The sequence below is a fragment of the Ruegeria sp. BJ5 genome, assembly GCF_056537865.1.
Genome location: NZ_JBQFSH010000001.1, coordinates 959,939 through 1,014,872, shown reverse-complemented (window position 1 = coordinate 1,014,872; position 54,934 = coordinate 959,939). Strand labels below are relative to the sequence as shown.

The window sequence follows — 54,934 nt, the reverse complement described above, 5'->3', positions numbered from 1 at the left end:
GTTCGTGACTTCCGGTCAGCCCCAGCAATTCACCAGCACGGTCATGCCAGTCGCGCGGCGGTTCAACTCGTCAGGCGAAACCTGGCCGGTTTCCTGCGCGGTCTGGGCCGTTGCCCCGGCCTTTGACAGGATCTCGTGAAGGCGGTCGGCCGCGGCAGCCAGGCTGACATCGCGGGGCAGGGTGCGCCCCTCGGTCCGCGCAGGCAGCAGCATTCCGACCACGTTGCCGTGATCATCGAATACCGGGCCGCCGGCGTCTCCGGGTTGTGCGGTCAGGCTCAGGCGGGTCACGCCAGCCTCTCCGTTCAGCCCGCGGATATCGGCGATCTTGCCGTAGGTCAGGGTCGGAGCCCCCAAAGCGCCCTCATATGAGTACCCCGCGACGGCCACTTCGGATTGCAGGCGAGGCTGGGCTTCATTCAAGGCCGCAACGGCCATCGGTGCCAGCGTCTTGTTGGGGCGCAGGACCGCCACGCCCAGTTCGGGATCGCTCCACGCGGTTTGCAGTTCCTGACCGTCCTCAAGGGTGACGCGGGTGCAGTTCTGCACCGCCTCGGCCACGGTCAGGACCAGACCGTTGGGATCGGCAAAAAAGCCCGACCGCGACAACCGTGGTTTTCTGAGTTGCAGACCGGACATCAAGTCGATGCTTTGCTCGGCATTGGCGCCGGCCGCAGCATCAAGAACACCATCGGTGGTTTCAAAGCTGGCGATCATTGCGGCTAGAACCCGGGCGCGGCGTGCGTCATCGCCTTCGGGCCAGACAAGGGTGAAGCCTTTGATCTTTCCGTCGCTCAGATTGGCTTGTGTATAGGATACGATCCCGTTGCCACGGCCTTCGATGGTAAACCTGTCGCCATGCAGCTCACGCGGGCCATTCAGCGGAACGATCTCGAGCGATTGCATCGCCTCGAACAGCGCGCGCAAAGTGGTTTTGCTGCCCTCCTGGCTGATCAAAACGACCCGTGCGTCCAGATCCCCGCTGGAATTGAAATGCGCGAACGGCGCCTCGTATCGGTCGAAGGCAATCACTCCAAGCGGCAGATCGACGGAAATCCCGGCGCGATCATCGACGTGGCGGTCCATGCCGACGCTGATCAGCGGGGCATTGTAGTTATCCATCAAAGCCTTGCGCTGTGCCGTCGTCAGGACACCGGTCGGTTCAAAGCCGTTGAACCGCTGCCATTCCGCCATCGACCGGCGTGTGCCCTGGCCGAATGCCCCGTCGATGGTCGAACTGTAGAACCCGGCAGCCTGCAATGCGGTTTGCAGGTCTTTTCGTTCCTGTCCGCTCAGCAGCCGCTCGGACTGCAGGGCCTGTGATCTCGTCTCGTCCGAAGGTTGCGGCGTCAGACCGGCCTGTGGCTGCTCTGGCTGCGGCTCGGGCTGAACGGGCGCTGTGATTGCCCCGCGGTTCAGGACATTTGCGCCAATTGGCCAGAACTGCTGCCCAAGGGCGCCTGAAAAGGTGATGAAACTGTCTGAGGGGATCTGCCGTTCGGCCCGGTAGACGCGCAGCACCTGCTCGGCGTCGGCCCGCAGATAGGGGCCGATCACGATGGCGTACCAGCCGCTGTTCAGGCGGAACCCGTTCACGTCGGGCAGGGCATTGGCATAGACTTGCGCCCGGTCCTGCGCCTCGCGAAGCGACGGCTGCGCTTCGACCTGAACCCAGACGCCTGCGTCAGCCCCCTGTTGAGCATACGCAGCGCGCAGGCCGACCGTAATCAGTAAAAGAATTGCAACGAATATGCGTGTCATTTTCTGCCCGTTTTATGCAGTGTTTTGGCTTTGCCTCAACTTACGCGATTCAGGGGTGAAAACGCTATGCCCACGATACGGGGAATTTCTGGTGTGGCGGCACAGTGACAGCAGGCGGGCATTGGCCCGTTGACGCCCCTTGGCCCCTTGCATAGGAAGGGCAAAACCGACCGGAACCGGGCAAATCCGCGCCCAAAGGGAATGTCATGACCGAACCGTCCAGCGCACCACGTTCATTTCAGGAAATCATCCTGCGGCTTCAGAACTACTGGGCCTCGAAGGGCTGTGCCATCCTGCAGCCATACGACATGGAGGTCGGTGCCGGTACATTCCACCCTGCAACCACCCTGCGGGCTTTGGGGTCCAAACCTTGGGCTGCGGCCTACGTTCAGCCGTCGCGCCGTCCGACCGATGGCCGTTACGGCGAAAACCCCAACCGCTTGCAGCATTACTATCAGTACCAGGTGCTGATCAAACCCAGCCCTCCGGACCTGCAGGAGCTGTATTTGGGCAGCCTTCAGGCCATCGGCATCGACATGGACCTGCACGACATCCGTTTCGTCGAGGATGACTGGGAAAGCCCGACCTTGGGCGCATGGGGCCTGGGATGGGAGGTCTGGTGCGACGGCATGGAAGTCAGCCAGTTTACCTATTTCCAGCAGGTCGGCGGCCATGACTGCGCGCCTGTCTCGGGCGAGCTGACATATGGTCTGGAACGTCTGGCGATGTATGTGCTGGGCATCGACCACGTAATGGACATGCCCTTCAACGACCCACGATCACCCAGCCCGCTGACATATGGCGACATCTTCAAGCAAACCGAAGAGGAATACGCCCGTTGGAACTTTGACGTGGCCAACACCGAGGTTTTGCTGCGCCACTTCGAAGAGGCCGAGGAAGAATGCGCCGCGATCCTGAGCCAGGAAAACGTTGACCCCAAAACGGGCAAGCGCATCATCATGGCGCATCCTGCTTATGACCAGTGCATCAAGGCCAGCCATATCTTCAACCTCCTGGACGCGCGCGGCGTGATCTCGGTGACCGAGCGGCAGGCCTATATCGGGCGGGTGCGCGCGCTGGCCAAGCAATGCGCCGATGCCTTCGTGCAGACCGAAGCCGCAGGCTTTGAGGCCTGATGGCCCGTCGCACCCCACAGGAGGATCGCGCATGACCGGGAAAATGCTGGCAATTCTGTTGGTCGCTTGCGCCGTCATTGCTGGCGTCAGCATGTATTACCTTCAGGTCTACGGTTACTACTACGAGGTCGAACCCTCACCCGGTCAGGATGTTGTTCTGACCGAAGCCGCGACCGGCCAACCGGTGCCAATTGCCTACAGCGCGTTTCAGGCGATCGACGCCGACAGCTCTCCGATCCGGTATCGGGCTTGTTTCCAGACAGATCTGAAGCCGGAACAGCTTGCCGTCCGCTACATGAGCGCCGAAAAGGCCGAGCCGCTGACGGCCCCGGGTTGGTTCGACTGCTATGATGCGGCTGCTCTGGCCGAGGCGTTGGCGAACGGATCCGCCCGCGCGTTCGTAGGGGTCAAGAACATCCACTACGGCGTTGATCGGATCGTAGCGGTAACGCAGGACGGTTCGGGCTTTGCCTGGCATGCCCTGAACAACTGCGGCGAAAAGGCCTATGACGGAACGGTTGTCGGCGAAGAGTGCCCGCCCCGACCGAAAAACTGAGTGGTCGGGATGGGGTTCATCGTTGAAATCCCCGGATTTCTGACGGCAACGCTGGGCTTTGCCGTCTATCTGATGGGCGCCGAGATCAACGCCCGCGCCGAGATCCTGCGACGGTTCAACATTCCCGAACCCGTGACCGGCGGTCTGTTGGCCTCGCTGGTGGTTCTGACGCTGTATCTGCTGTTCGGTATGGAACTGGAGTTCGACCTGACCGCGCGGGATTTCCTGCTGGTGCTGTTCTTTGCCGGGATCGGCCTGAGTGCCCGGCTGTCCGATCTGATCGCGGGCGGAAAGCCTCTGGTGCTGCTGCTGATCCTGACGTTGCTGACGATCGTGGCGCAGAACCTGATCGGCGCGGCGGGGGCGGCGGCCTTCGGCTATCCGGCGCAGTCCGGCGTTCTGTTCGGCTCGGCTGCCCTGATCGGCGGCCACGGCACCGCCATCGCCTGGGCGCCCGAGGTGGCGCAGGTCACCGGGCTTGAGGGCGCGACCGAGCTGGGAGTGGCCGTGGCGACCCTGGGCCTGGTTCTGGCTGCGCTGGTCGGTGGCCCCATCGCGCGCCTGTTGATCGAAGGGCGCGACCTGTCGCCAAATCGCCCGGACGAGGAACACACGATCGGCGTGCCCGACGAGCCGTCAGACGCGGCCGCGAAGATTGACCACCTGACGGTGATGCGGGTGCTGCTGTACCTGAACATGGCCATCATCGCGGGCTATGCTCTGTCCGAGGTGATCCTGGCCGCGGGTTTGAAACTGCCGCTGTTCGTGCCCTGCCTGATCATGGGCATCGTGATCGGCAACCTGCGCCCGCTGCTGGCCCCGCGCGCCGCGCCGGTGTCGCGCACGCCGTCGCTGGCGCTGATCTCTGAATTCGCGCTGGGCGCGTTTCTGGCCATGTCGCTGATGAGCCTGCAGCTGTGGACCATCGCCGATCTGGGCCTGTCCATCGTGGTGGTCATGACGGCGCAGACGTTGTTTGCGGTGGCTTTCGTGATCTGGGTTCTGTTCCCGGTCATGGGCGCCAACTACCGCGCAGCCGTGCTGGCGGCGGGGTTCGGCGGCTTCGCGCTGGGCGCGACACCGACCGCAATTGCCAATATGACCGCCGTAACCAAGCGATACGGGCCTTCGCCTATTGCCTTTATCGTGCTCCCCCTTGTATCCGCATTCTTCGTGGATATCGCCAATGCCATCGTCATCCAGACGATCGTCAATTTCTAAGGATCGAAAATGCCCGACCTGCTGATCGAACTGTTTTCCGAGGAAATCCCCGCGCGCATGCAGACCCGCGCCGGCGAAGATCTGAAAAAACGGATCACCGATGGTCTGGTCGAGGCCGGTCTGACTTATGCCCATGCCCATGCCCTGACCACGCCGCGCCGCCTGACGCTGGCGGTCGAGGGGCTTCTGGCCGCAAGCCCCACCATCCGTGAAGAGCGCAAGGGCCCCAAGGTTGGCGCGCCGGACAAGGCCATCGATGGCTTCCTGCGTGGCGCTGGGATCAGCCGCGACCAGCTGGAGGAACGGGACACGCCCAAAGGTGCAGTCTATTTCGCGACGATCGAGAAACCGGGGCGCCCGGCGGCCGAGATCGTGGCCGAGGTTCTGGCTGACACGATCCGCAACTTCCCCTGGCCGAAATCCATGCGCTGGGGCAGCGGGGCCCTGCGCTGGGTGCGGCCGCTGCATTCGATCCTGTGCATCCTCAGCGATGAAGCCGGCGCGCAGGTCGTGCCGATGGAGGTCGACGGGATCACCGCCGGTGACACCACCGAGGGCCACCGCTTCATGGCGCCGGGCCGGTTTGCCGTAACCGGGTTCGAGGACTACGCCGCCAAGCTGAAGCGCGCCTTTGTCGTGCTCTCGCCCGAGGAACGGGCCGAGCACATCTGGAACGACGCACAGAACATAGCCTTTGCCGCCGGTCTGGAGGTGGTCGAGGACAAGGGCCTGCTGGCCGAGGTGGCCGGGCTGGTCGAATGGCCGGTCGTGCTGATGGGGCAGATCGACGGCGAATTCCTCGACCTGCCGCCCGAGGTGCTGCAGACCTCGATGAAAGAGCACCAGAAATTCTTCTCGGTCCGCAATCCCAAGACGGGGCGGATCGAACGGTTCATCACCGTGGCCAACCGCGAGACCACCGACAATGGCGCTACCATTCTGGCCGGAAACCAGAAGGTGCTGTCGGCGCGTCTGGCCGATGCGAAATTCTTTTGGGAGAACGACCTGCGCGTCGCCAAGGCCGACATCACGCAATGGACCCGCGCGCTTGAGAACGTGACCTTCCACAACAAGCTGGGCACCCAGGCGCAGCGGATCGACCGCATCGCCGCACTGGCCCGCGAACTGGCCCCGGTGACGGGCGCCGACCCGGACCAGGCCGAGAAAGCCGCGCGGCTGGCCAAGGCCGATCTGAGTTCGGAAATGGTCTATGAATTCCCCGAACTTCAGGGGCTTATGGGGCGGTATTACATCGAGGCCGCTGGTGAAGACGCCGCCGTGGCCGTCGTGGCGCAGGAGCATTACTCGCCGCTGGGCCCGTCGGATGACGTGCCGACCGCGCCGCTCTCGGTGACCGTGGCGCTGGCCGACAAGCTGGACACGCTGACTGGATTCTGGGCGATCGACGAAAAGCCCACCGGCTCGAAAGACCCATTCGCGCTGCGCCGCGCGGCGTTGGGGGTGACCCGATTGATCCTGAACAATGATCTGCGACTGAAGCTCGACCGTTTCTTCGACGCGCAACTGGTTCGGGCCGAAGCGGCTTCGAACGAGGCCTTGCACGACGAGCATGTCGCAGAGCTGTTGGATGAAATCGCCGATCACGGTGTTTTCGGAGCGGCGTTCCGCACGGTGAAGGAGAAGCTTGCGGGCGACGAGGCCGGGAAACACCAAGTGACGGACTTTATGCATCTTGAACGGAAGGTGCCCGATGCGTCGGAGGATCTGCTGACCTTCTTCCACGACCGCCTCAAGGTCTTCCTACGTGACGAGGGCATTCGCCACGACGTGATCGACGCCTGTATCGCGATGGACGGCAATGACGACCTGAACCTGCTGGTCAAACGCGCCCGCGCGTTGAATACGGTGATCGCGACCGAAGATGGCGAAAATCTGGTGCAGGGGTTCAAGCGCGCCAACAACATCCTGACCCAGGCCGAGGAGAAGGACGGGGTCGAATACTCGTTCGGTGCCGACCTGAAATTCGCCGATACCGACAGCGAAAAGGCCCTGTTCGCCGCGCTGGATCAGGCACAGGCCAAGATTGCACCGGCACTCAAGGCCGAGGATTTCCCGGCGGCGATGGCGGCCATGGCCGCGCTGCGCGGGCCCATCGACGCGTTTTTCGAGGACGTGCAGGTCAATTCCGACAATGCCGTGCTGCGCCGCAACCGCCTGAATCTGCTGAGCCAGATCCGCCAGATCTGCTCGAGCGTCGCGGACCTGACCAAGATCGAAGGCTGACCCAAAGGGCGCGCTCTGGCGCGCCCACAAGGCCCTTGCGCGGAAGGCTGGGGCGCTTATGCTGCGGTGAAACCAAAAGGTGCCGCAGTGCAGAATAATCCGCATACCACGCTCATCACTCCTGATGCTCCTGTCGCCGCCGACACCCATGGCGGCCGGGCGAAATGTCTGCAGCGCCTCGTGCGGTTGGACCTTCCCGTACCGCGTACGGTGGCCCTGTCCTTCGATCAGGTGCGGCGGATCGCTGACGGCGATATCCCGGCAATCGAAGCTATACTTGAACAGTTCGACGCATCGGCGTTGCTGTGCGTGCGCCCCAGTTCCGAGGACCCTGACTGGGGTGGCCCCGGCGCGGTTCTGAACATCGGGATGAACGATGCCCGTTTCGTGGAATTGTCCGACAAGATGGGTCCCGAGGCCGCCGCCGCACTGTATCTGCGGTTCGTCCAAAGCTATGCGATTCACGTCGCGCGTCTGGACGCGGATGTTTTCGACGACATCGAAGCCGATGGCCGCGAAGGCCTGCGCCAGACCCTGCGCGCCTATGAAGACGAAACCGACGAAGCGTTCCCCCAGGATCGCGGCGAGCAGTTGCTGGCGGTCCTGCGCTCGATGGCGCGGGCGTGGGACGGTACGTCCGCCCGCCTGTTGCGGCAAGCCAAGGGCGCTCCGGCGGATGCCGGGTTGGGCCTTGTCATTCAGGAGATGATCCCTGGCGTCGGTCAGGGCGAATGCGGATCGGGGGTGTTGCAGCTGGTGGATTCCTCGACCGGCATGCCGCAGATCACAGGCCGCTACCTGAGCCAAAGCCAGGGGCGTGATGCGCTGGGCGAGGGGGTTGCGGCCCTCTACCTTGAAAAAGACCCGCGCGGGCAGGCGCTCGAGGATGTTGCGCCTCAGGCCTTTGCCGACCTTAAGGCCCATGCGGCGTTGATGCGGCGCAAATTGCGCGAAGAGATGCAGGTCGAATTCGTGATCGAAAACGGCAAGGTGCATATTCTGGACGGGGTCCGCGTTCAGCGCAGCGCCCGCGCCGCCATGCGGATCGCTGTTCGATTGGCCGAGGATGGCATCATCACCCCGCAGGAAGCCGTCATGCGGATCGACCCGCATTCTCTGAATGAGTTGCTGCACCGTCAGGTGCATCCCGAGGCCAAGCGTGACGTGCTGACCACGGGTATCGGGGCCAGTCCCGGGGCGGCCACCGGCCGGATCGTGTTCACTTCGGCCGAGGCACAGGCCAGCGCGGCGCGCGGCGAGCCCTGCATTCTGGTGCGCCGTGAAACCTCGCCCGAGGATGTGCGCGGCATGCACGCCGCGGTCGCCGTACTGACCGAAAAGGGTGGCATGACCAGCCATGCGGCCGTGATCGGGCGCGGGCTGGGGCTGCCCTGTATCGTCGGCGCGTCCGAGATGCGGTTCCAGACCAAGAAAAAGCAGCTTACCGTTCCGGACGGCCGCGTTTTCACCACAGGCGACATTCTGACGATTGACGGAAGCTCGGGCCAGGTGTTGGGGGGCGAGCCGGCGATGCTCGAAGCTGCACTGGATGACTGTTTTCAGACTTTGATGAGCTGGGCCGACGCCGAGCGTGACATATCAATTCGTGCCAACGCCGACACTCCTGCCGACGCGCAGGCTGCGCGGAACTTCCAGGCGCAGGGGATCGGGTTGTGCCGAACCGAGCATATGTTTTTCGACCCCGGTCGTCTGATCGTGATGCGCGAGATGATTTTCGCTCAGACTTCATCGGGACGCGCGGCGGTTCTGGAGCGGTTGCTTCCGATGCAACGCGATGATTTTGTGCAGCTTTTCCGGATCATGGAAGGGCAGCCCGTCTGCATCCGACTGTTCGATCCGCCTCTGCACGAGTTTCTGCCGACCACGCGCAGCGGGCAGCGCGAACTGGCCGAAGCGCTGGATCTTCCGGTTTCGGATGTGGAGCGTCGGGTGGACGAAATGAGCGAATACAACCCCATGCTGGGGTTGCGGGGCGTACGCCTTGGTATCACGGTGCCCGAGATCTATGACATGCAAGCCCGCGCGATCTTCGAGGCGACGCTCGAAGCCAGCAAAAATGGCGCGCCGGTGGTGCCCGAGGTCATGATCCCGCTGGTTTCGGCCAAGCGCGAGGTCGAACTGATCAAGGCGCGGGTGGACACAGTTGCCGCAGCCGTCGCGGCCGAGCGTGGTCAGGAGTTTGAATACCGGTTGGGTGTGATGGTCGAAACGCCCCGGGCCTGTTTGCGCGCCGAGGAAATCGCTCCTCATGCCTCGTTCCTGAGTTTCGGCACCAATGACCTGACGCAGATGACCTATGGTCTGTCACGCGACGACGCGGGACGCTTCATGTCGGCCTATGTCCGGCAGGGGGTGTTCACCGAGGATCCGTTCCATGTTCTGGACGCCGATGGGGTCGGCGAACTGCTCAAGCTGGGCTCGGAGCGGGGGCGTACAGCTCGGCCCGATGTCACGCTTTCGGTCTGTGGTGAACATGGCGGCAACCCCGAATCAATCGCCCTTTGTCGGGATTTGGGGTTCGATTATGTGTCCTGTTCACCCTTCCGAGTCCCGGTCGCTCGGCTGGCTGCCGCTCAGTTGGCGATTTCGTCAAAACTTGGGGGTTGACAGGCCGTCAAAGCCCTAGGAATAGTGGTTTCGGGATGGACCTGTGGCTGATTAATTTTGGCCCCGCGGGCAAGATTTTTCTTGCTTTTTCCTCGGAACTGGACCTTTCGCGCCTTCTGCGTTATGACCCCGTCGCGCCCGCCGGGGGAGGGTATGGCGCGTGAAGTGCCTGTGCGAGGTTATCTGATGCTACGATATATACTGGCTGTTGCCATTGCGGCGGCAACCGTGATGCCGAGTGCGTCCGTTGCCGAGAGGGAAGCGACCGAGACTGCCAAGCGCGAACTGGTGTCGCGCAACCAGGTGCCGGGACAAAGCTTTCGCGACTATCTGAAGCTGTTCCAACCCAGGAAAGAGGTCCAACCGGTCGAGATTTCCTACACCAAGGCCTGGCTGGACCAACAGCCCAAGGCCAGCGGTGGCGAAGATCTGAAATGCTTGGCCGAGGCCCTGTATTTCGAAGCGCGCGGAGAGAGCGTGCGCGGCCAATTCGCGGTTGCCGAGGTGATTCTGAACCGGGTGGAAAGCACCCGTTTCCCGGACAGCGTCTGCGGCGTCATCCGCCAGGGAACAGGCAAGAAATATCAGTGCCAGTTCACCTATACCTGTGACGGCCGCAAGGAAGTCATTCACGAGAAGAAAGCCTATGAGCGGGTGGCCAAAGTTGCCAAAGCGGCGATCGAGGGGGTCAGCGACCCGCTGACGTCGGGGGCCACGCATTACCACACCAAGGCGGTGCGCCCGTCGTGGTCGCGCGTTTACAAGGAAACTGCGCGCATCGGTGTGCATATCTTCTACCGCCACAACTACCGCACTGCGAGCAACTAGCGCGCATTGACGCACCCGCGCTGGAACGTTGATGGCGCGGGTGAAACCAAGGGCTATATTGCGGGCAAGGAGACCCGCAATGAATCTGAGCCGCCGAAGCCTTTTGAAATCTGCCGCCGCGCTTGCGGTGTTTCCAACGCTAGCGCGCTCCGCGCCGCTGACCCTGACTGCGCGCGAGGGCGCTCAGTTGATTGCCCCTCCGGGGTTTCCGGAAACCGCTATCTGGGGCTTTGGTGGGCAGGTGCCGGGCAGCCCCATCCATCTGCAGCAAGGCGAGCGTGTTCAACGCCGCTTGGTGAACGAATTACCGCAAGCCACCTCGGTTCATTGGCACGGTATCCGCATCGACAACGCTATGGATGGCGTGCCGGGGCTGACACAGGATGCGGTTCCAAGCGGCGCGACCTTCGACTATAATTTCATCGTGCCGGACGCCGGAACCTATTGGTATCATGCGCATAACAAGTCAGTCGAACAGGTGGCCCGTGGCCTGTATGGCCCATTGATCGTGCACGAGTCCGAAGCGCCGGATGTGGAGCAGGATCTGGTGCTGATGCTCGATGACTGGCGACTGGATCCGGAAACGGCCCAGATTACCCAAGACTTCGACAACGGCCATGACCTCAGCCATGCTGGACGGTTGGGAAACCTCATCACGGTCAATGGTGCATTCGACCCATCCTTTCCTGTTCAACAAAACCAACGACTGCGTCTGAGGTTGATCAACGCTGCGAATGCGCGTGTCTTCACCGTTGGCCTGGACGGAATGATCGGATGGATCGTCGCGTTGGATGGAATGCCGTTGGCCGAGCCGATCCCGATTGAGGACACGTTCCCGCTGGCCCCGGCACAACGAGCGGATTTGTTGGTGGATGTGCTGGCTGCGAATGCGGAAACGGCAAGCCTGTTCAGTCAGGAACGTGACGGCGCCTTTGGTTTGGCGAGATTTGTGGTGGCAGGGCAGGCGGCATCCACTCCCCGGTCGCGAGTTCGGCCATTGCCGCCGAACCCGCTTCCGGAATTGACGGACCTCAACAACGTACCGCGGCACGAGATGAGGCTGCAGGGCGGTGCCATGCGCTGGCTCGAAAGCGCGCGGATTGGCGAGACCGAGCTCTCGGGCCGGGAACTGGCTCAGCTGGGGCGGTTCTGGGCGCTGAATGGCTACGCCGAGCGACCCGATGACCCGTTTCTGGACGCGCCCTTGGGAAGCGTTCACCGGATCGCCTTTGTCAACGAAACGGTATTCCCGCACGCGATGCACCTGCATGGCCACCACTTTCGGCTGATCTTGCCGGACGGAAGTCTTGGGCCATGGCGCGATACGGTTCTGGTCGAACGTGGCGAGACTCGCGAGATTGCGCTGGTCACCGATAACCCGGGCAACTGGCTGCTGCATTGCCATATGCTTGGACACGCCGCATCGGGTATGATGAGTTGGTACCGCGTCACCTGACGCCGCATTCGGCGGCTGGAATGGCGTTTGCTTGAATGCTATAGCCGCGCGGAACCACTAAATTGGGCAAACCTGTCCAAGCTGCCCGAAAAGGCCCGTGCCATGAGTACTGAAATCCGCCTTGCCTTTGCGCACCCGTCCGAACGGTCCGAGGCGACTGCGCCACGCGGGCCGCTGGATCGTATCTCGTTGCGCGACCACATTGTCGAGGTCGAGATCGGCGCCTTTCAGGCCGAACGGGGCACCACCCAGCGCATCTGTTTCAACATCGTGGTCGAAGTGCGGCCGCTGACCGAAAACATCGACGATGATGTCGATCGCATCCTGTCCTATGACCGGGTGACCGAGGCCATCGCCTATGAACTGGCGGCCGAGCGTCTGAACTTGCTCGAGACACTGGCGGATCGAATAGCCGAGCGGATCCTGCTTGAACCTCAGGCGGTAAGAGCTTTTGTCCGCATTGAAAAACTGGATCGCGGCCCGGGTGCTTTGGGTGTCGAGATCGTTCGTGGCAAGGATGCCGTCCATCACGATGTCATCGAGGAAGAGCGCCCACATCCCCGGCTGGTCTTTCTGTCGAATGCAGCGATTGAGTCGGCCAATTTGTCGGGCTGGATCGACCAGTTGGAAAACCGACAGCGACCGCTGATTCTGTGCGTGGGTGCTTCCGAACTACCGGTGCCGCAGACCGGGCATGCCATGACCCAGCGCCGGATCGACCTGCTGGCGATCGAGCAGAATGCCTGGGTGCTGGCCGCGCGTGATCATCGCTGCGTCGTCGTCTCGACCCGGACCGAACTGGACTGGGCCATGAAGAACGGTCAGATCTGTGTCTGGGCACCGTCCAAGATCGTGTTGGATGCGGTCGATGGACCTTCGGCGGCACCGTCCGATGCGGTGGCCTTGGCCGCCTGGTTCGCCGCCACCTTCGAGGCCAGCGAAATGCTGGTGATCGGCGGGGATTTGCCCGAGTCGCCCAAAACGCCGCTCCGGGCGGTTCCGGTGGAGCAGGCGCAACTTTGACCAGTTACTATCGCCCATTGGTGCAACACGGGCCGATGCGCCCGGACGGGGCCTTGCCACTGGCCGGGCAGGGCCTGTGGTTCACCCATGCCGAATGCCTGCAACGTGACGCGGCACCCCGGATCGTTGCGGCCGCCGAAATCCCTGAATCGTGGCAGGACCGGCTGACACGACCGCGCGCCGCGATTGCCGGTCTGGACATGACGCAGCCGCAGATCATGGGCATCCTTAACGCCACGCCCGACAGCTTCTCCGACGGTGGCCAGCACAACACCCCCGACGCCGCGTGTGCGGCGGCCCGGGAAATGGTCGCGCACGGTGCGACCATTCTGGACATCGGCGGTGAATCTACCCGTCCCGGTGCGGATTTCGTGCCCGAGGACGAAGAGATCGCCCGCACCCAGCCCTTGATCCACGCGATCCGGGGCGAGACACCGGCGCTGATTTCGATCGACACGCGCAAATCCGCCGTGGCCAGGGCCGCGGTCGAGGCCGGGGCGGGGCTGATCAACGACGTTTCGGGCTTTACATTCGATCCCGCGCTTGGCGCTTTCTGCGCCAAGATCAACGCGCCGGTCTGCGTGATGCACATGCAGGGCGACCCGGCCACGATGCAGGACAACCCGACCTATGGTGACGTTCTGCTGGACGTTTTCGATTTCCTGTCGGGGCAAGTGGCCCGGCTGGAAGGCCTTGGGCTGAATCGGGGCCGGATCATCGTCGATCCGGGTATCGGGTTTGGTAAGACCGAGGACCACAATCTGACCCTACTACGCAGTCTCAGCCTGTTTCACGGGTTGGGCTGCCCGATCCTTCTTGGCGTGTCACGCAAGGGCTTCATCGGTCGGGTCGGCGCGGAACCGCGCAAGGATGCCCGCGCGCCGGGATCAATTGCCGTTGCGTTGGCCGGATTGTCGCAAGGTGTGCAGATCATCCGGGTGCATGACGTGGCAGAGACCGCTCAGGCCTTGCGCCTGTGGGCCGCTGTCCGGTAATCCGGTCGCAGGCAGGACTTTGTGGAGTAACAGGTATGCGCAAGCTGTTCGGAACCGACGGGGTGCGGGGCACCGCCAACACCTATCCGATGACGGCCGAGATGGCGTTGCGGATCGGCGCGGCGGTGGGGCGGTACTTCCGCCGGGATGGCTCGGGCGTTCATCGGGTGGTGATCGGCAAGGATACGCGCCTGTCGGGCTATATGCTGGAAAACGCGCTGACGGCGGGTCTGACGTCGACCGGCATGAACGTGCTGCTGCTGGGGCCGGTGCCGACACCGGCGGTCGGGCTGATGACCCGGTCGATGCGGGCCGATCTGGGTGTGATGATCTCGGCCAGCCACAACCCGGCCGAGGACAATGGGATCAAGTTCTTCGGCCCCGATGGATTCAAACTGTCCGACCAGGCCGAGTTGGAGATCGAACAGCTGATCGAAGAGGGGGTCAAACCCGCGCAGGCGCAGAATATCGGGCGTGCCCGGCGTGTCGATGACGCCCGATTCCGCTATGGCGAGCGGGTCAAGTCATCTCTGCCGCGCGAGTTGCGTCTGGATGGCCTCAAGGTGGTGATCGACTGCGCCAACGGCGCCGCGCACCGCACCGCACCCGAAGTGCTGTGGGAACTGGGGGCCGAGGTGATCCCGGTGGGAACCGCGCCCAACGGCAAGAACATCAATCTGGGCTGCGGCTCGACCCAGCCGCGCGTGGCGGCCGAGGCCGTCGTGGCGCATGGGGCGGATGTGGGCATCTGCCTCGACGGTGATGCCGACCGGGTGGTGATCGTTGATGAAACCGGACAGGTCGCCGACGGTGATCAGCTCATGGCCCTTTTGGCCACCGCCTGGGCCACTTCCGAACGGCTGAAAGGCGGCGCGCTTGTTGCGACCGTCATGTCGAACCTGGGTCTGGAGAGGTTCCTGGGTGCGCGCGGGCTACGGCTGGAACGGACGGCGGTCGGTGACCGCTATGTGGTCGAGCGGATGCGGGAAGGCGGGTTCAACCTTGGCGGCGAGCAATCCGGCCATATCGTCATGAGCGACTATGCCACGACGGGTGATGGCCTGATGGCGGGGCTGCATTTCCTGGCCGAGATGGTGAATTCTGGGCGCAAAGCCTCGGATCTGGCGCAGCAGTTCGAGACGGTGCCGCAACTGTTGAAGAACGTGCGCTATGGCGAAGGGCAGGCCCCGCTGGAAGCGGAAACGGTCAAGGCCGCGATTGCTGATGCCGAGGCGCGGCTGAACGGGCAGGGGCGGTTGCTGATCCGCAAGTCGGGCACCGAGCCCTTGATCCGCGTGATGGCGGAATGCGAGGATGACGCCCTTTTGGCACAGGTGGTCGATGGGATCGTGGCCGAGGTCGAAGCCGCCGCGCGTCAGTAGCCCAACAGCAACTTGCGCAGGCTGAACCATTGGCTGATGGCCATGCCTGTCAGGATCAGCGCCAATGCTATGTAGAACCGCAGCGGCAGTGCCTCGGACAGGATCCACGCGCCGAAGATCATCGACCAGACCGGCACCTGATAGTTCACCAGAGTCATGAAGACCGACCCGGCGCTGCGAATGATCGACACCCGCAGCAGGGTGGCAAAGGCCGTGGGCACAAGGCCCAGCACGATCAGCGCAAGCGTGGGGCGCAGGCCTTGCGGTGCGGGCACGCCCTCGGTCACCATCATGATCGGCAGCAGGATCACCGCACCCACCACCAATGTCAGTGCGGCCAGTACCACCGGGTCGATCGGCGGGCAGCGCCGGGTCAGGATCGACGCCACCGAATAGCAGAACGCCGCCCCGATGCAGGCCAGCTGTGCCAGCGGCTCGGCCCCGCTGCCCAGTTGCGCCAGCCCTGGGCCGATAAGCACCAGCGCTCCGGTGAAGCCCAGCGATACCCCGACGAAACGACGTGGGTTCAGGGGTTCATCCGAGAAGAAATGCGCCAGCGGAAGAACCATCAGCGGAATTGCGGCCATGGACAGCCCGGCAAAGGCCGAGGGTACATATTGCTGCCCCCAGCTGAGCAGCACGAAAGGCAGCGCGGTGGACAGGATGCCGATCAGGATTACCGACCACGCGAGACTTGGTGTCAGGCTGGGAATGCGCCGCCGGGTCAGCCCCATCAAGGCCAGCAGCATCACCGCGCCCAGCGTCGTCCGCGCCGTGGCCACCGTGATCGGGCCATAGCCTTCCAACGCCATCGCGACGACCATGAAGGTGCCGCCCCAGATCAGGCCCAGGGCAATGACGCCGCTCCAGTCGCGTATGTTGGGTTGAGGCACCATCGCTGGCCGTTCATCCGTTCTGCATGAAAAGGGCGGCCACCGGGGCCGCCCTTGGGTCCAAGCCGTTTGGGCTTAGTTCTTTTCCTGATCGACCAGCTTGCCGGCCGAAATCCAGGGCATCATGCCCCGCAGCTTTTTGCCGACTTCTTCGATCTGGTGTTCGTCGTTGGCCCGGCGCGAAGCCTTGATCGTGGGCTGACCGACCTGGTTTTCCAGCATGAAGTCGCGCACGAACTTGCCTTGCTGGATGTCGTTCAGAACCTCTTTCATCGCCTTCTTGGTCTGCTCATAGGGCAGGATGCGCGGGCCGGTCACGTATTGACCGTATTCCGCAGTGTTCGAGATCGAGTAGTCCATGTTGGCGATACCGCCTTCATAGATCAGGTCCACGATCAGCTTCACCTCGTGCAGACACTCGAAATAGGCCATCTCGGGCGCATAGCCGGCCTCGACCAGGGTTTCAAAGCCGCAGCGGATCAGTTCGACCAGACCGCCGCACAGAACGGCCTGCTCACCAAACAGGTCGGTTTCGCATTCCTCGCGGAAGTTGGTCTCGATGATGCCCGAACGGCCGCCGCCGATGGCCGAGCAATAGGACAGGCCGATTTCCAGCGCCTTGCCGGTCGCGTCGGTGTGAACGGCCACCAGGCACGGCACGCCGCCGCCTTTGACATATTCGCCGCGTACGGTGTGGCCGGGGCCTTTGGGGGCCATCATGATGACGTCCACGCCCTCTTTCGGCTCGATCAGGCCGAAATGCACGTTCAGGCCGTGGGCAAAGGCGATTGCCGCGCCGGGCTTGATGTTGTCATGCACATATTTCTTGTAGGTCTCGGCCTGAAGCTCGTCGGGCATGGTGAACATGATGACGTCGCACCAGGCTGCGGCCTCGGCAATGCCCATCACCTGCAGGCCTTCGGCTTCGGCTTTCTTGGCCGAGGGCGAGCCTTCGCGCAGGGCGACGACCAGGTTCTTGGCGCCTGAGTCGCGCAGGTTCAGCGCGTGGGCGTGGCCTTGGGAACCGTAGCCCAGAATGGCCACTTTCTTGTCCTTGATCAGGTTGATGTCGCAATCGCGATCGTAATAGACGCGCATTTTGCCGGTCCTTTCTGTTTCGATTGCTGCGTTTCTATCTGCGGTGATTGCTATTGGCGAGAGCGATGACATTGGATATTGACGACAGAAGCGAAGAATAATTCTTGGAAATAGGAAAACTTGAAAAAGTCATGCTTGACGACATCGACCGCCGCATCCTGCGCCATTTTCAGGCCGACCCGAGCCTGAGCACCGCCGAACTGGCCGAGCGGTGCCGGATCAGCAATGGCGTATGCTGGCGGCGGATCGAGAAGATGCAGGCCGCCGGGATCATTCAGGGGCAGGAGGCCGTGATCGACTGGTCCGCCGTGGGCTATGCGGTCGAGGTGTCGCTGCGGGTGACCCTGGACAAGACCCAGCCGCGCGCCTTCGACGAATTCACCGAAGCCGCCCGCAAGGTGCCCGAGGTGATCGAGATCCAGACCTTTCTGGGGAGGGTGGACGTCCGCCTGTCCGTCATCGCACGGGACATGGCGCATTATCAGCAGGTCTATCGCGATCGTATCCTGACCCTGCCGCATATCGCCGATATCGAGGCCCTGATGCACATCGCGCGAGTCAAACGGGACGAGGTGCTGCCGGTATGATCGAACTGGATGAACTGGACCGCAAACTGCTGCGCGCCTTGGCGCAGGACGCCACACAGAGCGCAGGTGCGCTGGGGCGGCGTTTCGGTCTGTCGCAGCCTGCCACCTGGCGCCGGATCCGGCGGCTGGAGCAGGCGGGCATCATCAAGGGGCGCAGATTGCGCCTGAACGCCGAGGCGCTGGGGTTCGGCGTCACCGTATTCTTGGGCGTCAAGCTGGCGCGCAAAGGGCAGGTCAGCCTCGAGGATTTCGAACGCGCCGTCAGCGCCATTCCCGAAGTCCAAACCGTGGAACACGTACTGGGCCTGTATGACTACCGACTGCGCGTGGTCGCGCGTGACCTGGCGGACTTTGAACGGGTCCTGCGGCGTCGTATCATGACCCTGCCGGGGGCCGGGGACGTCGAAGCAAATGTATTGCTGAGCGAAGAACGCCTGCCCGGGCCGATAGGCTAGCGGTCAGTAGCGGGTACGGATGCAATAGCCTGGATGGTGCGTCAGGCGGGCAAACGAAACCGGCTGTCCGTCTTTCCATGTCGTGCGCTCAAGCTGAATCATCGCGGCCCCGGTCGTCGTTCCCATATAATCTGCCAAGTGGCTGTCGGCGGAAATGGCGTAAAGTGCAAGCTCGGCGTCAATGAAGGGGTTCGCATTCAACAGCCATTCATGCGGCCCGACTTCTTCCAGATTGGCATCTTCAACCTCGGGGACGGCCGAAATGTTGATCCAGCGTTCTTCGTGCTGAAACGGGCGGTTGTCGGCATAGTGCATGCACACCAGATGCAGGATCTGCGATTGCGGCGGCAGACCCAGTTGCGAGCTGAGCCAGCCCGGGCTCTTGTCGATGCTGCGCTCGACCAGGGCATAGCGGTAGGTCTGGTTCTGGTCTTCGACGATCTGACGGGCCAGCGACAGTTCCAGCTTGGCCTGTTTGCTGGGTGATTTCTTGACCCGCGTTCCGCTCTTGCGCTTGCGCTCGACGAACCCTTGCTCTGCCAGTTCGCGCAGCGCACGGTTGACGGTTGCACGCGCGCAGTTGAACTCTTCGGCAAGCTGGGTTTCGGTCGGCAGCAAGGAACCTTGGGGCCAGACCCGTGTCTCGATCCGCCGCTTCACTTCGTCCCGAACGAATTGAAAACTGATCCGCTTTTGAACGTTCACGGTCTAAAATATCCTTTCAAGCTCAAGATGTGCGTATCTGTTCAGAAACACGTCAAGGTGTAAAGAGAGAGGTGACACTAATTGGCGTCAATTCGGCCTATCAGGCTGCTGAGACGGGTGTGCAGCCGAGCTTTTGACCGTTGACTTAAGGGAAGCGCATGAGGGTCAATGAGCACTTTACCAACAGATGCAAAGCCTTCAGAAAGTGAGCAACCCAGAAAAGGAGACAACATGCCTGCATTGTTGAATACAGTCGATCCGGACGGGCTCGAAGAATTCTCGGTCGTGTTCACCGACCGCTCGCTCAACCACATGTCGCAGGCGTTCCAGCAGGTGATGCGCGACATCTCAGGGATGCTGCGTGAGGTCTATGGCGCGGACGGCGTGGCCGTGGTGCCGGGTGGCGGAACCTACGCGATGGAGGCCGTGGCCCGCCAGTTCGCCCGCGGCGCCGACGTGCTGGTGGTGCGCAACGGCTGGTTTTCGTATCGCTGGAGCCAGATCATCGAAACCGGAGGGCTGACGGCCTCGGCCACCGTGTTGAAGGCCCGTCAAACAGGGAACTCCAGCCCGTCGCCCTTTGCGCCCGCGCCGATCGACGAGGTGGTCGAAACCATTCGCAGCCAACGACCCAGCGTGGTGTTCGCGCCACATGTGGAAACCTCGGCCGGGGTCATTCTGCCGGATGACTATGTCACCGCGATGGCTGCCGCAGCGCACGAGGTCGGCGCGTTAATGGTGCTCGACTGCATCGCCTCGGGCTGTGCCTGGATCGACATGAAGGCCACCGGCGTGGACGTTCTGATCTCGGCCCCGCAAAAAGGTTGGAGCGCCTCGCCCAGTGCCGGTCTGGTCATGCTGTCCGACCGCGCCGAAGCGCGGCTGGCCGAGACCACCTCGGACAGTTTCGCGCTGGACCTGAAGAAATGGCGCCAGATCATGCAGGCCTATGAGGGCGGCGGCCATGCCTATCACGCCACCATGCCCACCGATGCGCTGCGGGCGTTCCGTGATACGATGCAGGAGACCCGTGACTATGGGTTCGACAAGTTGCGCGATGCGCAATGGCGGCTGGGCAATGCGGTGCGGGCGATGCTGCGCGACAAGGGGGTCGTTTCGGTCGCGGCCGAAGGCTTTGGCGCACCGGGGGTGGTGGTCAGCTATACCGACGATCCCGAGGTGCAGAACGGCAAGAAATTTGCCGCGCTGGGCATGCAGATCGCCGCCGGGGTGCCGCTGCAATGTGACGAGCCCGAGGGGTTCAGCACCTTCCGCCTCGGCCTGTTCGGGCTGGACAAGCTGTATGATGTCGATGGCACGGTGGCCCGGCTGAAGCGGGTTCTGGATCAGGTGCTGTAGGCCGGTACGGGCCTCAGCGCACGCCGAGGCCCATCTGCATCAGCGTCTTGCGCACCACCGGCATCGAATAAAGCGCGTTCAGCCCCGCAGCGCGCGCATCGCGCAACGGCCGTGCCTCGACCATCGAGGCACGGTTCAGCAGGTCGATCCCTTTGACGCGCAGTTCGATTTCGGTGTGGCGGGCCATGTGATAGGCCTCGAGCATCTGGGCATCTCCCAGACCCTCGGGCCGGGCTTGGGCCAGGTCCAGCAGGCTGCGTAGATCCCCCAGTGACATGTTCAGCCCCTGCGCGCCGATCGGGGGCACCACATGGGCGGCCTCGGCCATCAGGGCCACGCGCTGCGCCGACAGGCGCTCGGCCGATTGGCTGATGATCGGCCAGATCGTCCGGCGCGAGGCCAGTTTCAGCGGCCCGAACAGGCCGCAGGACCGCTCGGTCATCGCGGCCTCGAATTCGGCCTCGGGCAGGTTCAGTAGTTCGACCGCGCACGGGCCGCGCTCCATCCAAACGATCGCCGACGAGGGCTGGCCCTCCCAGTCGGGCAGGGGGACCAGAGTGAACGGCCCGCCGGACCGGTGGATCTCGGTCGAGACGTTTTCATGGGCGATCGGATGCGTCACCGCAAAGGCCAGTGCCTTCTGCCCGTATCGCGTGGTGTGGACCTTGATCCCCGCAGCCTCGCGCATGGGCGAGTTGCGGCCGTCGGCGGCGATCACCAGCTTGGTGCGGATGCGCGTGCCGTCGGACAGGCCCACACGCGCCTCGGCGGTGCGGGTGAACAGGCTGACGGTGCCGGTGCCGGGGCGGAAATCGACATTCGGCAGTTCGTGCAGCCGGGCCACCATCTCGCGCCGCAGCAGCCAGTTGGGCAGGTTCCAGCCAAAGGGTTGATCCGAGATATCGGCGGCGTTGAAATCCCGCACCACGCGCGGTTCAGGGATGTCGCCGCCCGCGTCCACGATGCGCATGATCTGCAGCGGCGCGGCGTGGGGTTCCAGCCGGTCCCACAACCCGCAGTGCTGCAGCTGGCCGTGGGCCGGTTGCAGAAACGCGGTGGTGCGCAGGTCGGACCCGTCGGCGTCGCGGTCGGTGACGGGCGGGGTCGGGTCCACGCAGATCACGTCGAACCCTGCGGCGCCTAATACGGCCGCCGCAGTCAAACCGGCGATGCCACCGCCGGAAATCAGGATGTCACAACTGTCGGTCATCGCGTCACTCTCCGTTGCCTGCGGACCCTAGTGCGGTTCTAGGGCCTGCGCCAAGTGACATCCTGTCCCGTAGTCTAGCCGCGTGAAATCAGGACCAGAATCAGGAACATCACCGGCACCATCACCAAGGCCGGCAGATACAGGCCCGGCAGGCCGAACAACAGGGCGGAACAGCCCCACATGCTGAGCAGTGCCGCAACGGTATAACCCAGATCCTCGGGCTTGCCATTGGCCGCATCGCGGGCCAGCCAGCCAAACAGTGGAATTGCAAAAAGCAGGCGCTGCCAGAAGGGCAGGCGGCCGGGCATCTCGATCGCGGTCATCGGGGTCTCCAGTTCTGTTCGTCGCTGAGCCTGATGTAGGAACGACTTTGCAGCTGCAGAATGCGCGGATCGTCGCAGTTTCAGGCTGCACGCAGGCGCATTTCGTCGCAGTCTTTCGGCGGAGGTCCGGTTCAGATCAGACGGGCCAGAAAGGCTGTCAGGTCATCGGTATGGTGGTGGATGTGATCCGCGTCATGCGGATCGGGCGCGACATGCACCGTACGCATGCCCATGTCATGCGGGGCCTTCAGGTTGCGCGGCTCGTCCTCGAACATCGCGGCGCGGTCGGGGTGGATGCCATCGCGGGCAAACACCGTTTCAAACGCGGCCTTGTCTGGTTTGGGCCGATATCCCGCATGTTCGACCCCATAGATCGCGTCGAACAGCCCATCCAACCCGCGTGAGGCCAGAACCCGCTCGGCATAGGGCGCGCTGCCGTTGGTGTAGACGATACGCCGCCCGGGCAGGGCCCGGATATGCGCGGCCAGCGCAGGGTCGGGCTCCATGTGGCTCAGGTCGACCTGATGAACCGCGTGCAGATAGGGCTTGGGGTCCAGATCATGTTCGGCCATCAGCCCGGCAAGCGTGGTTCCGTGTTCGCGCCAATAGTGCTGGCGTAGCCGGTCAGCCTCGGCCCGGTCGACGCGCAGGGCTTCGACCACGTATTCCGTCATCAGCACCTCGATCTGATCGAACAGGCGCATCTGTGGCGGATAGAGGGTGTTGTCCAGATCGAACACCCATTGGGTGACATGTGAAAATGCAGGCTTGACCATACGCTTGGGTTTAGGCCGCGGCCACCCGGTTTTCAATGGCGCACTTGATTGCAGACCCATGGCCCGGATAGACAGGTCCGAACGAGGAGAGACCTGACCCAATGAACCAGTCCCGACAGCCCCAGACCGATGCCTACAGCCTGATCCTCGAAGCGATCGACGTGGGGGTGTACAAACCCGGCGACCGGCTGGTGGAAAGCGAACTGGCCGAGCGGTTCGGCGTGTCCCGCACCCCGATCCGTGAGGCGCTGCAGCGGCTCGAGACGCAGTCGCTGCTGGAACGTGACGGGCGGTCGCTGATCGTGGCCTCGCTGGACCACAACCAGATGGCCGAGCTCTATGTCGTTCGACGTGAATTGGAAGGGCTGGCGGCCCGGCTCGCCGCGCGGCATGCCACGGATGAGGAAATCAAAGTCCTGCAGGATATGGTCGAAGCCGATGACGCGCTTGTGGATGATCCCGTGGCGCTGTCCCGGGCCAACCGACGGTTCCACGAGCAGATCCACCTTGCGTCGCACAACCGCTACCTTGTGCAGCAATTGGACCTTGTCCATCGCACCATGGCTCTGATGGCAACGACTTCATTGGCCGCGCAGGGCCGCGGTGAAATCGCTCAGAGTGAGCATAAGGGGATCGTCGAGGCGATCGCGGCTCATGACGAAGAAGCCGCCGACCGGGCCTTGAAGGAACATATCTCGGTCGCGTTCATGACCCGGCTGAAGCAGGATGCAATCCGGCGCGAGAAATAGCTGCCTCATCTGGCTGCGCTTCTTCGCTGGCGTGCCCGTGCTGGGTCTTGTCCCAGAAGAACGGTCTGACCGCCAGTTCCCACAGCGCCTTGTATGCTGCTGCCACACCCAAGGGGTAGTAGAGTGCCATGGTCGGGACCCACGGCAACAGAAAGCGGCGCCCTCCGGCCACCACGCCCAAGCCTCCAACAAGGATGTTCGCGGCCTCGGCGGTCAGGAATAGGTAGACACAGGCGTTCAAGATCTGCGGCGCCAATACAGCTTCAAATGGGTTCATCAGCCCCAAAAAGGTCAGCCAGAAGACCCACAGCACCGGGGCAAGCAGGAATTGTCCGACCGTCCCCAGGAAAAAGGCTTGGACACCCAGAAAGCGCCACATCCCCAGATCGCGCATCAATGCCAGGGGCGAGCGCATGTGGACAAGGTATGTGACCATGAACCCTTTGAGCCAGCGCGAGCGTTGCTTCACCCAAGGCCAGGCGCGGAAATTGGCCTCTTCATACGTGGCGGTATTTACGATTTCGGTGCGATAGCCCGCGCGGCTGAGTCGAACCCCCAAATCCGCGTCCTCGGTCACATTGTGAGCGTCCCAGCCCCCCAATTCCAACAGCTTGTCCCTGCGGAAGAAGAACGTCGTCCCGCCCAGGGGCACCACAAGACCCAACCGTGCGATTCCGGGCAGGATCACGCGGAACCAACCGCTGTATTCGATGGTGAAGCAACGCGAGCGCCAGTTGGTGCGCGGGTTGTAGTAGTCCAGGACACCCTGCAGGCAGACCACATCATCGGGCGCGCGGGCGAATTGCTCCACCACGGTCTCGATTTGGTCTGGCAGAGGCGCATCCTCAGCATCCCAGACGCCCAAAATCTCTCCTCGGCAGAAATCCAGCGCATAGTTCATCGCCCGTGGTTTGGTGGTCAGGTTGCCAAGATCGGGCACCTCCAGCGTTCGGATCCAGCTGGGCAGGGTGGTCTGCGCAAGCGCTGACCGGGTGACGTCATCATGCTCTTCCAAGACCAGGATCACGTCCAACAGCGCCTTTGGATAGGTCAGGCGTGTCAGCCGTTGGATCAGCGCACCGGCGATTTCCCGTTCCTTGTGCAGCGGCACCAGAATGGACACGCAGGGCAGGCGGTGTTGCGCAAGCAGACCGTCTGGTTTCTCGGCCTTTTTGGGGAAGAGATACGATATCAACCCGGCCAGCCGAAGAATCAGGAAAAGGATCAGCGTTGAAACTGCTGCCCAGAACAGCAGGGATAGCCCGGCATTCGGTTGCAGACCCAGGCCCACAAGCGCGGCCAGCGCCAAGAGGGTCGGCAGGAGACGTGAACTCGCAGTCCATGAGCGGCAGCTTTGCGATAGCGGCGCCCGTGTTTCCGCCGCCTCAGCCAAAGGTTTTGCGTAATGTCGGGCAATGGCTTGGTCGATGTCATCGGGTGCGGCTAGCACCGGAAGGACTGTCTGGGCGCAATCCGCCAACCCGGACCTTATTTCATCAAAGCGGTCTGGGTAGGCTGTCGCGACCAAGAGCACGGGCCCGACTCGCAGCCACGGAATGGCGTTGTGCGTCAGCCAGAACTGCATTGGGCGCAGCGCGCAAAGGTCATCGGGTGGCGGCGTGCTTTCCAGATCGGCGATCTGCAGCCCATGTTGTTGACCCAGCGCCAACAGCACATCGCTGCGCGCGGCCATTTGCTCGCCAACCATAATTTCGCCCAGAGGAGCGTTCTGCCGCTCCTGTAGTTTCAGGGCGTGATCCAGTTGAGCGGGGGTGATCACCCCCAAGTCGATCAGGCAAGTGCCCAAAGGTTTGCGGGGGCCAATTCCGGAAACCGGGGTCGCGGGTCCGTGACCCAGAAAATTCAATTCAACCATAAGAAAACCCTGCCCGAAGTGTCGGGTCAGAGTTGCTCAATCAAGGTTAATTCCGGGTTAACGTTGACGCGGTCCGCAAACCTGCGGGATTAAGCGCGCACTTTTCGGTCGGCCATGGCCGCGGCAAACCGTTCAAAAAGGTAAAAGCTGTCTTGCGGGCCGGGCGAGGCTTCGGGGTGATACTGAACCGAATACACCGGGCGATCGGACATGCGGATGCCGCAGTTCGAGCCATCGAAGAGCGACCGGTGGGTTTCAACCACCCCGGCAGGCAACGATTGGGCGTCGACCGCAAAGCCGTGGTTCATCGAAGTGATTTCGACCTTGCCGGTTTCCAGGTCCTTGACCGGGTGGTTGGCGCCGTGGTGTCCGTGGTTCATCTTGATGGTCTTGCCGCCCAACGCCAGTGCCAGCATCTGGTGACCAAGGCAGATCCCGAAAATCGGCAGATCCGTGGTTTCAAGAATTTCCTTGATCATCGGCACAGCATAAGTGCCGGTAGCAGCCGGGTCTCCCGGGCCGTTGGACAGGAACACGCCATCAGGGTCGTGCGCCAGCACCTCAGCCGCGGTTGCGGTTGCGGGCAGGACCGTCACGTCGCAACCGGCCGAGGCCAGGCAGCGCAGGATGTTCCGTTTTGCGCCGTAGTCCAGCGCGACGACTTTGTGCACGGGTGCTTGCTGACGCTGGTAGCCGTCCGGCCAGGCCCAATGCATCTCGTCCCAGCGGTAGCTTTGGGCACAGGTCACATCCTTGGCCAGATCCATGCCCTCCAGCCCGGCGAAACCACGCGCCGCTGCAACCAGGGCTTCGATATCGAAGTTGCCCTGCGGGTCATGGGCCAGCGCGACATGCGGAGCGCCTTGCTGGCGGATCGCGCGGGTCAGCCGGCGGGTATCGACCCCACCGATGGCAATCCGGCCACGGCGTGCCAGCCAGTCGGTCAGCCGCTCGGCCGAGCGCCAGTTCGACGGCTCGGTCGGGTCCCACTTGACCACCATGCCCGCGGCCACCGGATCGGCGGTTTCGTCATCGTCGGGATTGACGCCGACATTGCCGATATGCGGGAAGGTGAAAGTCACGATCTGCCCGGCATAGGACGGGTCGGTCATGATTTCCTGATACCCGGTCATCGCGGTGTTGAAACACAGCTCGGCCACGGTTTGTCCCGTGGCGCCGAACCCGGTTCCGAAGAAGAGTGTTCCGTCGGCCAGAGCCAGACATGCGGTGGGCTTGGACGTGGCTTGATGGGCCATGGCGCGACTCTCCTATCGGGTAAATCGGCGCATAACTAAGGGGGTTGGTGCCTCGGGTCAACCCTGTTCAAATTTTGGGCTATTGTTGTTTTTCAATGATTTAGCCTTATCTGTCTGCTGTTGTGCCTCGGATTTTGTTTAGATATGTTCGGGGTTCCGTTGCCATGGGGATGGACAGAACAGATGGATATGCGAACTCGGGTGACCACTGCCCTGAAGCAAGCAATGAAGGACAAGGATGCCGAGCGTCTGTCGACGCTGCGGCTGGTCAATGCCGCGATCAAGGATCGGGACATCGCGCTGCGCGCGGCCGGAAACGAAGAGGCCAAGGGCTGCGATGACGCGGATGTTCTTGAGATTCTTGGGAAAATGAGCAAGCAACGCAAGGAAAGCGCGCGGGCCTATGAGGAAGGCGGTCGTTTGGACCTGGCCGAGCGCGAACTGCGCGAGGTGAAGATCATCGAGGAATTCCTGCCCAAGCAGTTGGATGATGATGAGGTCGCAAAGGCCATCCAGACGGCGATCACGGCGACCGGTGCCGGGTCGATCCGGGACATGGGCAAGGTCATGGGCGAGCTCAAGGCCAACTACACAGGCCAGATGGACTTTGGAAAGGTGGGGCCGCTGGTCAAAGACCACCTGTGCGCAGCGTCGAACGGCGACTGCTGACGCGCTTTATTCAAGCGCCGGTTCGCGCAGCCGTTTTACCAGATCATCATACAAGGCAATGCGTTCCTCCTCTGAGAGGAACGCGCCAATCTCGACCACCCGTCCTTCACCCGACAGGGTCACATAGTTCGGGACGGGTCCGCCGGCCTTGTGCATTTCCGGACGGGCCCAGTATCGATTGCAAGTCCATTCCTGCTGGCCGGTCCGGGCGCTGTGATGGATCAGGCGTGCTTGGGTTCCGGTAAGGGTCAGTACCTCAAACACGTTTCGGGACCGATAGTTCGCCTGGATCGCAAGCCATAGGCCCGCCACCGTCAACAGAAGGAACGGCAATAGCCCCCACAGCAGAACCGATCCCAGAACTGCCAGCAGGGGTATCAGTCCAAACAGGAAAACCGATAGCACGACGGCTATCGCGCCGCGCGGTGGCAGGGAATTGTGCGGCCAAAGGCGCAATTCCTGTTCCGAGTTCGAGCTGTCGTTCCAATGGTAGGGCATATTGCAAAAATAGCGCCTGCTGATCCGGTGTCGATTGCCAATTTCAAACGACGTGTCCGACCCTCGCCCAGGACAGCGCATCCTCAAGCCGGTCGTCGCCCCAGAACACTTCGCCCCGCGTGACAAAGCTGGGCGCGCCGAATACGCCCAGGCCCACCGCCGTTTCGGTTTCAGCTTTCAACGCGGTTTCGATTTCGGGACTGCGCGCGCGGGCCATGACCGGCAGCGGGTCCAGCTGGCAACGGAACAGAGCCTCGGACATGGCGTTTTCACTGCCGGCTTCGATACCGTCCTCAAACCAGATCCTGTAAAGGTTTTGGGTAAAGCTCTTGCCCCATCCTTCCCGGAAACCCAGCAGCGCGACCTGGTTGGCCAATTCGAGGTTCGAAATCGGATAGGGGGCGGGCAGCTTGGCGTGGATATGGTACTTGGCTGCGCGGCGTTCGATGTCGCGCCACATGTAGGCCGACTTGACGGGTTTGCCCGCAAACGGAATGTTCTTCTGTTCAGACATGACCGCGCGCACGTCGAAAGGGCGCCAGTTAACCTGCGCCTGGTGTTCTGCGCACCAATCGTCCAGACGCATGATGGTCAGGAAACTGTAAGTGCTGCCGATGGAGTACCAGAAATCAATATCGGGCATGGTGACCTCGGAGATTGGCCGGACATGCGGCGCCCCAAGGATACCCGATTTTCAACGATATTGCGACCGCCCGCGGAATGCGATGGCCGATAGAGCGCGAACAGTAAAAGAAAAACCCCGCCGTGAAGGCGGGGTTTCCTGTTTTCGGGAAGGGATCAGTGCGCGTGGCCTTTGTCCCAGTCTTCCTGCTTGGGCAGCTGCTCGAACGTGTGCTCGGGCGGCGGCGAGGGCAGGGTCCATTCCAGCGTATCCGCGTATTCGTTCCACGGGTTCGGGCGTGTTTCCTTGGCGCCCCGGAACAGGGCGTAGAACACGATCCCGAAGAACAGCAGGAACGAAGCGAACGAGACGAACGCACCGATCGAAGACACGAAGTTCCATTGAGCGAAGGCTTCGGGATAGTCGATATACCGGCGCGGCATGCCCTGACGGCCCAGGAAGTGCTGCGGGAAGAAGGTCAGGTTTGCACCGATGAAGAACATCCAGAAGTGCACCTTACCCCAGAACTCCGAGTACTGACGGCCCGTCATCTTCGAGAAGTAGAAGTACACGCCTGCAAAGATTGCAAAGACTGCACCCAGGCTCATCACGTAGTGGAAGTGCGCGACGACATAGTAGGTGTCGTGGTAGGCCCGGTCGATACCGGCCTGCGACAGAACCACACCGGTCACACCGCCGACGGTGAACAGGAAGAGGAAGCCGAAGGCGAACAGCATCGGCGTCTTGAACTCGATCGAGCCGCCCCACATGGTGGCGATCCACGAGAACACCTTCACGCCCGTCGGAACCGCGATGACCATCGTGGCCAGCATGAAGTAGGCCTGCTGGCGCAGCGACATGCCGACGGTGTACATGTGGTGTGCCCACACGACAAAGCCCAGCGCGCCGATTGCGATGATCGCCCAGACCATCGGCAGATAGCCGAAGATCGGCTTGCGCGAGAAAGTGGCGATCACGTGGCTGATGATGCCGAAGCCTGGCAGGATCACGATGTACACTTCGGGGTGGCCGAAGAACCACAGGATGTGCTGGTACAGGATCGGGTCACCGCCACCGGCCGGATCAAAGAAGGTGAAGCCGAAGTTGCGGTCCATCAGCAGCATGGTGATCGCGCCCGCCAGAACCGGCAGCGACAGCAGAATCAGCCACGAGGTGACGAAGATCGACCAGCTGAACAGCGGCACCTTGAACAGGGTCATGCCCGGGGCACGCATGTTCAGGAAGGTGGTGATCATGTTGATCGCGCCGAGGATCGAGGAGGCGCCCGATACGTGCACGGCAAAGATCGCCAGGTCCATGGACATGCCGCCTTCGGTCGTCGACAGCGGCGGGTACAGAACCCAGCCCACGCCCGAGCCGGCCTGGTCGTTGCCGCCGGGGGCCAGCAGCGACGCGATGCCCAGCGAGGTGCCGGCGACATACAGCCAGAAGGACAGGTTGTTCATCCGTGGGAACGCCATGTCCGGCGCACCGATCTGCAACGGCATGAAATAGTTGCCGAATCCGCCGAACAGCGCGGGGATGACCACGAAGAACATCATCAGAACACCGTGATAGGTGATCATCACGTTCCACAGGTGTCCGTTGGGCGTGCAGGGATCGGCCATGAAGCCTTCCAGGCACATGTACTGAACGCCCGGATGCATCAGTTCAAGCCGCATGTAGATGGTCATCGCGACCGAGATGAACCCGGCAAAGGCCGAGAAGATCAGGTATAGGATCCCGATATCCTTGTGGTTGGTCGACATGAACCACCGGGTAAAGAACCCGCGCTGGTCTTCATGATCGTGACCATGAATGGCTGCGTCTGCCATTTAGGTGCCTCCTGTTGCAAATAGACCGCGCAGCCGGACCTCTCCGGCGCGCGGGATTCCTGCTGGTTTTAGAATGCAAGGGGGCGGCCTTCAATGGCCGAGTTTGATCTGGATCAAGATTAATTGTCGCGGGGCAGGAGGACACCCGTGCGATTTCAGCCTTGGATGACCGGTATCTGGGGATGAACAGGCGAATTGCAAGGACAGGGGCTTCGCAAGGGCGGAATCACGCCTTGACCCGCTGCGGGCTTGGCCGCAGAACAACACGCAGCCCCTTTGTCGGAGACCCACCATGACCGCTTATGATCCCGAAAACATCTTTGCCAAGATCCTGCGGGGCGAGATCCCCTCGACCCGCGTCTACGAGGATGAGGACACGCTGGCTTTCATGGATATCATGCCGCGCGCGGACGGACACCTTCTGGTGATCCCGAAGACGCCTTGCCGCAACGTGCTGGATGCCACACCCGAGCAATTGGCCGCAGTCATGACCACGGTTCAGAAACTGGCGCGTGCGGTCATGCGCGCCTTTGACGCCGAAGGGGTGACCATCCAGCAGTTCAACGAGGCAGCCGGAGGGCAGGAGGTGTTTCACCTGCATTTCCATGTCCTGCCCCGGCACGAGGGCGTCTCTCTGCGCCCGCCCGGCAAAATGGGCGATTTCGACGAGATCGCCAAACACGCCGAGCGCATCAGGGCTGCGCTGGCGTGACGGGTGGGGGAGCCTGATGCGCCCCAGAACAGGCATCGTGATCCCCAAACGCCCGCAAGACTGAGCAGACATGGTCGTGCTGCCCGTCGCAGGCGGCTGCGATCCGGGCAAGTTCGGTCTCGAGCCGGCGCAGCTTTGCAATCCGATCCTGCAGGTCCGTCAGCTGCCGCTCGGCGATTTCGTGCGCCCGGTTCAGATCGGCGCCTTGGGCGCCTTCCAATGACAGCAGGGCCTCGACATCGGCCAATGGCAGTCCAAGATCGCGCGTGTGTTTGACAAAGTGCAGCCGCTCGAGCGCGGCGCGGTCATAACGCCTTTGGTTGCCGGCGGTCCGTTCTGGCGGTGGCAGCAGGCCCCTTTCTTCGTAAAACCGGATCGTGGCGGTTTTGACGCCTGTGCGCCGGGACAAATCCCCGATCGAGAACATTTTCTCCAATCCCCCCCTTGAACCTCTAGTCACTAGAGGAATTAGGTATGGACAATGGCCAAGACAAGGACACGACATCATGGCGCATGATCATTCCCACGCCGGACACAAACACCACGCCCAAATCGACGCCGATGCCGGAGACGCGCGGGTGGCATGGGCCATCGCGGTCAACATGTTTCTGACGCTGGCACAGGTGGTCGGTGGGATCTTTTCGGGGTCGCTGGCGCTCATCGCTGACGCGCTGCACAATTTTTCCGACGCGATTGCCCTGATCATCGCGTTCCTTGCCCGCACGATTGCCCGGCGCCCAGCCGACCCGCGCATGAGCTTCGGATACGGTCGAGCCGAAGTGGTCGCGGCGCTGGTCAACTATACCACACTGATCGTCATCGCCGCGTACCTGATGTACGAAGGGGTGGCCCGGTTCTTTCAGCCCGAGCCGATTGACGGCTGGCTTGTGGTCTGGATAGCCATGCTGGCGTTGGTGGTGGATCTGATCACCGCGCTTTTGACCTATAGCATGGCCAAAACCAGCATGAATATCCGCGCGGCTTTTTTGCACAACGTTGCTGATGCGCTGGGATCGGTTGCAGTGATCGTGGCCGGGGTGGCTGTGATCCTGTTCAACTGGACCTGGGTCGACCCGGCCGTCACCATTCTGATTTCGCTGTACATCCTTTGGCATGTCCAAAGCGAAATCGGAGGAACGATCCGTGTTCTCATGCTTGGAGCGCCGCCCGATCTGGACCCCGAGGAGGTCGCTTCGGCCATTGAGGCAACGGACGGCGTGCGCGAGGTTCACCATGTCCACTTGTGGAGCATGCAGGAAAACCAGCCCGCTCTTACCGCGCATCTGGTGGTCGAAGACTGCGCCTGGTCGCAGGCTGAACAGGTGCGCGGTCTGGTGAAACAGGCAATGCGCGACAGTTTTGGGATCGGCCACCTGACGCTTGAGGTGGAAATGGCCGCTCGGTCCTGCCCAAAGACCATGCGGTTCGGCCATGCCGCGGACCAATCAGGCGAAAACTGAGGCCCCAAAAACGAGAATTGCCGTTCCGATATGGGGTCGGAACGGCAGACTCGTAACCAAACACTTGATCGATTTTCGCGGGCTGGCCGCGATCACCGGTTAACATACCACTCACTCTTGAACGGTATATTCATGATACCTCAAACTGCGGCTGTTGTGTGGAAGGAAGAAGGAGATTCCCTAAATTTTAAGGCAATTCGCGGCAATCTTCGGAAATTTGCGACCGTATTGAGAAACAGAAGAAGCCTGCATCGAGGATTGTCGTTCCGCAGGGTCAGATTCTGCGATTCGAGAACATGGTCGATGCGTGGGGGTCAGACCACCTCGGGGCCAAAAGCGTCAGTAAAGGTTTTGCGCAGAGCCACATCGACATCGGCCATTGTCACCGGCAATCCCAGATCCACCAACGAAGTCACGCCGAACTCCCGGATGCCGCAGGGAACGATGCCCGAAAAATGCTCCAGGTCCGGTTCCACGTTTATCGAGATGCCGTGGAAGCTGATCCATTTCCGCAAGCGGATGCCGATCGCAGCGATCTTGTCCTCGGCCGGTTCGCCACTGACGGTCAGCGGCTTGTCCTTGCGCGGCACCCACACACCGACACGGCCTTCGCGGATTTCTCCGTGGACGTTGAACTCGGCCAGTGCCGAGATCACCCAGGTTTCCAGCTGTTTGACAAAGCGGCGGACATCATGGCCGCGCTTTCCGACATCCAGCATGACATAGACGACCCGCTGGCCAGGTCCGTGATAGGTGTATTCGCCCCCGCGCTTGCTGGCATAGACCGGGAATCGATCCGGGTCGGTCAGGTCTTGGGGTTTGGCTGATGTTCCGGCCGTATAGAGCGGCGGATGCTCCAAGAACCAGATGCACTCGTCCGCGGTTCCGGCCGCAATCTCGGCCACCCGCGCCTCCATGAAGGCGACGGCGGTGTCATAGTCGGTCAGTCCGTCGGTGATCTTCCATTCCATGCGCGCCTCATAGCTGTCCTGCTGTCCAAGCGAAAGAGGTTAGGCGGCCTCGGCCCGGCATCGCTGCAGGACCTGAGCGTAGGTCTCGGTGCCCTGCGCACCCGCCAGCAGGTACTTGCCGCCAAAAACCATTGCCGGAACTCCGGTGATGCCTCGGCTGGTCCAGAATTGTTGCTTTTGCCTTACCGGGCCTGCATGCGCGCCCGATTCCAACGCCGCGCGGGCGGCGTCTGGGTCGAGGCCAGCCGTCTGAGCGGCATCCAGCAACACCTCAACTTTCGAAACATCCCGCTGATCTGTGAAATAGGCCTTGAACAAGGCCAGCTTCAGCGGGTGTTGCCTGCCTTGCGTTTCGGCCCAGTCCAGAAGTTGATGCGCAGCAAAGGTGTTCACTATACGGCTGTCATCATTGAAATTGAACGTGAAACCCAAATCTGCACCGAGCGCTGTCAACCGGTCTCGAGCCTGCTGGCTCTGCTCGGCGGTCGAGCCGTACTTTTCCATGATGTGCTCTCGCAGGCTCTGGCCGTCCGGCCCCATAGTGGGGTTCAGTTCGAATGGGTGCCACCGGAGCTGCGCCATCACGTTCTCCTGCTCCAGCGCCAGATCAAGCTGACGAAACCCGACGATGCACCACGGGCATACGACATCGGATACGATGTCGACTTGGATGACGGGGCGGGGATCGGATGTGGGCATCGTATGCTCCTGCTGCGATGTGGCATCGGGTTTCATGACCCCACAGATATGGTTGCGGGCCGGGAATTCCAATGCGGTTGCTTTTGCCTCTTCACATCCTTTTGCCAAGCGTCTATACGCCGCCTACCAAGTCACAGGCAGTGCGGCCGTGGCGGAATTGGTAGACGCGCAGCGTTGAGGTCGCTGTGGGGTAACTCCCGTGGAAGTTCGAGTCTTCTCGGCCGCACCATTTTCTTCCTTGTCAATTCACCCGTCGTTCCGTTTTGGGCGAGGGGCGGCATTGTGGCTAATCGCGAATTCTTGCGAGCGGTTTCAACGCGCCAAAAACGGGCACTTGATTTCGCCGTTAATTCGAATATCCATGAATTATGGAAAGAGTGATTCCCGACCGCCTGTCCACCTTGGGTCATCCGTCTCGGTTGGCCGTTTTTCGGTTGTTGATGCGCCGGTATCCCGATCGCATACCCGCGACCGAGATTGCCATCGCGTTGGACCTCAAGCCGAATACGCTGTCCAACTACGTGAATGCGCTGATGCAGGCGGGACTTGTGACGCAGGAAAGGGTCGGGACGTCCTTACGCTACTCGGTGGATATGAAAGCCGTGCGGGAGACGTTCGATTACCTTCTGTTGGATTGCTGCCGTGGGCGTCCGGAACTCTGCGCGCCCAGTCCGCTCAACGGCGTTGACGCGCATGCGGTCAATGCCGCGCGTACCTACAACGTTTTGTTCATATGCACCGGGAATTCCGCGCGCTCGATTTTCGCCGAGGCCCTGTTGAAGCAGCTTGGCGGCGACCGGTTCAACGTGTTTTCCGCCGGTACACGTCCTCAGTCCCAGTTGAACCCAGCGGCACTTGAGGTGCTGCGGCAGAATGGGCACGACATCTCGGACCTGCGCGCCAAGAATGTAGGCGAGTTCCAGGCCCCGGGCGCGCCGAAATTCGATTTCGTGTTCACCGTATGCAATCAGGCTGCGAACGAAGATTGCCCCGCCTGGCCCGGGCAGCCGATCAGCGCGCATTGGGGTATGCCCGATCCGGTGAAGGCCGAGGGGACAGAGGCCCAAAAAAGCCTTGCCTTCCAGCAGGCCTACGGCGCGTTGCGCAACCGGATCCTGACCTTTTCCTCGCTGCCGTTCGAAACCCTTGACCGCATGTCCCTTCAGAAGGCCGTGGATGACATCGGCCAGATCCATACCGGAGAAATCGCATGACCGTTTATGCTCTCAACGGCCTTGGCCGCATCGGCAAGCTGGCCTTGAAACCCCTGCTTGAGAAAGGCGCGCAGATCGCCTGGATCAACGACGCGGTGGGCGACCCGGCCATGCACGCACATCTGCTGGAGTTCGACACCGTGCATGGCCGCTGGGACGCCGAGTTCCGCCATGATGAAAGCTCGGTCACCATCGACGGCGTGCGGCTGCCCTTCATCGGAACCCGCAATCTGTCGGAGCTGCCGCTTGAGGGCGTCGACGTCGTCATCGACTGCACCGGGGTCTTCAAGACCGAGGCAAAGCTGGCCCCTTACTTTGACGCCGGTGTGAAAAAGGTGGTGGTCTCGGCGCCGGTCAAGGATGGTGATGCGGCCAATATCGTCTTTGGCGTGAAAGAAGGCACCTATGATCCGGCCCGCCACCGCATCGTGACCGCGGCCAGTTGCACCACGAACTGCCTGGCCCCGGTGGTCAAGGTCATCCACGAGAGCCTTGGTATCCGGCACGGCTCGATCACCACGATTCATGACGTGACCAACACGCAGACGATCGTGGACCGTCCGGCCAAGGATCTGCGCCGTGCGCGCTCGGCGCTGAACTCGCTGATCCCCACGACCACCGGCAGCGCCACGGCGATCACCCTGATCTATCCCGAACTGACGGGGCGGCTGAACGGGCATGCGGTGCGGGTGCCGCTGCTGAATGCCTCGCTGACCGATTGCGTGTTCGAGGTTGAACGCGAAACGACGGCCGAAGAGGTGAACGCCATGTTCAAGGCCGCGGCCGAGGGGCCTCTGGCCGGCATTTTGGGCTATGAGGAGCGTCCTCTGGTCTCGACCGACTATACCAATGACACCCGGTCCAGCATCGTGGATGCACCCTCGACCATGGTGGTGAACGGAACGCAGGTAAAGGTCTATGCCTGGTACGACAACGAGATGGGCTACGCGCACCGTCTGGTGGATGTCGCGATGATGGTCGGGGTATCGCTTTGACAAGCGCTTCCCAGCGTCCGGACGGGTTGTCGGCCTATATGGCCGTCACGGCTGCCTATTGGGCCTTCATGCTGACCGACGGCGCCCTGCGGATGCTGGTGCTGCTGCATTTTCACACGCTGGGCTTTTCGCCGGTTCAGCTGGCCTATCTGTTCGTGCTGTACGAGATCGCCGGGATGGCCACCAACTTGGCCGCCGGGTGGATCGCCGCGCGGTTCGGTCTGACCGCGACCCTGTACGCGGGGCTGACGATACAGGTGCTGGCCTTGCTGGCGCTAGCGCAGTTGGATCCGGGCTGGACCATCGGTATGTCCGTCGCCTTCGTGATGGTCGTGCAGGGTGCCAGCGGCGTGGCCAAGGACCTGACCAAGATGTCGTCGAAATCGGCGGTCAAGCTGTTGGCCCCCACCGAAGGTGGCGGGTTGTTCCGCTGGGTCGCGGTGCTGACCGGGTCGAAGAACGCGGTCAAAGGGGTGGGCTTCCTGCTGGGAGCGGCCTTGTTGGCCGGGTTCGGCTTCACGGGTGCCGTGGTGGGCATGGCGGGGGTCTTGTTCCTGATCCTGGTGGCGGTGCTGCTGGCGATGCCGCCGGGGCTGCCCAAGGGCCGCAAGGGCGCTAAATTTTCCGAGGTCTTTTCGAAATCGGCCAATGTGAACTGGCTGTCCGCGGCGCGGGTCTTCCTGTTCGGGGCGCGCGACGTCTGGTTCGTCGTCGGCATCCCGATCTATTTCTACGCCGTGCTGTCGGATGGCAGCGAAGCGGGCAACCGCTCGGCCTTTTTTCTGGTCGGCGGGTTCATGGCCTTGTGGATCATTCTGTACGGCATTGTTCAGGCTGCCGCCCCGCGTCTGCTGCGGGCAGGGGCGCGGGATGAGGCCGATCTGGTCGCAGCAGCGCGCAGCTGGGCCTGGGGGCTGGCCTGCGTGCCGGCCGTCCTGACGGTGGCTGCGCTGATGTCCTCTGGGCCCGCGCCGTGGCTGACGCTGACGCTGGTGGGTGGACTGCTGGCCTTTGGCGCGGTCTTTGCGGTGAATTCCTCGCTGCATTCCTATCTGATCCTGGCCTTCACCCGGGCCGAGCGGGTGACGATGGATGTGGGCTTCTACTACATGGCCAATGCGGGCGGGCGGCTGTTGGGTACGCTGCTGTCCGGCCTGACCTATCAATGGGGCGGGTTGCCCTTGATGCTCGGGACGGCGGCCGCCATGGTCGCGCTTTCCGCCTTGGCTGCGGGGCGCTTGCAGCCCCACACAACTTCGGAGATCTCTGCATGAGCGTATTTGAACGGTATCTGTCCCTGTGGATCGCGCTGGCAATGGCCGCCGGGATCGCCATCGGCTCATTCGCGCCGGGTTTGGTCCAGGCCATCGCGGCGGCCGAGGTGGCCAATGTCAACCTGGTGGTGGCGGTGCTGATCTGGGCCATGGTCTATCCGATGATGGTGGGGGTGGACCCAAGCAGCCTGCGCGACGTGGTAAAAGAGCCCAAAGGGCTGGCGATCACTCTGGCGGTCAATTGGCTGATCAAGCCCTTCACCATGGCCGCGCTGGGCGTGCTGTTCTTCGAATACGTCTTTGCCGACCTGATCGCGCCCGCCGATGCCCAGCAGTACATCGCAGGGCTGATCCTGCTGGGTGCGGCACCCTGCACGGCAATGGTGTTCGTCTGGTCGCATCTGACCAAGGGGGACGAGAACTATACGTTGCTGCAGGTGTCGGTGAATGACATCGTCATGGTCTTTGCCTTTGCTCCGATCGTGGCCTTCCTGCTGGGCGTGACCGACATTTCGGTTCCGTGGCAGACGCTGGTGCTGTCGGTTGTCCTGTTCGTGGCTCTGCCCTTGGCGGCAGGTGTCTGGACGCGCAACCGGCTGGGCTCGGCCGAGCGGATCGAGGCGTTCCGCGACCGGGTCAAGCCGTGGGGCGTTGTCGGCCTGATCGCGACCGTCGTCATCCTGTTCGGCCTGCAGGGGCAGGTGATCCTGGACCGCCCGATGGTTATCGCGCTGATCGCCGTCCCGATCCTGATCCAGTCCTACGGGATCTTTGCAGTGGCCTATGCGGCGGCCTTTGCCCTGCGCGTGCCGCACCGGATCGCGGCACCCTGCGCACTGATCGGCACGTCCAACTTCTTTGAACTGGCGGTGGCCGTCGCCATCAGCCTGTTCGGCCTGAATTCGGGTGCGGCTCTGGCCACGGTGGTGGGTGTTCTGGTCGAGGTGCCGGTGATGCTTTCGCTGGTGGCTTTCGCCAACCGGACGCGCGGCAGTTTTGCCGAGCGCTCGGAACAATCTCCAGAGGACGTCCGGGCCTAGCAATCCGACGGTGGATATCCGGCGTCAAACAGTGGTAGACGCCTAGCGCGGACCCGGCTTGGCCGGGCGCCGCAGATTTGTCTGGGCCACAAAAAGGAACGTGCACTGATGGCGGGGTCTCAATCTCGGGCACTTGCTGATCGCAGCGAAGTCACTCGCGCTGCGCGCTTGTCGGTTGCGCCGATGATGGATTGGACCGATCGGCACTGTCGGTATCTGCACCGTTTGCTCAGTGCTGAAACGCTGTTGTACACGGAAATGGTGACGGCCCCTGCTCTGGTACGGGGTGGAGCGCTGCATCTTCTGGACCATAGCCCCGAGGAACATCCCGTTGCTCTGCAATTGGGCGGATCTGACCCGCAGGAGCTGGCTCAGGCGGCCGCATTGGGGGCTGAGGCCGGGTATGACGAGATCAACCTGAACTGTGGCTGTCCGTCAGACCGGGTTCAATCGGGAACGTTTGGGGCCGTCCTGATGAAAGAGGCGGGCCGGGTCGCCGAATGCGTGGCCTCCATGCGGGAAGTTGTAGATGTCGATGTCACGGTCAAATGTCGGATCGGCGTGGATGACCAAAACCCCGAGGACGTATTGCCCGAGTTTCTGGATCGGATTCGCGCCGCCGGCTGTCAGCGCGTGACGATCCACGCCCGCAAGGCTTGGCTTCAGGGGCTTAGCCCCAAAGAAAACAGGGATATACCGCCGCTGGACTACGATCTGGTTCACCGGATGAAAGCAGATTTTCCAGATCTCCACATCTCGATCAACGGAGGCATCACGACACTGGCCGAAGCCCAGGTGCATCTGGACGCCGGACTGGACGGGGTGATGATCGGGCGGTCTGCCTATCATCAGCCAACCGATATTCTGGCCGAGGCCGACCCGATGATCTACGGGTCGGGGCAAAGGGCGGATCCGGTTGAAGTCGTGATGAAAATGCTGCCCTATATCGATCGGCATCTTGCTGGCGGGGGGCGTTTGCACCAGATCACCCGACATATGCTGGGATTGTTCGCAGGACGCCCGGGTGCTCGTGGTTGGAGGCGCGCTTTGTCCGAAGGCGCGGTCAAAGACCATGCCGGACCTGACGTGGTTCTGGACGCGCTGTCCCGCGTGGCACCGGATGCCGAGGCGGCGCAGGTAATTTAAGACGGCCCACGGGCCGGGGACCGAGGGGGACGGATGCCCGATACGATGTTGCTGGCCCAGATGCTGGGCCTTTTGCTTGTGATCGGCGCGCTGGCCGGTGTTTTGGCTGGCCTTTTGGGAGTCGGTGGCGGGATCGTTCTGGTGCCGGCCTTCTTCTACGCTTTTCAAACGCTGGGATATGGTGGCCCGCAGCTGATGCAGCTGTGTCTTGCGACGTCACTTGCCACGATCATCGTGACTTCGGTTCGTTCGGTGCTGAGTCACAACAAGAAAGGCGCCGTCGATTGGGATATTCTACGCGGTTGGGGTCCGGGTATCGCTGTCGGTGCGATTGTTGGCGTACTGGTCGCCTCGGCCCTGCGCACGGAAGCGTTGCAGGCGCTGTTCGGTATCCTTGGAATGGTGATTGGCGCCTATCTGGGACTTGGCAAGTCCGAATGGCGACTGGGTGATGCCATGCCCGGCGGGCTGAAGCGGTTGGTGATTTCGCCGTTGGTCGGGTTTCTGTCGGTGCTGATGGGAATTGGCGGCGGTAGCTTTGGGGTGCCCCTGATGAGCCTCTACAACACACCGATCCATCGGGCCGTTGCGACCGCCGCGGGCTTTGGCGTGATCATCGCCGTACCCTCGGTACTGGGCTTTCTGTTTCTGCCGATCGCAGCTGAACACCGTCCGCCGCTGACAATCGGCGCCGTCAATCTTGTGGCCTTTGGTGTGGTTGTTGCGATGACGATGATCACCGCGCCCTGGGGGGTGAAACTGGCCCATGCGATGGACCCCAAGCCGCTCAAACGGGTGTTTGCCGTGTTCCTCACGCTGGTGGCCCTGAATATGCTGCGCAAGGCAGTAGGGTGGTAAGGCCTTTCTGGTCGCGGGGTTGGGAAGTATTCCCCTACGACCAGCCCATAGCCGACTGGGTGGCCCACGCCCTACCATTGGCGCAGAAGGCCGCCAGTGACCCGGCCCACCGGCAGTGGTTGGATTGCGAAAGCACCTGGTTCATCGGCGTCGATGCACTGCCCAATGACGGCGCAGGGCGTGTCGGCGCCTCAGCCCCGTTGAGTGGGCAGGCTGTCGAGTTTCTGGTTGAACAATATGGTTCGATCGAATTGCACAAAGGGCAGGTCTCGGTCGTTTATCCCGGCTATCCGCGCCCGCGCAGGGGCGAGAACGAGGCGGCGGCCCGATACCGGGCCAAGCGCGATGCGGCGCATGTGGATGGTCTGAAACCCGGCGGTCCGGACCGTCGGCGCAAGATCGACGAGCCTCACGCATGGGTCCTGGGCATCCCACTGACACAGGCGAGCGCAGACGCCGCGCCTCTGGTCGTTTGGGATGGCAGCCACAGGATCATGGGCGCGGCATTCCGAGCTGCGTTGGCCGGTGTTCCTCGCGCTCAGTGGGCGCGGACCGATATCACCGAGGCCTATCAGGCGGCTCGCCGCAAAGTGTTCGAAACCTGCCCGCGTATCGAAGTGTCGGCCTCGCCCGGCGAAACCTACGTGTTGCATCGCCATTCTTTGCATGGGGTCGCGCCTTGGGGGGCAGGGGCAACGGCGGGGCCGGACGGACGGATGATTGCCTATTTCCGGCCCGAGCTGCCGGGCGGTGTGGCCGAATGGATCGAATCCCCGTAACCTTCTGCCATTCTTTGGCTTTGGAGGCTCAAAATGATTACGGTCCACAAGAATTCCGACGGTGCATTGATCGAAATCGAATTGTCCGGCGAAGTTACAAGCGCCGATTACACAAACACTCTGGTTCCCGCAATCGAGGCTGCGCTGGCGGAACATGACGCCGTCCGCTTGCTGGTTATCGTCGGCCCCGAGTTCAAAGGCTATGATCTGGGCGCTGCTTGGGAAGATACCAAGCTGGGCCTAAGCCATTGGCGCGGGTTCGATCGGGCCGCGGTCGTCGCAGACAAGGGATGGGTCCAGACCAGCGTGCGCCTGGCTGCTCCGCTGATGCCCTGTCCGGTGCAGGTATTCGAGCTGGCCGAACTGGAAGAAGCGCGCCGCTGGATCCGTGAATCTCTGGGCGCGATCCACATTGTGGATTTGGGCGGGCCATGCGTGCAGGTCAGCCTGATGGGTAAGCTGGACCCCGAGGAATACGAAGAGGCCGAAGCTGATCTGGATGCCATCCTGGGCGACCGGGATGCGTTCCGCTTGCTGATCGACCTGAGGGAGTTCGATGGCTGGCAAGGGTTGACCGCTCTGGCCGCGCATTTCCGTCTGGCCCGCGGTCACGTGGGAATGCTGGACCGGGCAGCCATCGTCGGCGACAAGGCATGGCAGAACATCGCGCAGCGCGTGGGTGGCCACATTCTGGGTACACGTACCCAGTTTTTCCCGTCCGAAGAGATTGAAAACGCCAAAGCGTGGCTGGCTGCCGGATGACGGTTGCGCGCGGCCCGAAAGAATGGGCCGCGCTGCGCGTCCGGGGGTAAATCCTGGATTGACACCTGACGCTGTCGCGGGCCGGTCCAACTTGTTACGTCACGTCCTTTTCGCCCAGCCGCGGGGCGCGAAGGGATTGTAACTGTTGAGTCTCTCCGGTTTATTTGTCTAATTGGTAAAAAAATTGAAGCGCGACGGCAGGTTTTCCCCCTTTCTCAAAAGCCTGACTCCGGTATGCGCAAATCGTCGCTGCGGGCCGCCACTCACTCACGCATAGTCATACGGCTCGATCCCCTTTTTCCCGAGCTCTCGACCGGCCCGCAGCGACGCAGATTTATTCAGGAAGGCTCGTATGCGGCTGATCAAGTTTTTGAAAAGAAAATCCATGACCAGCGCGGCTGTCGAAGTTGATTTTCAGGAATCCACTCTTCGGCGGTCGCAGACCAGCAAGTCGGAAATCACCCGTTTGTTCCGCAGTGAATTGAAGGCCGGGCAACGGTCCGGTGTGAAGACATGCGCAGACACAGCGAGAGATGAAGAAGACAGCCGGAAGACCGACAAAGCCCTTTGATCGTCAGGCTTTGTCCAGACGGGCCGCGCGACCACCCCGTCGCTTGGCCAAGCGAGGCTTGCGGGCAGGCAGGTCATTCATGATTTCGGCGCGTTCCGAACTTTCCATTTTCGACCAGCGCGTGATTTCGTCGATGGTGCGATAGCAGCCGGTGCAGATACGCTCGGTTGGATGCACGACGCAGATCTGGACACACGGGCTTTCGACCTCGTCCCTTTTCCAAATCATGTTCGTCATCGCCGGTCTCCGGGCTCGTTAAAGAAAGCGCAGCCTGTCCAGCGCTCCTTGCAGGATATAACCCGCCGCGACGTGGTCGATAACCTGTCCGCGACGTTTTCGTGTCGTATCCGCCTCCAAAAGTGCCTTTTCTGCCGCAACTGTGCTCAGGCGCTCGTCCCAGAAGCCGAGCGGGATGTCGGTCAGTTGGGACAGGTTGCGGGCAAACGCGCGGGTTGATTGGCACCTTGGACCCTCGGATCCGTCCATATTCATGGGCAGACCAAGGACGATCCCTCCGATCTCGCGATCGGCGGCGATCTCCAGAAGGCGGGCAGAGTCCAGCTTGAATTTCTTGCGGCGCACGGTCTCAAGTGGGCTGGCCACACCGCGCATGCGGTCGGAAACAGCCACGCCGATCGTCTTTTCGCCCAGGTCCAGACCCATCAGCGCCTGCATCGGGGGCAATGCGGCTGCGAAATCCTCGAACACGTCCTGGATCATTGCGAAAGACCAGCCTGCTGCGCGGCCGAGTTGATCAGTTCAAGCGCGGCGGGGTCTTCGGCAAACTTGGTCGCGGCTTCATCCCGGATCGCGGCGGCCTGCTCGGTTTCTCCCAGCACCCCAAGCGCCGAGATCAGTCGAGCCCATTCCTGCGGAGAACCACCTTCGGTCGCCAGCCGGTCCGACAATCCGTCAACCATGCCGCGGATCATCTCTTGACGCTCCTCGGGCGTCATTTCCGCCGCTGCTTCCATATCCGACTGGCTGGGGCCCGGACCCGCCGGAGCAGCTGCGATTTCGGGCGCGTTGAACACGCCGGCGCGCCAGGCAAGTTCGTCGATCTGGGCGCGAATGGCGTTGGCCCAAGGCGCGCCCGGCGGCGACGTGCGCAGCGTGTCCATCCAGACGCGATAGGCCTGGTCCGGCCGTCCGATCTGCAGCAGCATCTGTCCCCAGTAATAGCGCGCCGGTCCCGATTGCGGGTCGCGTTCCAGTGCCTGACGCAAGGCCGCTTCGGCTTCGGGAGAGACATAGCCCCCCGCCGCCAGGATCAGCATTTCTGCCAGGTTCGAATAGGCGTCCGCCGGGGCCTCATCCCCCATCAATTCGATTGCACGGCGTTGGGCTTCATAACCGGCCTGAAAATTGCCCGCGTTGGTTTCGTGCTGCGCCAATAGAATGTGACCCTGAAGATCGTCCGGTCGGTCGGCCACGGTCGTGCGCAACTGGTTCAGAAGGTTGGCATAGCTGTCTTCAAGCTGAGGCGCTTCGACGGGCGGGGCCATCTGCTCGGCCTCTTCCTGGCCGGGTCTGTTCTCACGCAGTTCGGCGGCCATCTCCATGCGCGCTGAAAGCGGCTGATCAGGGTATCCGGCAGCGCCCAGTTGGCGGTACAAAGCAAACGCTCCGCCGATCAGAACCAGGGCAACGAACCCGATGGCGGCCAACCGAACAGTGGTCGACGGCCCGGTCGTCGCGTCACCGGTACGGATTTGCGCGTCGGCGGCCAGGATACGGCGCGAAATCTCGGTCCGAACCCGCTGGGCGTCGGCTTTGGCGATCACTCCGCGGGCCAGATCGCGATCAACGCTGGCCAGCTGTTCCTTGTAGACCCGCAAATCGTAGGCCGCCGGATGTTCCTGTCGCCGGCGGGTTCGGGTCAGGCCAAAGGCCAGGAATGCGGTGATCGACAGCGCAAAGAGCAGAAGCAGAACCCAGAATGTCATGATCTCTCCGGAATTGTTGCCCTCACTTAGACCTGCGCGCGCCCGGAAAAAAGGGACAAATGGCCGCGAATGGTCTACATGTCGCAATAGTGCGATATTGCGGCGCTGTACGGCAGGGGTAATCTGTCGCCGCACGGCATATCTTCGGCCAATCACGAACCGGACGGATTCGCTCATGAAACACTATTCAGCCTTTGCCGTAGCGCGAGAGGCGCTGCGCTATCACACCGGATGGGAGCGCGCCTGGCGTTCGCCAGAACCCAAGAAACGGTATGACGTGATCATCGTCGGTGCCGGCGGGCACGGTTTGGCGACGGCGTATTATCTGGGCAAGAACTACGGTATCCAGAACGTCGCAGTGATCGAAAAGGGCTGGCTGGGCGGCGGCAATACCGGGCGGAACACGACCATCATCCGCTCTAACTATCTGCAGGACCCGTCGGCTGCGATCTACGAAAAATCGCGCGGCCTGTACGAGGATCTGAGCCAGGATCTGAACTACAACGTGATGTTCAGCCCGCGCGGCGTGATGATGCTGGCGCAAACCCAGCACGAGGTGCGCGGCTATCAGCGTACGGCGCATGCCAACGCGCTGCAGGGGGTCAAGACTGAATGGATCGAGCCCGAGCGCATAAAGCAGCTGGTCCCGATCATCAACATCGACGGCCCGCGCTATCCGGTTCTGGGTGCGCTATGGCAAGAGCGCGGCGGCACCGCACGCCACGATGCGGTGGCCTGGGGCTATGCTCGCGCCTGTTCGAATATGGGTATGGACATCATCCAGCAGTGTGAGGTTACGGGCGTCCGGTCTGAAAACGGTCGCGTCACAGGGGTCGAGACGACCAAGGGCGCCATCGAATGTGACAAGCTGGGCATCGTGGTCGCGGGCCATTCGGGCCAACTGGCCGAGATGGCGGGCTTCCGCCTTCCGGTCGAGGCGCTGGCCCTGCAGGCGCTGGTGTCCGAGCCGATCAAACCCTGCATGGATGTGGTGGTGATGGCCAACACCGTGCATGGTTACATGTCGCAATCTGACAAGGGCGAGATGGTGATCGGTGGTGGCACAGACGGGTTCAACAACTACACCCAGCGCGGCAGCTTCCATCATATCGAAGAAACCGTCCGCGCCCTGGTCGAGACCTTCCCGATGATCTCGCGCCTCAAGATGCTGCGGCAATGGGGCGGGATCGTCGACATGACCGGCGACCGGTCGCCCATCCTGTCCAAGACGCCGCTGGGCGGTTGCTTCATCAACTGCGGTTGGGGCACCGGCGGGTTCAAGGCCATCCCGGGTTCGGGCTGGGGCATGGCCCAGCTGATGGCCACCGGACATTCCCCGCTGACCGAGGCGTTCTCGCTGGACCGGTTCAAAGAGGGCCGCTTCATCGACGAAAGCGTCGCCGCCGGGGTGGCACACTGATGTCAGTCGCCCCAATGCGCCCCGTGCATGGTTTCGGAACTGTTCGCCCTGTCGGATCCTGGTTTGATCGTTTTCCTTTCTTCCGATCGGAAAATGACGAAGGCGATCAGTCCAAAAACGGCAAGCGTGCCAGCAACGGTCAAAACAATGGTCAAAATATCCATGCGCTAAATCTGGGCGTGTGGTCCCTATTTTTCAAGCGAGGAGTGGCATCATGCTGATCCTGAGTTGCCCCTATTGCGGCGTCGACGCCGAAGAGACCGAACTGACTGCCGGCGGCGAAGCGCATATGAAACGCTTCGGTCCCGGCTCGTCGGACGAAGAGTTCCATGACTATCTGTTCATGCGCGAAAACCCCAAGGGCGTGCACTTCGAACGCTGGCGGCACAGCAACGGCTGCGGCAAGTGGTTTCATGCCGCGCGGTGCACCGCGACGCTTGAGGTGTTCGGCACCTATTCGGCCCAGGTCACCGAGCCGCCAAAGGAAATCCGCGATGCGATTTCGGCCAAACGGCAGGGTTGGACGTGGAGAGAGTTCTCCTGATGCTTCGTCTTTTCAAGAACACATCTGCCGGAGGCCCTGACGCCTCCACTTGCGAAAGGTCCGCAAAATGAGCACCCGTCTCGCAAATCAAGGTCGCCTGATCGACAGGTCGAAACCGGTCACGTTTTCATTCAACGGTACCTCTATGCAGGGCTATCAGGGCGACACGCTGGCCTCAGCCCTGCTGGCTAACGACCAGATGATGGTCGGCCGGTCCTTCAAATACCACCGTCCGCGCGGCGTCGTCGCCAGCGGTTCCGAGGAGCCCAACGCGCTGTTCGGTCTAGGGCAGGGCAACCGGTTCGAGCCGAACCAGCGCGCCACCACGACCGAGCTGTTCAACGGCCTGACCGCGATCTCGCAGAACCACTGGCCCAGCCTGGAGTATGACATCGGCGCGGTGAACACGGCGCTGGCACGGTTCCTGCCGGCGGGGTTCTACTACAAGACGTTCATCCACCCCAAACCGTTCTGGAAACATGTGTACGAGCCGTTCATCCGCCAGTCGGCCGGTTTGGGCAAGGCGCCCGACAAGGACAGCCGCGACGCGGACACGTATGAACATTTCTATGCCTTCACCGACGTTCTAGTGATCGGCGGCGGTGTTGCGGGCCTGCAGGCAGCCAAAGCCGCGGCGCAATCGGGCGCCAAGGTCATGCTGATCGAACAGACCGCCCATTGGGGTGGCCGCGCGCCCGTCGATGGGGGCACCGTCAACGACGAGCCTGTGGATAAGTTCGTGGAACAATTGGTTTCCGAACTCGAAACAATGGACAACGTCACCCTGCGGTCGCGCTGCATGGGGGCCGGGGTCTATGACCACGGCTACGTGCTGGGATACGAGCGGCTGACCGACCACAAACCGGGCACCCAAGGCCCGCGCCATCGGCTGTGGCGCATCCGCGCCAAACAGGTCGTCACGGCCACCGGCGCGATCGAGCGCCCGCTGTCCTTTGCCGGCAATGACGTGCCGGGGGTGATGCTGGCCTCGGCCATGCGCGACTATGTGGTCAACTGGGGCGTGACCCCGGGCGAGCGCGTGATCGTCGCCACCAACAATGACGACGCCTACCGCACCGCGATCATCCTGAAACAGGCGGGCGTGGATGTGTTGCGCGTCGTCGATGCCCGTCCCTCGGCCGGGCCGCTGGCGGACGAAGCGCGCAGCCTCGGCATCCGGGTCGATCCCGGCAAGGCCATCGCCAAGGTCAAGGGCGGCAAGCGGGTCAAGAAGGTCGCGATCTGCAACCAGGAAGGCATCGGCGGCGCTCGGGAAGAGGTCGAATGTGATGCGGTTGCCATGTCGGGTGGCTGGTCTCCGGTGGTGCACCTGTGGTCACATTGCGGCGGCAAGCTGATCTGGGACGAAGCCAACGCCCATTTCCGACCCGACCCCGACCGTCCGCCGCTGGGCGCGGATGGCGCAGGCTTTGTTGTGGCCGCAGGCTCGGCAAGCGGGCCGATGGCGCTGGGCGAGGTTCTGGCCGATGCCCACGCCGCGGGCAAGTCCGCGGCCAAGGCAGCCGGGTTCAAGCCGAAGAACACCAAGGCACCGCAGGGCGAGGCCGAGACCGAAGCGCCCATGCAGGCCGTTTGGCTGATGCCCGCCAAGGCCGACGTGCAGCTGCGCATGAAGTCGTGGCTGGACTTCCAGAACGACGTGAAGGTCTCGGATGTGCAACTGGCCGCGCGCGAGGGCTATGAAAGCGTCGAGCACACCAAGCGTTATACCACGCTAGGCATGGCGACGGATCAGGGTAAGCTGAGCAATATCAACGGCCTGGCGATCCTTGCTGATGCTCTGGAGTCGGAGATTCCCAAGGTCGGCACCACCACTTTCCGCCCGCCCTACACACCCATCTCGATGGGAGCCATCGCGGGCGAGGCGCGCGGCGAGGTGTTCCAGCCGATCCGCCGCACGCCGATGCATGATTGGCATGACCGGAATGGTGCCGATTGGGAACCGGTGGGCCACTGGCGTCGTCCTTACGCCTATGTCCGAGCCGGGGAAACCGTGCATGACGCGGTGAACCGCGAGGTCCGGAACACCCGTGAAAACCTCGGGCTGCTGGATGCCTCGACCCTGGGCAAGCTGATCGTCAAGGGCCCGGACGCGGGCAAGTTTCTGGACATGATGTACACCAACATGATGTCCACGCTGAAGGTCGGCAAATGCCGCTATGGCCTGATGTGCTCGGAAAACGGCTTCCTGATCGACGACGGCGTCGTCGCCCGCATCGACGAGGACACCTGGCTGTGCCACACCACCACCGGCGGGGCTGAGCGCATCCATGCCCATATGGAGGAGTGGTTGCAGACCGAGTGGTGGGACTGGAAGGTCTATGTCGCCAACGTGACCGAGCAATACGCCCAGGTCGCCGTTGTGGGCCCCAACGCCCGCAAGGTGCTGGAGAAGCTCGGCGGCATGGATGTCAGCCGCGAGGCGCTGCCCTTCATGGAGTGGCGCGACGGCCAGATCGGCGGCTTTGATTGCCGGGCCTACCGCATCTCGTTCTCGGGCGAACTGTCCTATGAAATCGCGGTGCCCGCCAGCCAGGGCCAGGCCTTCTGGGATGCCCTGATGGAGGCCGGGAATGAGTTTGGCGTGATGCCCTATGGCACGGAATGTCTGCACATTCTGCGGGCCGAGAAGGGCTTCATCATGATCGGGGACGAGACCGACGGCACCGTGATCCCGCAGGACCTGGGGCTGCACTGGGCGATCTCGAAGAAGAAAGAGGATTTCCTGGGCAAGCGCGCGCAGGAACGCACTCACATGACCGACCCGGACCGCTGGAAACTGGTGGGTCTGGAAACTGTGGATGGATCGGTTCTGCCCGACGGTGCCTATGCGGTGGGCGAAGGCGTGAATGCCAACGGCCAGCGCAACGTGATCGGGCGCGTCACCTCGACCTATTACTCGGCCAACCTGGGCCGGGGCATCGCCATGGGGCTGGTCAAGAATGGGCCGAACCGCATGGGAGAAGTGATCGAATTCCCGGGCACCGACGACAAAAACTACAAGGCCAAAATCGTGGACCCGGTGTTCTACGACAAGGACGGGGAGAAGCAGAATGTCTGAACCCATCAGCGCACTGAACCACGCAAGCTTTGACGGCATCGCCCGGATTGAGGAATGCGGCCTGCAGGGGATGATCACCCTGCGCGGCGATCTGTCCGACAAGCTGGTGACCAAAGCGGTCAAGGATGCCACCGGCCAGAAGATGCCCGGCCAGCGCGAGGCTTTCGTCGATGGCGAAACCGGCGTCTGCTGGATGTCGCCGGACGAGCTGCTGGTGCTTGTTCCCTACGCCGAGGTCGAGGCCAAACTGGCCGCCATGCAGGGCGCGCTGAGCGGCGTGCATGCATTGGCGGTCAATGTCTCGGACGCGCGGGCGGTGTTCCGGGTCTCGGGACCGACCGCGCGTGAGGTGCTGGGCAAGGTTGCGCCCGTCGATTTCTCGTCCGATGTCTTCCAGCCCGGTCAGATCCGGCGCACGCGCCTGGCGCAGGTTGCGGGGGCGTTCTGGATGGACGACGAGGAATCCTTTCGCGTGGTGTGCTTCCGATCAGTTGCGGATTACGTCTTCAAGCTGCTGAAGGTTGCGGCGCAGCCCGGCAGCGAGGTCGGATACTACTGAACCCGACCCCACCTTGGCAGACAGAAAAAGCCCCGGACATCACCGGGGCTTTTCATTATTTGACGACCTCGCATCTGCCGGTTCCGTAGGGTTTGTTCGATGCCCCGACATTCACGAAACTGCCGCTCACCTTCAGCCCACCGTCTGTTGCAAGATTCGCCTGATAGCGCATGCGAATGGCCTGACCTTCGGTACTTTTGAGCGTCACGTTCCAGATCATCCGACAGCTCTTGGCCCCACGATCCCGAAGCTGCGCGTTGGTCCAGTCATGGTAGTTGCTGGCGGCTTGGGCCGTGCCGGCCTCGGGGTCGATTTGAAAGGCATATTCGGGCGCGATCTAGCCGTGGCTATCCCTCTTTGTGATCGTGCACTTGTAAGCCATGGGGGATGCGGCAGCCGCCTGTGCCGTCAGGGCCGCGGCGAGGAATAGAATAAGTCGCGAGTCAATTTTCCTGTGACTTCAGTGGTCAATACAGGAAAATGAACACCGCGTCGCTGGGTGTACAAGGGCAAATTCTCGTTTGAGTAGAGTTTCCGTGACGGAACTCTATTCCGTGAACAGGACGCTGCGGTACTGGGTCAAAGCGCTCGGGCCCAGCAAGTCCTGGGCTGAGATTGGGCGCCCGGTTTCATCGTGCATGTTCGAGTATAAAGACAACGTCGCAAGCAGGGCTTCGACCCGTTCGGCGCGGTTGTTTTCGTCCAGCAGGGGCGCGTGCAGAGACAGATACAGGGCTGGCTTCTGATCCTGCAGCCAGTCGGCGAGCGTCGGCAGAACCGCAAACTCCGCTCCTTCGATATCCATCTTGACCAGCGAAATGCCTGACAGGTCCGTCGCTGTGGCGAACTGGTCCCAGGCGATGGTCAGGGCGTTGGTTCCATGCGCGCCGTCATGCAGCAGAGAACTGGTGGAGTCGCCGGGCTCGCCCCGGACAGAGGCCATGCGGGCCACGCCAAACCGGTCGGACAAAGCCACGCCAAAGGCCGAGACGTTGCGGATGTCGTTCAGGTCGAGGTTCCAAGCCAGATGGCGAAAGGCGGTGGGGTCGGGTTCGAAACACCAGACATGCCGGGCTTTGCGCGCGCCATACAGAACTGTCGGGCCGATCCACGCGCCGATGTCCAGATAGTCGCGGTCGGGCGACAGGTGCTGGTCCAGCACCGCGAATGTCTCGGGCTCCCAGTCGCCGGCCGAGGCCTTGCGCCAGAATTTCGAATGGTATGGGTCCAGCCGGAACGCCTCGCCATTCAGGTTGCCTGCATAATGACCGCGGGCACGGTAGAACATCTTGCGCGCCTGCGTCAGCATAGCGGACCTCCGGGTTTTCTGCGCTCGGGCCTTGACCTGCGGCGGTTGCCAAAGCATTTAACCTTGGGAACGCAACACAAATTTACAGGGGGCCGAGATGGCTTTTGAACTTCCTGATCTTCCTTATGCACATGACGCGCTGGCAGCCAAGGGCATGTCGGCGGAAACGCTGGAATATCACCATGATCTGCACCACAAGGCCTATGTCGACAACGGCAACAAGCTGATCGCCGGGACCGAGTGGGACGGCAAGTCGCTGGAAGAGATCATCGTCGGCACCTATGACAAGTCGGCCGTCGCACAGAACGGTATCTTCAACAACATCAGCCAGCTTTGGAACCACAACCAGTTTTGGGAAATGATGGGTCCGGGCGAGTCGAAGATGCCGGGCGAGCTGGAAAAGGCGTTGGTTGAAAGCTTCGGTTCGGTCGAGGAATTCAAATCGCAGTTCAGTGCGGCCGGTGCCGGTCAGTTCGGTTCGGGCTGGGCGTGGTTGGTCAAGAATGCCGACGGCTCGCTGGCGGTTACTAAAACCGAAAACGGCGTGAACCCGCTGTGTTTCGGCCAGACGGCGCTGCTGGGTTGCGACGTATGGGAACACTCCTACTACATTGATTTCCGCAACAAGCGTCCGGCTTACCTGTCGAACTTCCTCGACAACCTGGTGAACTGGGAAAACGTTGCATCGCGGATGTAAGACTTGACCCGACGAGGGTTTATCAAGGGCCTGCTGGCGGTGACGCTGGCAGGCCTTGTTGTTTCGCTGTACGGGTTCTTTATCGAACCGGCTATGCGGCTGCGGGTTCGCAAATGGAAGCTTAAGCGTGCGGACTGGACGGCGCCTCCGCTGCGGATCGCGGCCATCGCCGACCTTCATGCCGGCGAGCCATTCGTTACCATAAAGCGTATCAAGCAGGTCGTAAGGCGCACAAATGCGCTGGATGCCGATCTGGTCTTGCTGCTGGGGGATTTCACCGCCAGCCACAGGATGGTTTCGAAACCTGTCGCGATGGCGGACATCACCCCGGTTCTTGCCGGACTAACCGCGCGCCATGGGGTTTTCGCGGTGCTGGGAAACCATGACTGGTGGGATGATACGGCCGCTCAACGCCGGGGCGGTGGGCCCAACTTATATGCCGATGCGTTGGCCGCGAGTGGCATCCCGGTCCTATCCAATTCTGCGCAGAAACTGGATGGTCCGGGAATCTGGCTGGCGGGCCTCGAAGACCAACTGGCCATCGTGGAGGGCAATGGGCGATACCGCGGCCTGGACGATCTGTCCGGCACGTTGCGGCAGATTACCGATGACGCGCCCGTCATCCTGATGGCGCATGAACCGGATATATTTCCCCAAGTGCCAGATCGCGTTGCCTTGACACTGTCCGGTCACACGCATGGTGGGCAAATCAGACTGTTTGGGTGGTCGCCCGTGGTGCCCTCGCGGTTTGGCAATCGCTATGCCTACGGCCCTGTGCGTGAAGGTGGAAGGGATCTGGTAGTTTCCGGCGGCATCGGGTGCTCGATCCTTCCGGTCCGGTTTGGTGTTACACCCGAGATTACGCTTGTCGAGATTTCTGCCTGATCCGCGCTTCGGGTGGAAACTTGCCGATACGTCAACTTTTGCGCGCATGTGCCGTTGCAAGACGCCAAAGAGTGATTAGCTGGTAGATGCGGGAGGAGAGAACCGCCAAAACCAAAACAATGAGGGAATAGCTGCCAAATTGTGCCGTGGGTGCAAGGTGTTGGCTGTTCTTGTTCGGGCGGGGGACGGCCACGAAAACCACAACGGGAGATCGCAATGGTCGCACTTGCACAGGGTACTTGGGTCATCATCGCCGATGGGGAAAAAGCGCTGTTCACGGAAAACGTGACGGATGCTGAGAACCCCAATCTGGTGGTCGTATCGGTTGAGGAACAGGATCATCTCGCCGCGCGGGGCAAGCCCTCGGATCGGGCGGGACGGCGAAACGATACCGGGCCGAACCAAAAATCTGCGGTGGAAGAAGACACCTGGCGCACCCATGCCAAATCCCTGTTCGTTCAGGATGTGGCCAATCTGCTCAACAAAAAAGGGCTGAAGGGCGCGTACAAACGGCTTGTTCTGGTTGCCAGCCCACAGGTCCTGGGCCTGCTGCGCCGGCGCCTTCACAGCGAAGTTCTGGCCAAAGTCGTAGCCGAAGTCGACAAGACCCTGACCAATCATCCACTGCACAAGGTCGAAAAGGTGCTGCAACGCCAACTGCGCACCTCGACCGCCTGATCTTGCTGGTTCAGGCGTCACGGGCGAGGAAGCCGCCCGTGACGCCTATTATTTCAATAACTTGTGCAATTCGTTCATCGCGGACTCGGCGTCGTCCACCCATGTGATGAAACGGGCCAAGGAGGCATCCGCAAAACCTGCGTCGATCACCTGATCCAAAAGCGTGTGAAGCGCGTCCCAGTATCCGTCCACATTCATCACCAGAATGGGTTTGTCATGCAGGCCCAACTGGCGCCAGGTCAGCGCTTCGAACAGCTCGTCCAACGACCCTGGTCCGCCGGGCAGCACGACCACGGCATCCGCATTCATGATCATGACTTTCTTGCGTTCGTGCATCGTTTCGGTGACCACGAAACGCGTCAGATCTGTTTTTCCCACTTCCCGCCGGAGCAGATGAACCGGTATCACCCCGAAGGTTTCGCCTCCGGCCGCTTGCGTGGCCCGGGCGACTTCGCCCATCAGGCCCACGTCACCCGCACCGTAGACCAGCCGCCAGCCTTCGGCGGCCAGCAGCCGTCCAAAGGTGCCTGCGGCCTTTGTGTAGGCCGAATTCCCGCCATTGCGTGACCCGCAATACACACAGATCGATTTCTGGGACATCAAACAGCGACTCCGGGGTTGTGTCAGAGGTTTTGACCCGTGATAGCGGGATTGGTAAATTGGCTCAACCGTTCGGCGGAAAGCTTTTGAGTCAAGGCATTTGCGCTGCGGAGTGAAGGAAAAAACATGGACGCCAAATCGGGAAGCGGTAGGTCGGGTGCATTCGTCTGGGGTATCCTTGCGGGTATCTTGGCTGTGATTGGCGCCGGGGGCTTGTATCTTTCGGGTGTCTTCGGTCCTGCGCCGCAGTCTGAACAATCCACTACGGAAGAGGCCGTCGCCGAAAGCGCCAGCGAAGAGACGACTGAGCCAGCCGCCACACCGGCACCAAGCCCGGATGCAGAGGACTCGCAGGTCGTTGCGGAACCTGACAACGCGGACGAGGTTCAGACCTCGACCGAGACCGAAGAAGCAACCGCGCCGGAAGCCGAAGAGACAACCGCGACCGACGAGCAGACTGCGCAGGACGCGACGGTTGAAGAACAGCCGGCAGAGGCTCCTCCCTCACCCGAGGCTAACGCGGCCGCAATTGCTCCGACGCTCGACCAGATATTCGTGGAGCCCGACGGCAATGCGCTTCTGTCCGGCAAAG

Annotated in this window: 55 protein-coding genes, 1 tRNA gene and 1 pseudogene (1 of these 57 only partly in view); 35 read left to right on the top strand and 22 right to left on the bottom strand. The window is 62.0% G+C overall.

Annotation, left to right across the window (positions count from 1 at the left end; all coding sequences use genetic code 11):
* Positions 1-15 precede the first annotated feature (15 nt).
* Positions 16-1,761: a serine protease gene (locus ACR0NY_RS05055; RefSeq protein WP_170368705.1), complete on the bottom strand. Its 1,746-nt coding sequence runs from the start codon at positions 1,759-1,761 to the stop codon at positions 16-18.
* Between the two features lie 206 nt (positions 1,762-1,967).
* Between ACR0NY_RS05055 and ACR0NY_RS05050 the strand changes: the two genes are divergently transcribed.
* The 10 genes from ACR0NY_RS05050 to glmM all read left to right on the top strand — a co-directional run bounded on the left by ACR0NY_RS05050 (position 1,968) and on the right by glmM (position 15,230).
* A complete protein-coding gene (locus ACR0NY_RS05050) occupies positions 1,968-2,897 on the top strand; it encodes a glycine--tRNA ligase subunit alpha (RefSeq protein ID WP_170368704.1) in 930 nt (309 codons plus the stop codon).
* Positions 2,898-2,928: 31 nt separating this feature from the next.
* On the top strand, positions 2,929-3,453 hold the full coding sequence (locus tag ACR0NY_RS05045) for a DUF6446 family protein (RefSeq protein WP_170368703.1): 525 nt from the start codon (positions 2,929-2,931) through the stop codon (positions 3,451-3,453).
* Between the two features lie 9 nt (positions 3,454-3,462).
* Positions 3,463-4,674, top strand: a complete 1,212-nt coding sequence (gene gltS, locus ACR0NY_RS05040) for a sodium/glutamate symporter (protein ID WP_170368702.1) — start codon at positions 3,463-3,465, stop codon at positions 4,672-4,674.
* A 9-nt stretch (positions 4,675-4,683) separates the two neighbouring features.
* Positions 4,684-6,918, top strand: a complete 2,235-nt coding sequence (glyS, locus tag ACR0NY_RS05035; RefSeq protein ID WP_170368701.1) for a glycine--tRNA ligase subunit beta — start codon at positions 4,684-4,686, stop codon at positions 6,916-6,918.
* A gap of 66 nt (positions 6,919-6,984) precedes the next feature.
* A complete protein-coding gene (locus tag ACR0NY_RS05030; RefSeq protein ID WP_170337907.1) occupies positions 6,985-9,546 on the top strand; it encodes a putative PEP-binding protein in 2,562 nt (853 codons plus the stop codon).
* A gap of 186 nt (positions 9,547-9,732) precedes the next feature.
* Positions 9,733-10,374 carry a cell wall hydrolase gene (locus tag ACR0NY_RS05025; RefSeq protein ID WP_170368700.1) on the top strand — a complete coding sequence of 214 codons (642 nt, stop codon included), beginning with the start codon at positions 9,733-9,735 and terminating at the stop codon, positions 10,372-10,374.
* Positions 10,375-10,453: 79 nt separating this feature from the next.
* On the top strand, positions 10,454-11,830 hold the full coding sequence (locus tag ACR0NY_RS05020) for a multicopper oxidase family protein (RefSeq protein WP_170368699.1): 1,377 nt from the start codon (positions 10,454-10,456) through the stop codon (positions 11,828-11,830).
* A 102-nt stretch (positions 11,831-11,932) separates the two neighbouring features.
* Positions 11,933-12,853, top strand: coding sequence for a dihydroneopterin aldolase (locus ACR0NY_RS05015; RefSeq protein WP_170368698.1), 921 nt, complete (start codon positions 11,933-11,935; stop codon positions 12,851-12,853).
* Positions 12,850-13,848, top strand: coding sequence for a dihydropteroate synthase (gene folP / locus ACR0NY_RS05010; protein WP_170368697.1), 999 nt, complete (start codon positions 12,850-12,852; stop codon positions 13,846-13,848). The genes ACR0NY_RS05015 and folP overlap by 4 nt, the downstream gene beginning before the upstream one ends.
* A gap of 35 nt (positions 13,849-13,883) precedes the next feature.
* On the top strand, positions 13,884-15,230 hold the full coding sequence (gene glmM, locus ACR0NY_RS05005) for a phosphoglucosamine mutase (RefSeq protein WP_170337916.1): 1,347 nt from the start codon (positions 13,884-13,886) through the stop codon (positions 15,228-15,230).
* On the opposite strand, the gene ACR0NY_RS05000 is transcribed toward glmM, so the two are convergent.
* Both ACR0NY_RS05000 and ilvC read right to left on the bottom strand, forming a co-directional pair.
* Positions 15,224-16,126 (bottom strand): DMT family transporter, encoded by a 903-nt coding sequence (locus ACR0NY_RS05000; RefSeq protein WP_170337918.1) that lies wholly within the window; start codon positions 16,124-16,126, stop codon positions 15,224-15,226. The genes glmM and ACR0NY_RS05000 overlap by 7 nt on opposite strands.
* 72 nt (positions 16,127-16,198) lie before the next feature.
* A complete protein-coding gene (ilvC, locus tag ACR0NY_RS04995; protein ID WP_093962496.1) occupies positions 16,199-17,221 on the bottom strand; it encodes a ketol-acid reductoisomerase in 1,023 nt (340 codons plus the stop codon).
* A gap of 131 nt (positions 17,222-17,352) precedes the next feature.
* Here ilvC and ACR0NY_RS04990 point away from each other — a divergent pair, with 131 nt between their 5' ends.
* Complete coding sequence (locus ACR0NY_RS04990; protein ID WP_170368696.1) at positions 17,353-17,808, top strand: Lrp/AsnC family transcriptional regulator; 456 nt, start codon at positions 17,353-17,355, stop codon at positions 17,806-17,808.
* Positions 17,805-18,263, top strand: coding sequence for an Lrp/AsnC family transcriptional regulator (locus tag ACR0NY_RS04985; protein WP_170363151.1), 459 nt, complete (start codon positions 17,805-17,807; stop codon positions 18,261-18,263). Before ACR0NY_RS04990 ends, ACR0NY_RS04985 begins: the two co-directional genes overlap by 4 nt.
* 3 nt (positions 18,264-18,266) lie before the next feature.
* On the opposite strand, the gene ACR0NY_RS04980 is transcribed toward ACR0NY_RS04985, so the two are convergent.
* Complete coding sequence (locus tag ACR0NY_RS04980) at positions 18,267-18,968, bottom strand: GntR family transcriptional regulator (RefSeq protein ID WP_170363152.1); 702 nt, start codon at positions 18,966-18,968, stop codon at positions 18,267-18,269.
* A gap of 231 nt (positions 18,969-19,199) precedes the next feature.
* On the opposite strand from ACR0NY_RS04980, the gene ACR0NY_RS04975 reads away from it, so the two are divergent.
* Positions 19,200-20,327: an aminotransferase class V-fold PLP-dependent enzyme gene (locus tag ACR0NY_RS04975; protein ID WP_170368695.1), complete on the top strand. Its 1,128-nt coding sequence runs from the start codon at positions 19,200-19,202 to the stop codon at positions 20,325-20,327.
* A 13-nt stretch (positions 20,328-20,340) separates the two neighbouring features.
* Here the strand turns inward: ACR0NY_RS04975 and ACR0NY_RS04970 are convergent, their stop codons facing one another.
* From ACR0NY_RS04970 to ACR0NY_RS04960, 3 genes are all read right to left on the bottom strand, one after another.
* On the bottom strand, positions 20,341-21,537 hold the full coding sequence (locus ACR0NY_RS04970; protein ID WP_170368694.1) for a UbiH/UbiF family hydroxylase: 1,197 nt from the start codon (positions 21,535-21,537) through the stop codon (positions 20,341-20,343).
* 74 nt (positions 21,538-21,611) lie between these two features.
* Positions 21,612-21,860: a hypothetical protein gene (locus tag ACR0NY_RS04965; RefSeq protein WP_170368693.1), complete on the bottom strand. Its 249-nt coding sequence runs from the start codon at positions 21,858-21,860 to the stop codon at positions 21,612-21,614.
* A 131-nt stretch (positions 21,861-21,991) separates the two neighbouring features.
* Entirely contained in the window at positions 21,992-22,636 is a 645-nt protein-coding gene (locus tag ACR0NY_RS04960; RefSeq protein WP_170368692.1) for a pyrimidine 5'-nucleotidase, read from the bottom strand.
* A gap of 101 nt (positions 22,637-22,737) precedes the next feature.
* Here ACR0NY_RS04960 and ACR0NY_RS04955 point away from each other — a divergent pair, with 101 nt between their 5' ends.
* A complete protein-coding gene (locus ACR0NY_RS04955; protein WP_093962488.1) occupies positions 22,738-23,385 on the top strand; it encodes a GntR family transcriptional regulator in 648 nt (215 codons plus the stop codon).
* Here the strand turns inward: ACR0NY_RS04955 and ACR0NY_RS04950 are convergent.
* A complete protein-coding gene (locus ACR0NY_RS04950) occupies positions 23,342-25,261 on the bottom strand; it encodes a glycosyltransferase family 2 protein (protein WP_170368691.1) in 1,920 nt (639 codons plus the stop codon). The two genes, ACR0NY_RS04955 and ACR0NY_RS04950, sit on opposite strands and share 44 nt — an antisense overlap.
* A gap of 89 nt (positions 25,262-25,350) precedes the next feature.
* Positions 25,351-26,517, bottom strand: a complete 1,167-nt coding sequence (gene carA / locus ACR0NY_RS04945; protein WP_170368690.1) for a glutamine-hydrolyzing carbamoyl-phosphate synthase small subunit — start codon at positions 26,515-26,517, stop codon at positions 25,351-25,353.
* A gap of 183 nt (positions 26,518-26,700) precedes the next feature.
* Between carA and ACR0NY_RS04940 the strand changes: the two genes are divergently transcribed.
* Positions 26,701-27,186, top strand: coding sequence for a GatB/YqeY domain-containing protein (locus tag ACR0NY_RS04940; protein WP_170338416.1), 486 nt, complete (start codon positions 26,701-26,703; stop codon positions 27,184-27,186).
* Between the two features lie 6 nt (positions 27,187-27,192).
* Here the strand turns inward: ACR0NY_RS04940 and ACR0NY_RS04935 are convergent, their stop codons facing one another.
* From ACR0NY_RS04935 to ctaD, 3 genes are all read right to left on the bottom strand, one after another.
* Positions 27,193-27,684 (bottom strand): DUF2244 domain-containing protein, encoded by a 492-nt coding sequence (locus ACR0NY_RS04935; protein WP_170358612.1) that lies wholly within the window; start codon positions 27,682-27,684, stop codon positions 27,193-27,195.
* A gap of 43 nt (positions 27,685-27,727) precedes the next feature.
* Positions 27,728-28,327: a 2-hydroxychromene-2-carboxylate isomerase gene (locus tag ACR0NY_RS04930; protein WP_170368689.1), complete on the bottom strand. Its 600-nt coding sequence runs from the start codon at positions 28,325-28,327 to the stop codon at positions 27,728-27,730.
* Positions 28,328-28,482: 155 nt separating this feature from the next.
* The gene (ctaD, locus tag ACR0NY_RS04925) at positions 28,483-30,141 is read right to left on the bottom strand and encodes a cytochrome c oxidase subunit I (RefSeq protein ID WP_170337942.1); all 1,659 of its coding nucleotides are present in this window, start codon (positions 30,139-30,141) and stop codon (positions 28,483-28,485) included.
* A gap of 292 nt (positions 30,142-30,433) precedes the next feature.
* Between ctaD and ACR0NY_RS04920 the strand changes: the two genes are divergently transcribed.
* Positions 30,434-30,853, top strand: coding sequence for an HIT family protein (locus ACR0NY_RS04920; RefSeq protein WP_093962481.1), 420 nt, complete (start codon positions 30,434-30,436; stop codon positions 30,851-30,853).
* On the opposite strand, the gene ACR0NY_RS04915 is transcribed toward ACR0NY_RS04920, so the two are convergent.
* Positions 30,834-31,280 carry a MerR family transcriptional regulator gene (locus tag ACR0NY_RS04915; protein WP_170368688.1) on the bottom strand — a complete coding sequence of 149 codons (447 nt, stop codon included), beginning with the start codon at positions 31,278-31,280 and terminating at the stop codon, positions 30,834-30,836. The two genes, ACR0NY_RS04920 and ACR0NY_RS04915, sit on opposite strands and share 20 nt — an antisense overlap.
* 79 nt (positions 31,281-31,359) lie before the next feature.
* Here ACR0NY_RS04915 and ACR0NY_RS04910 point away from each other — a divergent pair, with 79 nt between their 5' ends.
* Positions 31,360-32,313, top strand: a complete 954-nt coding sequence (locus tag ACR0NY_RS04910) for a cation diffusion facilitator family transporter (protein ID WP_170368687.1) — start codon at positions 31,360-31,362, stop codon at positions 32,311-32,313.
* A gap of 314 nt (positions 32,314-32,627) precedes the next feature.
* Here the strand turns inward: ACR0NY_RS04910 and lipB are convergent.
* A pseudogene (lipB, locus tag ACR0NY_RS04905) lies at positions 32,628-33,287 on the bottom strand (lipoyl(octanoyl) transferase LipB); the annotation flags it as partial.
* 36 nt (positions 33,288-33,323) lie between these two features.
* Positions 33,324-33,983: a DsbA family oxidoreductase gene (locus ACR0NY_RS04900; protein WP_170368685.1), complete on the bottom strand. Its 660-nt coding sequence runs from the start codon at positions 33,981-33,983 to the stop codon at positions 33,324-33,326.
* A 142-nt stretch (positions 33,984-34,125) separates the two neighbouring features.
* On the opposite strand from ACR0NY_RS04900, the gene ACR0NY_RS04895 reads away from it, so the two are divergent.
* From ACR0NY_RS04895 to ACR0NY_RS04850, 10 genes are all read left to right on the top strand, one after another.
* Positions 34,126-34,212, top strand: a tRNA-Leu gene (locus tag ACR0NY_RS04895).
* A gap of 139 nt (positions 34,213-34,351) precedes the next feature.
* Positions 34,352-35,197 (top strand): arsenate reductase/protein-tyrosine-phosphatase family protein, encoded by an 846-nt coding sequence (locus ACR0NY_RS04890; protein WP_170368684.1) that lies wholly within the window; start codon positions 34,352-34,354, stop codon positions 35,195-35,197.
* Positions 35,194-36,192, top strand: coding sequence for an ArsJ-associated glyceraldehyde-3-phosphate dehydrogenase (locus ACR0NY_RS04885; protein WP_170368683.1), 999 nt, complete (start codon positions 35,194-35,196; stop codon positions 36,190-36,192). Before ACR0NY_RS04890 ends, ACR0NY_RS04885 begins: the two co-directional genes overlap by 4 nt.
* A 38-nt stretch (positions 36,193-36,230) precedes the next feature.
* Positions 36,231-37,466: an organoarsenical effux MFS transporter ArsJ gene (gene arsJ / locus ACR0NY_RS04880; protein WP_170368921.1), complete on the top strand. Its 1,236-nt coding sequence runs from the start codon at positions 36,231-36,233 to the stop codon at positions 37,464-37,466.
* Positions 37,463-38,506 carry an ACR3 family arsenite efflux transporter gene (gene arsB, locus ACR0NY_RS04875; RefSeq protein WP_170368682.1) on the top strand — a complete coding sequence of 348 codons (1,044 nt, stop codon included), beginning with the start codon at positions 37,463-37,465 and terminating at the stop codon, positions 38,504-38,506. The genes arsJ and arsB overlap by 4 nt, the downstream gene beginning before the upstream one ends.
* A gap of 108 nt (positions 38,507-38,614) precedes the next feature.
* Positions 38,615-39,652, top strand: coding sequence for a tRNA dihydrouridine(20/20a) synthase DusA (dusA, locus tag ACR0NY_RS04870; protein ID WP_170368681.1), 1,038 nt, complete (start codon positions 38,615-38,617; stop codon positions 39,650-39,652).
* A gap of 33 nt (positions 39,653-39,685) precedes the next feature.
* A complete protein-coding gene (locus ACR0NY_RS04865; protein ID WP_170337959.1) occupies positions 39,686-40,510 on the top strand; it encodes a sulfite exporter TauE/SafE family protein in 825 nt (274 codons plus the stop codon).
* A gap of 59 nt (positions 40,511-40,569) precedes the next feature.
* Positions 40,570-41,289, top strand: a complete 720-nt coding sequence (locus tag ACR0NY_RS04860; protein ID WP_367646346.1) for a hypothetical protein — start codon at positions 40,570-40,572, stop codon at positions 41,287-41,289.
* A gap of 33 nt (positions 41,290-41,322) precedes the next feature.
* Positions 41,323-42,051 carry a SpoIIAA family protein gene (locus tag ACR0NY_RS04855; protein WP_170368679.1) on the top strand — a complete coding sequence of 243 codons (729 nt, stop codon included), beginning with the start codon at positions 41,323-41,325 and terminating at the stop codon, positions 42,049-42,051.
* Positions 42,052-42,403: 352 nt separating this feature from the next.
* Positions 42,404-42,622 (top strand): hypothetical protein, encoded by a 219-nt coding sequence (locus tag ACR0NY_RS04850; RefSeq protein ID WP_170368678.1) that lies wholly within the window; start codon positions 42,404-42,406, stop codon positions 42,620-42,622.
* 3 nt (positions 42,623-42,625) lie between these two features.
* Here ACR0NY_RS04850 and ACR0NY_RS04845 read toward each other — a convergent pair whose 3' ends face one another.
* The 3 genes from ACR0NY_RS04845 to ccmI are packed head-to-tail and all read right to left on the bottom strand — an operon-like array spanning position 42,626 to position 44,568.
* Entirely contained in the window at positions 42,626-42,859 is a 234-nt protein-coding gene (locus ACR0NY_RS04845) for a DUF1289 domain-containing protein (RefSeq protein ID WP_093962468.1), read from the bottom strand.
* An 18-nt stretch (positions 42,860-42,877) separates the two neighbouring features.
* Positions 42,878-43,342: a Holliday junction resolvase RuvX gene (ruvX, locus tag ACR0NY_RS04840; protein ID WP_170368677.1), complete on the bottom strand. Its 465-nt coding sequence runs from the start codon at positions 43,340-43,342 to the stop codon at positions 42,878-42,880.
* Positions 43,339-44,568 carry a c-type cytochrome biogenesis protein CcmI gene (gene ccmI, locus ACR0NY_RS04835; protein ID WP_170368676.1) on the bottom strand — a complete coding sequence of 410 codons (1,230 nt, stop codon included), beginning with the start codon at positions 44,566-44,568 and terminating at the stop codon, positions 43,339-43,341. Before ccmI ends, ruvX begins: the two co-directional genes overlap by 4 nt.
* Before the next feature lie 175 nt (positions 44,569-44,743).
* Here ccmI and ACR0NY_RS04830 point away from each other — a divergent pair, with 175 nt between their 5' ends.
* Positions 44,744-45,988: a sarcosine oxidase subunit beta family protein gene (locus ACR0NY_RS04830; RefSeq protein WP_170368675.1), complete on the top strand. Its 1,245-nt coding sequence runs from the start codon at positions 44,744-44,746 to the stop codon at positions 45,986-45,988.
* Positions 45,989-45,990: 2 nt separating this feature from the next.
* On the opposite strand, the gene ACR0NY_RS04825 is transcribed toward ACR0NY_RS04830, so the two are convergent.
* A complete protein-coding gene (locus ACR0NY_RS04825; RefSeq protein WP_170368674.1) occupies positions 45,991-46,152 on the bottom strand; it encodes a hypothetical protein in 162 nt (53 codons plus the stop codon).
* A 50-nt stretch (positions 46,153-46,202) separates the two neighbouring features.
* On the opposite strand from ACR0NY_RS04825, the gene ACR0NY_RS04820 reads away from it, so the two are divergent.
* From ACR0NY_RS04820 to ACR0NY_RS04810, 3 genes are all read left to right on the top strand, one after another.
* Positions 46,203-46,532 carry a sarcosine oxidase subunit delta gene (locus ACR0NY_RS04820; protein WP_170368673.1) on the top strand — a complete coding sequence of 110 codons (330 nt, stop codon included), beginning with the start codon at positions 46,203-46,205 and terminating at the stop codon, positions 46,530-46,532.
* Between the two features lie 67 nt (positions 46,533-46,599).
* Positions 46,600-49,614, top strand: coding sequence for a sarcosine oxidase subunit alpha family protein (locus ACR0NY_RS04815; protein WP_170368672.1), 3,015 nt, complete (start codon positions 46,600-46,602; stop codon positions 49,612-49,614).
* A complete protein-coding gene (locus tag ACR0NY_RS04810) occupies positions 49,607-50,173 on the top strand; it encodes a sarcosine oxidase subunit gamma (protein ID WP_170337978.1) in 567 nt (188 codons plus the stop codon). Before ACR0NY_RS04815 ends, ACR0NY_RS04810 begins: the two co-directional genes overlap by 8 nt.
* A 55-nt stretch (positions 50,174-50,228) precedes the next feature.
* Here the strand turns inward: ACR0NY_RS04810 and ACR0NY_RS04805 are convergent, their stop codons facing one another.
* Positions 50,229-50,393, bottom strand: coding sequence for a hypothetical protein (locus ACR0NY_RS04805; RefSeq protein WP_170337980.1), 165 nt, complete (start codon positions 50,391-50,393; stop codon positions 50,229-50,231).
* Positions 50,394-50,720: 327 nt separating this feature from the next.
* Complete coding sequence (locus ACR0NY_RS04800; protein ID WP_170368671.1) at positions 50,721-51,482, bottom strand: FkbM family methyltransferase; 762 nt, start codon at positions 51,480-51,482, stop codon at positions 50,721-50,723.
* A 97-nt stretch (positions 51,483-51,579) separates the two neighbouring features.
* Between ACR0NY_RS04800 and ACR0NY_RS04795 the strand changes: the two genes are divergently transcribed.
* From ACR0NY_RS04795 to ACR0NY_RS04785, 3 genes are all read left to right on the top strand, one after another.
* Entirely contained in the window at positions 51,580-52,179 is a 600-nt protein-coding gene (locus tag ACR0NY_RS04795; protein WP_093962459.1) for a superoxide dismutase, read from the top strand.
* Positions 52,180-52,182: 3 nt separating this feature from the next.
* Positions 52,183-53,064 carry a metallophosphoesterase gene (locus ACR0NY_RS04790; RefSeq protein WP_254432899.1) on the top strand — a complete coding sequence of 294 codons (882 nt, stop codon included), beginning with the start codon at positions 52,183-52,185 and terminating at the stop codon, positions 53,062-53,064.
* A 216-nt stretch (positions 53,065-53,280) separates the two neighbouring features.
* Positions 53,281-53,742, top strand: a complete 462-nt coding sequence (locus ACR0NY_RS04785; protein WP_170368670.1) for a host attachment family protein — start codon at positions 53,281-53,283, stop codon at positions 53,740-53,742.
* 48 nt (positions 53,743-53,790) lie between these two features.
* On the opposite strand, the gene ACR0NY_RS04780 is transcribed toward ACR0NY_RS04785, so the two are convergent.
* Positions 53,791-54,342: an LOG family protein gene (locus ACR0NY_RS04780; protein WP_170368669.1), complete on the bottom strand. Its 552-nt coding sequence runs from the start codon at positions 54,340-54,342 to the stop codon at positions 53,791-53,793.
* 126 nt (positions 54,343-54,468) lie between these two features.
* Here ACR0NY_RS04780 and ACR0NY_RS04775 point away from each other — a divergent pair, with 126 nt between their 5' ends.
* On the top strand, positions 54,469-54,934 hold the beginning of the coding sequence (locus ACR0NY_RS04775; protein ID WP_170368668.1) for a LysM peptidoglycan-binding domain-containing protein. Its footprint extends 950 nt past the window's final position; 466 of the gene's 1,416 nt are visible here — the first part of the coding sequence; its start codon is at positions 54,469-54,471; its stop codon lies beyond the right edge, outside the window.

What these genes read in the sequence shown, in the direction of transcription:
- ACR0NY_RS04825 (WP_170368674.1), bottom strand. Translation starts at nt 46,152, where the DNA reads ATGGATATTTTGACCATTGTTTTGACCGTTGCTGGCACGCTTGCCGTT.
- ACR0NY_RS04830 (WP_170368675.1), top strand. Translation starts at nt 44,744, where the DNA reads ATGAAACACTATTCAGCCTTTGCCGTAGCGCGAGAGGCGCTGCGCTAT.
- ACR0NY_RS04975 (WP_170368695.1), top strand. Translation starts at nt 19,200, where the DNA reads ATGCCTGCATTGTTGAATACAGTCGATCCGGACGGGCTCGAAGAATTC.
- carA (WP_170368690.1), bottom strand. Translation starts at nt 26,517, where the DNA reads ATGGCCCATCAAGCCACGTCCAAGCCCACCGCATGTCTGGCTCTGGCC.
- ACR0NY_RS04960 (WP_170368692.1), bottom strand. Translation starts at nt 22,636, where the DNA reads ATGGTCAAGCCTGCATTTTCACATGTCACCCAATGGGTGTTCGATCTG.
- ACR0NY_RS04890 (WP_170368684.1), top strand. Translation starts at nt 34,352, where the DNA reads ATGGAAAGAGTGATTCCCGACCGCCTGTCCACCTTGGGTCATCCGTCT.
- ACR0NY_RS04985 (WP_170363151.1), top strand. Translation starts at nt 17,805, where the DNA reads ATGATCGAACTGGATGAACTGGACCGCAAACTGCTGCGCGCCTTGGCG.
- ACR0NY_RS05000 (WP_170337918.1), bottom strand. Translation starts at nt 16,126, where the DNA reads ATGGTGCCTCAACCCAACATACGCGACTGGAGCGGCGTCATTGCCCTG.
- ACR0NY_RS05045 (WP_170368703.1), top strand. Translation starts at nt 2,929, where the DNA reads ATGACCGGGAAAATGCTGGCAATTCTGTTGGTCGCTTGCGCCGTCATT.
- ACR0NY_RS04915 (WP_170368688.1), bottom strand. Translation starts at nt 31,280, where the DNA reads ATGTTCTCGATCGGGGATTTGTCCCGGCGCACAGGCGTCAAAACCGCC.
- ACR0NY_RS04990 (WP_170368696.1), top strand. Translation starts at nt 17,353, where the DNA reads ATGCTTGACGACATCGACCGCCGCATCCTGCGCCATTTTCAGGCCGAC.
- dusA (WP_170368681.1), top strand. Translation starts at nt 38,615, where the DNA reads ATGGCGGGGTCTCAATCTCGGGCACTTGCTGATCGCAGCGAAGTCACT.
- ACR0NY_RS04815 (WP_170368672.1), top strand. Translation starts at nt 46,600, where the DNA reads ATGAGCACCCGTCTCGCAAATCAAGGTCGCCTGATCGACAGGTCGAAA.
- ACR0NY_RS04955 (WP_093962488.1), top strand. Translation starts at nt 22,738, where the DNA reads ATGAACCAGTCCCGACAGCCCCAGACCGATGCCTACAGCCTGATCCTC.
- ACR0NY_RS04820 (WP_170368673.1), top strand. Translation starts at nt 46,203, where the DNA reads ATGCTGATCCTGAGTTGCCCCTATTGCGGCGTCGACGCCGAAGAGACC.
- glmM (WP_170337916.1), top strand. Translation starts at nt 13,884, where the DNA reads ATGCGCAAGCTGTTCGGAACCGACGGGGTGCGGGGCACCGCCAACACC.
- arsB (WP_170368682.1), top strand. Translation starts at nt 37,463, where the DNA reads ATGAGCGTATTTGAACGGTATCTGTCCCTGTGGATCGCGCTGGCAATG.
- ACR0NY_RS04970 (WP_170368694.1), bottom strand. Translation starts at nt 21,537, where the DNA reads ATGACCGACAGTTGTGACATCCTGATTTCCGGCGGTGGCATCGCCGGT.
- ACR0NY_RS04920 (WP_093962481.1), top strand. Translation starts at nt 30,434, where the DNA reads ATGACCGCTTATGATCCCGAAAACATCTTTGCCAAGATCCTGCGGGGC.
- ruvX (WP_170368677.1), bottom strand. Translation starts at nt 43,342, where the DNA reads ATGATCCAGGACGTGTTCGAGGATTTCGCAGCCGCATTGCCCCCGATG.
- ACR0NY_RS04805 (WP_170337980.1), bottom strand. Translation starts at nt 50,393, where the DNA reads ATGATCTGGAACGTGACGCTCAAAAGTACCGAAGGTCAGGCCATTCGC.
- ACR0NY_RS04845 (WP_093962468.1), bottom strand. Translation starts at nt 42,859, where the DNA reads ATGACGAACATGATTTGGAAAAGGGACGAGGTCGAAAGCCCGTGTGTC.
- ACR0NY_RS05050 (WP_170368704.1), top strand. Translation starts at nt 1,968, where the DNA reads ATGACCGAACCGTCCAGCGCACCACGTTCATTTCAGGAAATCATCCTG.
- ACR0NY_RS04795 (WP_093962459.1), top strand. Translation starts at nt 51,580, where the DNA reads ATGGCTTTTGAACTTCCTGATCTTCCTTATGCACATGACGCGCTGGCA.
- ccmI (WP_170368676.1), bottom strand. Translation starts at nt 44,568, where the DNA reads ATGACATTCTGGGTTCTGCTTCTGCTCTTTGCGCTGTCGATCACCGCA.
- glyS (WP_170368701.1), top strand. Translation starts at nt 4,684, where the DNA reads ATGCCCGACCTGCTGATCGAACTGTTTTCCGAGGAAATCCCCGCGCGC.
- ACR0NY_RS05020 (WP_170368699.1), top strand. Translation starts at nt 10,454, where the DNA reads ATGAATCTGAGCCGCCGAAGCCTTTTGAAATCTGCCGCCGCGCTTGCG.
- ACR0NY_RS05055 (WP_170368705.1), bottom strand. Translation starts at nt 1,761, where the DNA reads ATGACACGCATATTCGTTGCAATTCTTTTACTGATTACGGTCGGCCTG.
- ACR0NY_RS04810 (WP_170337978.1), top strand. Translation starts at nt 49,607, where the DNA reads ATGTCTGAACCCATCAGCGCACTGAACCACGCAAGCTTTGACGGCATC.
- ACR0NY_RS04780 (WP_170368669.1), bottom strand. Translation starts at nt 54,342, where the DNA reads ATGTCCCAGAAATCGATCTGTGTGTATTGCGGGTCACGCAATGGCGGG.
- ACR0NY_RS04785 (WP_170368670.1), top strand. Translation starts at nt 53,281, where the DNA reads ATGGTCGCACTTGCACAGGGTACTTGGGTCATCATCGCCGATGGGGAA.
- ACR0NY_RS04900 (WP_170368685.1), bottom strand. Translation starts at nt 33,983, where the DNA reads ATGCCCACATCCGATCCCCGCCCCGTCATCCAAGTCGACATCGTATCC.
- ACR0NY_RS04940 (WP_170338416.1), top strand. Translation starts at nt 26,701, where the DNA reads ATGGATATGCGAACTCGGGTGACCACTGCCCTGAAGCAAGCAATGAAG.
- ACR0NY_RS04800 (WP_170368671.1), bottom strand. Translation starts at nt 51,482, where the DNA reads ATGCTGACGCAGGCGCGCAAGATGTTCTACCGTGCCCGCGGTCATTAT.
- ACR0NY_RS05025 (WP_170368700.1), top strand. Translation starts at nt 9,733, where the DNA reads ATGCTACGATATATACTGGCTGTTGCCATTGCGGCGGCAACCGTGATG.
- ACR0NY_RS04930 (WP_170368689.1), bottom strand. Translation starts at nt 28,327, where the DNA reads ATGCCCGATATTGATTTCTGGTACTCCATCGGCAGCACTTACAGTTTC.
- ACR0NY_RS04910 (WP_170368687.1), top strand. Translation starts at nt 31,360, where the DNA reads ATGGCGCATGATCATTCCCACGCCGGACACAAACACCACGCCCAAATC.
- ACR0NY_RS04935 (WP_170358612.1), bottom strand. Translation starts at nt 27,684, where the DNA reads ATGCCCTACCATTGGAACGACAGCTCGAACTCGGAACAGGAATTGCGC.
- ACR0NY_RS04865 (WP_170337959.1), top strand. Translation starts at nt 39,686, where the DNA reads ATGCCCGATACGATGTTGCTGGCCCAGATGCTGGGCCTTTTGCTTGTG.
- ACR0NY_RS04965 (WP_170368693.1), bottom strand. Translation starts at nt 21,860, where the DNA reads ATGACCGCGATCGAGATGCCCGGCCGCCTGCCCTTCTGGCAGCGCCTG.
- ACR0NY_RS04855 (WP_170368679.1), top strand. Translation starts at nt 41,323, where the DNA reads ATGATTACGGTCCACAAGAATTCCGACGGTGCATTGATCGAAATCGAA.
- ilvC (WP_093962496.1), bottom strand. Translation starts at nt 17,221, where the DNA reads ATGCGCGTCTATTACGATCGCGATTGCGACATCAACCTGATCAAGGAC.
- ACR0NY_RS05015 (WP_170368698.1), top strand. Translation starts at nt 11,933, where the DNA reads ATGAGTACTGAAATCCGCCTTGCCTTTGCGCACCCGTCCGAACGGTCC.
- ACR0NY_RS04885 (WP_170368683.1), top strand. Translation starts at nt 35,194, where the DNA reads ATGACCGTTTATGCTCTCAACGGCCTTGGCCGCATCGGCAAGCTGGCC.
- ACR0NY_RS04950 (WP_170368691.1), bottom strand. Translation starts at nt 25,261, where the DNA reads ATGGTTGAATTGAATTTTCTGGGTCACGGACCCGCGACCCCGGTTTCC.
- ACR0NY_RS04850 (WP_170368678.1), top strand. Translation starts at nt 42,404, where the DNA reads ATGCGGCTGATCAAGTTTTTGAAAAGAAAATCCATGACCAGCGCGGCT.
- arsJ (WP_170368921.1), top strand. Translation starts at nt 36,231, where the DNA reads ATGGCCGTCACGGCTGCCTATTGGGCCTTCATGCTGACCGACGGCGCC.
- gltS (WP_170368702.1), top strand. Translation starts at nt 3,463, where the DNA reads ATGGGGTTCATCGTTGAAATCCCCGGATTTCTGACGGCAACGCTGGGC.
- ctaD (WP_170337942.1), bottom strand. Translation starts at nt 30,141, where the DNA reads ATGGCAGACGCAGCCATTCATGGTCACGATCATGAAGACCAGCGCGGG.